The organism is Sphingopyxis soli, from assembly GCF_018682675.1.
Classification (GTDB): domain Bacteria; phylum Pseudomonadota; class Alphaproteobacteria; order Sphingomonadales; family Sphingomonadaceae; genus Sphingopyxis; species Sphingopyxis soli.
Genome location: NZ_JAFMTR010000045.1, coordinates 1 through 47,875 on the forward strand (window position 1 = coordinate 1; position 47,875 = coordinate 47,875).

Below are 47,875 nucleotides of genomic sequence, written 5' to 3' on the forward strand. Positions count from 1 at the left end.
GTCAGCGCTTCGCGCTGCCACCTCCCCATGGCTACGCCACAGGGAGGAATTCCGCGTCCGCAATCGGTGTCTGCGGCCATTCGCTATGTCCGTTCGTGTCGAGCGAAGTCGAGACACCCGGCAGCCTTGCGCCCAGCCCGAGGGGCATCTCGACTTCGCTCGATGCGAACGGGGCCGGTTGGGGCCGAAATCGGTCGGCTCCAGCCCACCCTCACCCCATTCCGTAAAACCGCGCCAGCCGGTCGAGCGCCAGCCCCAGTACCAGCTTCCCCGAACGCGCCGGCCAGCCCAGCGCCTTCTCCGCCCCTCCGATCCCCTCTCCCGCACACACCACGCGCCAGCAGATATCGGCAAGGCCAGGCCCGACATGGTCGATTGCCGCATGAAAGCGCCGGTGCGCGTCGATCCGTGCGAGCGACGCATCCGACGCCCGCGCTCCGCCCCGCCCCTTTGCCGGCGGCGCGGCGTCCCACCGCATCGTAACCCGCGCCGCCAGCCCCGCGCGCTCATAGTCGGCGCGCAACCGCTCGCCCGCGTGCAATTGCCCCTGCGTCAGCATCCCGCGCGACGCCAGCCAGGCGATCGGACTCTCCGCCACATTGACCGTGACATGCCGCATCGCCTGCGGCCCCGCCTTGTCCGGATCGATCCGGTCGTCGGGATGGATGCGCGTTTCGAGGCGGCGTGTAGTCATGCGATTCTCCTGTCTTGCACGACCGGCTTGACATTGGATTATTTTGTAGGAAAGAAGAAACCGATTTGGTTATTCGAGGATGAGCAATGATCAACAGCATCCGCGCCGTACGCCGCGCCAAAGGTCTGACGCTCGAGGAGGTCGGCCAGCGCTGCGACCCGCCGACGACCGCGCAGACGATCGGCCGCCTCGAAACCGGCACGCGAACACTGTCATTGGGTTGGATGAACCGCATCGCCAAGGCGCTGGGGGTCGAAGCCGCCGAGCTCGTCCAATTGCCGCAGGATACGCAGCTCACCATTACCGCGCACCTCGGCGCCGACGGCGCGCAGGCGCCGACGCGGGTCGAACAGGCGCTCACCGCGCGCCCGGGCGAGGACATGGTCGCCGTGCGCGTGACCTCGTCGATCGGCGATTATCGCGCGGGCGACGAAATCTGGTGCCGCCGGACCGAGAGCGACTGGACGCGCGCGCTCAACCGCGACATCCTCGTCCCACGGCCCGCCGGACGCTTCTTCTTCGCGCGCCTGCTCAATGTCGACGGCGAAAAACTCCACCTGCTTCCGCTTGGCACCGGTCAGCGCCAGCAGGTTGTCAGCAACCCGCCCTGGGCGGCGGTCGCGGTTCGGCTGATCCGGACCCTCTAACCCCGCGTTCGCCCTGAGCTTGTCGAAGGGCCGTCCTTTTTATCTAACTCGCCAGGGAACAACGGTGCTTCGACAAGCTCAGCACAAACGGAGGGGGTGTTGCGGATGACGTCCCCCCTCCGCGTCCTCTCGATCGCTACCCTCTTCCCCGATGCTGCACGGCCGAATTTCGGTCTGTTCGTCGAAAAGAGCCTTCGCGCGCTCGCGGCGCAGCCCCACATCGCGTTGACCGTGGTCGCGCCGGTCGGTCTGCCGCCGTTCCCGCTCTCGCTCCACGAGCGCTACCGCGCGCTGCGGAGCCTGCCCCGCACAGAGCAGTGGAACGGCCTCACCGTCCACCGCCCGCGCTTCACGTTGATTCCGCGCTACGGCGCGCGTTTCAACGCCGCGAAGGTCGCGCGCGCAGTGCTATCGGCGGCTCGGGGACAGCCCTTCGACGTCATCGACGCGCAGTTCTTCTATCCCGACGGCCCGGCGGCCATGCGCGTCGCCACAGCGCTGCGCCTTCCCTTTTCCGTAAAGGCGCGCGGCGCGGACATCAGCCATTTCGGCCATGATCCAGCGACCAGCGAACAGGTCATTGCGGCTGGGAGGAGCGCCGCCGGCCTGCTCGCCGTCTCCGAAGCGATGCGCCGCGACATGGCCGCGATCGGCATCGACGCGGCCAAGATCGCCGTCCACTACACGGGCATCGACAGCGCGCGCTTCCACCCCGGCGACCGCGCCGCCGCGCGCACGGCGCTTGGCATGGGCGACGCACCGGCCATTGCGACCGTCGGCGCGCTCATTCCGCGCAAGGGGCAGGCGCTCGTCATCGAGGCGCTGCCGTCGCTGCCCGGCGTCCACTATTGGCTGGCGGGCGCGGGGGACGAGGAAGCCCGCTACCGCACACTCGCGCAGCGATTGGGCGTCGCCGACCGCGTCCATCTGATGGGCCCGGTTGCCAACGCCGACCTGCCGATGCTCTATCGCGCCGCCGATATCGTCGTCATGCCATCGGCGAGCGAAGGACTCGCCAACGCGTGGGTCGAGGCGCTCGCCTGCGGCACCCCGATCGTCATCAGCAACGCCGGGGGCGCCGGCGAACTCGTCACATCGACGGTTGCGGGGCGCGTCGTCGACCGCACGCCGGAAGCGATTGCGGGGGCCGTCGGAACGATCCTCGCAGCCCCGCCGTCATCGATGGAGGTCGCCGCCACCCTTGCCGGCCGCTTCGACTGGGACCGCAACGGCCGCGAGCTGGCGGAGCATCTCCGCCGCTGCGCCGGCCGTTAGCAATCACACCACCGCGCCGTCGTCGTCCTTGCGCGCCACGCGTTCGGCGCCCTCGTTCACCGCGCTCGTGCGCGGCACGAAGCTGTCGGGACCGACCTTCAGCCACACCAGGATCGGCGCCGACATATAGACCGACGAATAGGTGCCGATGAAAATGCCGAGCAGCATCGCCGCGGTGAAGCCGAAGATCACGTCCGGACCAACCCACAACAACACCGCGAGCGCGATCAGCATCGTGAAGCTGGTCATGACCGTGCGCGCCAGTGTTTCGTTGATGCTGAGGTCAAGGAGCGGGATGATCTCCATCTTGCGATATTTCTTCAGATTCTCGCGAATACGGTCGAACACGACGATCGTATCGTTGAGCGAGTAGCCGATGATCGTCAGCAAGGCCGCGACGATGTTGAGGTCGAACTGCAACTGAGTCAGCGCGAAGAAACCGAAGGTCAGCGCAATATCGTGGAACAGCGCGAACAGCGCGCCGATACCGAACTGCCATTCGAACCGGATCCAGATGTAGATCGAGATCGCGATCATCGCGAGGCCGAGGCTGAGCAGGCCCGTGCGCAGCAACTCGCCCGACACCTTGCCCGACACCGTCTCGACCGATCCGGTCTTGGCGGTCGGGAAAGCCTTCTGGATGCCCGCGACAAGCTGCTTGCCTGCGGCGTCGGCCGCGCCCTTGCCGCCGTCGGGCAGCGCGGTGCGGATCGACACCGCCTTATCGGACCCGAACTGCTGGATCGTCGCCTCGCCAAGGCCGATCGCATCGACCTTTTCGCGTATCTCGTCGATCGGCGGCATCGCCTGCGCGAATTCGACGCGCACCGACTGGCCGCCGACGAAGTCGACACCGAAGTTCAGCCCGCGCACCGCGACGAGCGCGATCGACGCCACGATCATCAGGAAGCTGATCGCCATGGCGACATTTCGCCACTTCAGAAAATGGATGTTCGTATCGTCGGGGACGAGTTTCAGGAGACGCATGACCGGTCCCTCCTCAAATATTCAGCGACGCCGGACGCGTCTTGTGCAGCCAGCCCGCCGCGAACATCCGGGTGACGGTGACGGCGGTGAAGACGCTGGTGATGATGCCGATGGTCAGCACGACCGCAAAACCCTTGATCGGACCCGTGCCGAACCAGAACATCAGCGCCGCCGCGATGACGTTGGTGATATTGGCGTCGAAGATCGCGCGGCTCGCTTCCGAATAGCCGAGCTCGACCGCTTGGAAGACGCGCCGCCCGCGATGCAATTCCTCGCGGATTCGCTCGTTGATCAGCACGTTCGCGTCGACCGCGGCGCCGATCGTCAGCACGAAGCCCGCGATCCCCGGCAGGGTCAGCGTCGCGTTGAACGCCGCCATGATCGCGATGATCAGGAAGATGTTGAACATCAGCGCGACGTTGGCATAGATGCCGAAGCGGCCGTACACGACGATCATGAAGACGAGCACAGCGACCGTCGCGATGATCCCCGCAAGGGCGCCCTTGCGGATCGAATCGGCGCCGAGCTCGGGCGTAACCGTCCGCTCCTCGACCACCGTCATCTTCACCGGCAGCGCGCCAGAGCGCAGCGAGATAGCGAGATTGTTCGCGCTCGCCACGCTGAAGCTGCCCGAGATCTGCGCGCTCCCGCCGAGGATCGGTTCGTTGATCGACGGGGCCGACAGCACGCGGCCGTCGAGCACCATCGCGAAGCGCTTGCCGACATTCTGCGCGGTGACCTTGGCAAAGGTCGCCGAACCGCCCGAATCGAAACGGATGTTGACGACGGGCTGACCCGACTGCTGGTCATAGCCCTGCTTGGCGTCGAGCAGCTGTTCGCCGCTGATCATCACCTGGCGGCGCAGCACTTCATAGGGCGCACCGCCCGCGTTCGCACCCTCGGCATAGGGAACGATCTCGCTGCCGACCGGAACGCGACCGGCCGCGACCTCGGCCGGGTCGGCGTTGGCGTCGACCATGCGGAATTCGAGGCGCGCGGTCTTGCCGATCAGGTCTTTCAGCTGCTGCGGATCCTGCAGGCCCGGCACCTGCACGACGATGCGGTCGTCGCCCTGCCGGATGATCGTCGGCTCGCGCGTGCCCAGCGCGTTGACGCGCTTGTCGATAATCTCGCGCGCCGTATCCATCGCATTCTTGATCGCCTGCGTCTGGCCGGCGGCCGTCGGGGTCATGACGATCCGCGTCGTGTCGACGACGTCGATCCGCCAGTCGCGCTGCCCTGTCGCGATGCCGGCGCCGCCGGTCTCGTTGAACAGCCGGTCGCGCGCCGCGTCGAGCTGTCGCTGTTCGCGGACGAGGAAGCTGATCTTGCCGCCCGCGGTCGACAGTTCGCCGATCCCGATATCGTCGTCGGGCCCGCGCTCGCCGCGCATCGCGGTGCGCACGGTCTTTTCCATGTTTGCGAGCTGCGTCTTCTGCAGGTCGGCGACGTCGGCCTCGAGCAGCAAGTGGCTGCCGCCGGCAAGGTCGAGGCCCAGATTGACCTTGATCTGCGCGATGCCTGGCAGGCTCTCGAACGTCTTGGACGGCAGGAATGTGGGGATCGAAAAGAGGATACCGAGCAGCAGGATGATGCTGATGCCGATGGTTTTCCAGCGCGGGAAATCGAGCATAGGGGGAATTCCGATTGGTCTGGGCGGCGCCAAGGGGGCGCCGCCGGAACGTCAGTCGTTCGCGGGCTTGCCGCCCGGCGCCAGCACGTCGGACAGGGTCGACTTCACGACCTTGATCTTCACGCCTTGCGCGATCTCGACATCGGCGAATTCATCATCGACGCGCGTCACCTTGCCGACGATCCCGCCGCCGGTCACCACCTGGTCGCGCGGCTTCACCGCCGCGATCTTGTTGCGGTGCTCCTTCATCCGCACCTGCTGCGGGCGAATGAGGAAGAACCAGAAAACGACGAAGATCAGCAGATAGGGCACCAGCATGATGAAACCGGCGGCCCCGCCCCCGAATCCGGCCGCCTGGGTCAGAAGCAGGTTTGTCGACATGAATGAAAGACTCTCTCGTTGCAGCGACGGCCTTTCAAGGGATGAAAGACCATGCAAAATATGGCGCGGCGCCTATCACGCAGGGGCGCAGGGCGCAAGCAAGTCGCTGCATCCCTCCCCCGCGGCACGCGAAGCCGAAATGGGGTGCGCGGACCCAAGGTCAAGGGCGCACACATCGATCGCCCGCCACCGCCTGCCCCGGTCGGCCGACTTTGCTCAGGAGAGCCTTGCATCGTCTGCCAACCCGCGCTAGGGGCCACGCCTGCCCAATCGGGCCGGTCGGGACGTAGCGCAGCCTGGTAGCGCATCACACTGGGGGTGTGGGGGTCGGAGGTTCGAATCCTCTCGTCCCGACCAAAAATACCAATCATTTGCAATGGGTGAAGTAAGCGTCGCTGCATCTAGCAGCGCCACCCATTGGCGTCATCTAGCCTATATCTGGCAGCGCCGCCTGTTGTCAGGTGAATGAGCAATTATAATAGCTGCCCCACAGGTGAAGACAGCTGACGAGATCACCTTCAAATAGCTTCGTTACGCGGTCAGGGGCGACAAACTTGCCAGTCCTTGGATCAAAACCATCGGCAAGCATTACGTCTCCGGTTGGGTCGTAAATTATGCCAGACCAGTTATCGAGGAAACCTTCCGGGTTAAACGCCACTCGGATTGGAGGCCCCAGATCGACGGAATACTTAATCCCGCCGTCATCCTTAAACCAAGCCGGTTCAGGGTCAGCTTTGACTCTGGCGATGATCGCTTCGTAGCGGCTGTGGTTCACCATCAGCCTCGACATAGTGCCGGTGTAGTTGCCAAATCTTAGCAGAGGCCACGCTGCGCTGACCGTCACGACAAGAAGTAACGGGGCAATGGAATAAGTTAGAAATCGGTCGCGACTGCCGCTGACCCTTTTGCCATGCTGATAACTACGCACAAACCATATGATAGAGCCAACCAGCAGACCCAAAGTTGCGGCTGGAATGACCAGAATGGAGAGGAAAAAGCCGAAGCCTGCTGACCAGGCTCCTACAAAGCCGACAAGAAACGGAACGATGGCGATGAGTCCAAAAAACCGCGCGACTCGTTTGAGATATTCTTTCATCTGGCTATTCAACACGAGTTACGGCGGCTGCAAAGCTCTTCATCACAGCACCCCACGCCCGAAGGCGCAGGGTGCTGGCAGCGTCAGGCAGAAGAAGAACCTAGCCCCACTTCTGCGGTCGTTGGATTATCGAGGGACGCACCGCTATGCCTTGACGCAGCGTCAAAATGGAACCGCCGCGCTAACTGAACCTTTCTTCGTCTACCGTGCATCCTCCCGCCGCTGGCTGGTGACGCTAGTCGGGCTCGCGTTTCTCGTTCAGGCGATCCGGATCGCGGTCGCCTGAGGGCGGCATCTCCCCGGGACGCCGCCCTCGGCTCCGGTCAGTTCGCGTCCTGCGCCGGCGCGTCGTCCTGCGCGGCTTCGGGCGGCGGCGCCGAGGCACGCGCGCCGCGCATCGCCTCGATCTCGCTCTTGTCGACGAAGCCGTCGCCATTGGCGTCGAGATGCTTGAAGAAAATGTCGATCTTTTCGGGCGCCGCGAGCGAGGGATCGCCCTGCTTTTCCGCCCGCATCTGCGCCATCTTGGTGATCTCGGCCTTGTCGAGCTTGCCGTCGCCATTGGCGTCGATCATTGCGAAAATACGCCCGCCGTCGTGCGGCGGCTGGGCATAGGCCGCGGGAGCGATAAGCGCCAGCGGCGCGGCAATCAGAATCCGTTTCTTCACAAATCGTCCTTTATCGATGGGCGGCGCAGCCGCCAGATACCCTGAACAGGTGCACCCCGGACGCTCCATGACGGGGCGATTGTCGCAAAACTATGCCGGATGCGGCGGCGCGTTCTCCGCGCCCGCCCGACCACCCGGCATCAGGGGCGCAACACGACCTTCCCCACCGCCTCGCGTTTCTCGAGCATCGCAAAAGCCTCCCGCCAGTCGGTCAGGTCGAGCACGGCGTGGACATGCGGCCGGATCCTGCCCGCGGTCGCCAGCGCATCGATCGCCGCGACATTTTCCGCGCCGCGCTCGGGAAAGCGTCGCCCATATTCGCCCGCGCGCACCCCGACGACCGAGAATCCCTTGATCAGCGGCATGTTCACCGACACCTCGGGAATCCGCCCCGAAGCAAAGCCGATCACGAGCAGCCGCCCGCCGAAGGCGATGCAGCGCGTCGATTCGTCGAACACGTCGCCGCCGACAGGGTCAAAGATCACATCGGCGCCCTTGCCGCCGGTCAGCGCTTTCACCTCGTCGCGAAAGCCCGGCTCCGCCGCGATCACCGCATCGGGCGCATAGAGCCGGGTGATCGCCTCGCGCTTCACTGCGCTGCTCGCCGCCGCGATCACGCGCGCGCCCAGCGCCTTGGCCAGATCGACCGTCGCGAGCCCGACGCCGCCCGCGGCGCCATGCACCAGCACCCATTCGCCGGGTTCGATCCGCGCGCAGCGGACCAGCGCGACATAGGCGGTGAGATAGGCGACCGGATAGGCCGCCGCCGCCTCCCAGCTCATCGCCTCGGGCTTTGACCGGAGCGCCCCGGCAGGAACAACGGTATATTCGGCCATCGCACCGAACCGGTTGCCGCCGACCACCGCGTCGCCGACTCTCCAATCGGTGACGCCCGCGCCGACCGCATCGACTTCGCCCGAAAATTCCAGACCCGACACGAAGGGCAGATCGGGCTTCAGTTGATAACCGCCGCGCGTCATCAGCAGGTCGGGGAAATTCACCGCCGCGGCCCGCACGCGAACGCGCACCTCGCCCGCCCCCGGCCCCGGCACCGGAAGGTCGACCAGCCCCGCACCGGCATGGTCGGGCAGCAATTCACGCACCTGCAAAGCCCGCATCGAGAAAGGCCTTTCCTACAATGTACCCATATGGTTCGTTTACGGCACCCGGTAAACCGAAAGGAACGAATCATGCCACGACCCGATCCATCGACCTGCGACGCCGACGCGTTGATCGACGCCGTCATCGACCGCGAAGGTCGATATGTAAACCACCCTGCCGACCGCGGCGGCCCGACCTGTTGGGGAATCACCGAAGCTGTCGCGCGGTCGCAGGGCTATGACGGCTCCATGCGCGACCTGCCACGCGCAGAGGCTGCGATCATCTATCGCCGCCTTTATTGGCTGCGCCCCGGCTTCGACAAGGTGGCGCTGCGCGCGCCCCGCATCGCCGCCGAGCTCTTCGACACCGGCGTCAACATGGGCACCGGCACCGCCGTCGGTTTCCTGCAACGCGCGCTGAATGCGCTCAATCGCGCCGCGCGCGACTATCCCGATATAGCGGTCGATCGCGACATCGGACCGCGCACGCTGTCGGCGCTCGACGGCTTCCTGAAGGCGCGCGGCAAGGGCGGCGAGACCGTCCTGCTGCGTGCGATGGAGGCGCTGCAGGGCGAACGCTACATCGCGCTCGCCGAACGCCGTCCCAGCCAGGAGGCGTTTCTCTACGGCTGGCTCGCGAACCGCATCGCGGGCGGCTGATGCCCCATCGCGCGTCATTGGGCTGAACTTTACTGAACTTTGAAACCTTGAGGAGCATTGCCATGAGCATCATCGAAGGCCTGATCGGCCCGATCGCCAAGCTGATCGACAAGATCATCCCCGACCCCGAGGCGCGCGACCGCGCCAAGCTCGAGCTCTTGAAGCTTGAGGGGAGTCAGGAGATGGAGGCGATCCGCACCCGCATGACCGCAATCGTCGCCGAAGCGAACAGCGCCGACCCCTGGACCAGCCGCGCCCGGCCGAGCTTCCTCTATGTCATGTATGCGCTCTTGCTATGGGCGATCCCGATGGGCCTCATCGCCGCCGCGCGCCCCGACATGGCCAAAGGCATCGCCGAGGGCATGAACGCCTATCTCGCCGGCATCCCCGAACCGCTCTACGCGCTCTTTGGCACCGGCTATCTCGGCTACACGGCGGCGCGCGCATGGGGGAAAGCTAAGGGGGTGGAGAGCTGAGGCCGACACTCCCTACCCTTTAGGGGAGGGCAGCGAGACTTGGGAACTTGTTCCCTAGTCGCAGCGGGTGGGGGACCTCGGCGTTGCGCAATCTCGGCAGGCCCCACCCCAACCCCTCCCCTGAAGGGGAGGGGCTTTCACCCCTCCACCACCGCCGCCAGTTTCGCCAGCGAGCTATTGAGCCCCGCCACATGATCCTTGGCCGAAATCCCCGGCGGCACGTGATGCGCGTCGATCGTCACCAGCGTGCCGCCGCCTTTGCGCGACAGATACCAGTGCATCGCCATCGTCCCTGAAAAACGCGGATCGTCGGATTCGAACGCGACCTCCCAGACGATCAGCCGCCCGTCGTCGAGGACCGGAATGTGGACCTCGACGATGTCGGCATCGTCATCGCTCTTGGTCTCGATGTCGGGATCGTCAAAGGTCAGCCGCAGCCGGAAGCCGCCGCCTTCGCTAAGGTCGCAACGATCGAATTCACCCGCCGCCCCCTCGGGCGGCAACCAGCGTGCGAGCTTGTCGGCGCTGGTGAAGGCGGCGAACACATCGACCAGCGGCGCCGCGATCAGCCGTTCGGCATGATCGGTGCGCCGCGTCTTCTTGGTGGGTCTCAAGCGAGCGCGGCTTTCACGGCCGCGACGGCATCGTTCGCCGCGCCGCCGTTCGGACCGCCGCCCTGCGCCATGTCGGGACGGCCGCCGCCGCCCTGCCCGCCGAGCGCCGCGACCGCGGCCTTGACCAGATCGACCGCGCTATGGCTGCCCGTCTTGTCGTCGGTGACCCCGACCGCGACCGAAGCGCGTCCGTCATTGACCGCGACCAGCATCGCGACGCCGCTGCCGACCTGTTTCTTCAGGCCATCGACCGTGCCGCGCAGCTCCTTGGGGTCGAGCCCGTCGACGACCTGCGCGAGGAACGCCACATCGCCGACCTGCTCGACCGCCGGGCCCGTCGCCGCGCCGCTGCCACCACCCATCGCCAGCGCCTTCTTCGCGTCGGCCAGCTCGCGCTCGGCCTTCTTGAGCTGCTCGGCGAGCGCCGCGACGCGCGCCGGAACCTCGTCGGGCGAGGTCTTGAGCGCCGCCGCCGCCGCCTTCAACGCCTCGTCGCGGCCATTGAGCCATGCGCGCGCCGCCTCGCCGGTCAGCGCCTCGATGCGCCGCACGCCCGAGGAGACCGCGCTTTCGCTGACGATCTTGAACAGCGCGATATCGCCGAGCGCGCGGACATGCGTGCCGCCGCACAGTTCGACCGAATAGCTGTGGTCGTCGGCACGGCCCATCGACAGCACGCGCACCTCGTCGCCGTATTTCTCGCCGAACAGCGCCATTGCGCCCGCCGCGATCGCGTCCTCGGGGGTCATCAACCGCGTCGTCACCGCGTCGTTACCGCGGATCTGCGCGTTCACATCGGCCTCGATCTCAGCAATCTCCTCGGCGGACAGCGCCTTGGGATGCGAGAAGTCGAAGCGGAAGCGATCCTCGGCGACCAGGCTGCCCTTCTGCGTCACATGGTCGCCCAGCCGGTTGCGGAGCGCGGCGTGCAGCAGGTGCGTCGCGCTGTGGTTGGCGCGGATGCGATCGCGCCGCGCGGCGTCGACGGTGAGCTGGACCGTATCGCCGACCTTCAACGTTCCCGCCTCCAGCCTGGCCTGATGCGTGTGCAGGCGGCCGAGCGGCTTGCCGGTGTCGCTGACGGTCGCTTTGACGCCTTCCAGCGTCGCGATCGTCCCGGCGTCACCCATCTGGCCGCCGCTCTCGCCATAGAAGGGGGTCTGGTTGGTCAGCACGACGACCTCGTCGCCCGCCTTCGCCTCGCCGACCGGCTTGCCGTCCTTCACCAGCCCGATCACGGTCGCCTCGCCCGCGGTCGAGGTATAGCCGGTGAACTCGGTGCTGCCGTTGGCTTCGGCGAGGTCGAACCAGATTTCGTCCGACGCCTTGTCGCCGCTGCCCTTCCACGCCGCGCGCGCCGCCGCCTTCTGCTGCGCCATCGCCGCGTCGAAACCCGCGCGGTCGACGTTGATGTCGCGCGTGCGCAGGGCATCTTCGGTCAGGTCGTAAGGGAAGCCATAGGTGTCATAGAGCTTGAACGCGACCTCGCCGGGCAGCGTATCACCCTTGCCCATGCCGACGGTCGCTTCGTCGAGCAGCTTCAACCCCTTGTCGAGCGTCTGACGGAAATTGACCTCCTCGCGCTCCAGCGTCTCGGCGATCAGCGGCTGCGCGCGGATCAACTCGGGATAGGCGGCGCCCATCTCTGCGGTCAGCGACGGCAGCAGCCGGTGCATCAACGGATCCTTCGCACCCAGCAGATGCGCGTGGCGCATCGCGCGCCGCATGATCCGGCGCAGCACATAACCGCGGCCCTCGTTCGACGGCAGCACGCCGTCGGCGACGAGGAAGCTCGATGCGCGGAGGTGGTCGGCGATTACGCGATGGCTCGCTTGGCTTCCGCCTTCGGCCGGTACGCCGGTCAGGTCGACAGACGCCGCGATCAGCGCCTTGAACGTATCGGTATCGTAATTGTCGTGAACGCCCTGCAGCACCGCCGCGATGCGTTCGAGCCCCATGCCGGTGTCGATGCTCGGTCGCGGCAGGTCGACGCGTTCGCCGCCGGGCAACTGTTCATATTGCATGAACACCAGGTTCCAGATCTCGACGAAGCGGTCGCCGTCCTCCTCCGGCGATCCCGGCGGGCCGCCCCAGATATGGTCGCCATGGTCATAGAAGATTTCGCTGCACGGACCGCACGGCCCGGTGTCGCCCATCGACCAGAAATTGTCGCTGGTCGGGATGCGGATGATGCGATCCTCGGGCAGACCCGCGATCTTGCGCCACAGGTCATAGGTCTCGTCATCGGTGTGATAGACGGTCGCGGTCAGCTTTTCCGGCGGCAGGCCCCAGGTCTTGGTGATCAGGGTCCATGCGTGGTCGATCGCCTGTTCCTTGAAATAGTCGCCGAAAGAGAAATTCCCCAGCATTTCAAAGAAGGTGTGATGCCGCGCCGTATAGCCGACATTGTCGAGGTCGTTGTGCTTGCCGCCCGCGCGCACGCACTTCTGCGACGAGGTCGCGGTGCTGTACGGACGCTTCTCCAGCCCGGTAAAGACATTCTTGAACGGCACCATGCCCGCATTGACGAACATCAGCGTCGGGTCGTTGTACGGCACCAGCGGCGCCGACGGCTCGATATGGTGGCCCGCCTCCCCGAAATAGTCGAGGAAAGAGCGGCGAATGTCGTTGGTCGAGGTCATGCGCGCGATCTAGTGCGACACGCCGCGTTTCTCAAGCATTACGAACGAGAAGGTAGCGCGCCGTCAGCGCGCGCACAGCCCGTCGAGTTCGTCGTCGGTCAAACCCCGCTGCTCGACCAGCGCGGTCGGAATGAACTGCACGTCATATTGCGAGATGCGATATTCATTCTCGCGCACCCGCTGCACCATGATCCCGCCGCATGTTCCCTCGATCCCCGGATGATCGTCGATCACCGAAAAGAAGGCATAGGCGCCCGGATAGGCGGCCCCCGCCGGATTGTTGCTCCACGTCACGAACTTCGGCGTGAGCGTCCCTGCGCTGCCCGTGCGCCCCTGCGTCGCGCCCTTGACCAGCCCGTCCCAGTCGGCCTTGCTGATCTCGATGATCGGATCCATCATCGCCATGCCAGCAGCATCGCCGCGGTTCAGCCGATCGAGAAAGCGCGTCACGAAGACCGTCACACTCGCGGTCTCCGCCGCGCTTGCGGTCCAATCGGCGGGCACCGGCTTGTACGGATCGGTCGCCGGATCGAAGCAGAAGAAATTCTGGCGCAGATTCTCGATCAGCATCACGTTGCGCGCCGTGTCGATGCGGCTGTCGAAATAATGACGGCCAAAGCGGGTTCCGAGCTTGCCGCAGCGACGCACCGCCTCTGCCTGCACCCGTTCCATGACCTTGCCGAAGGCCGCCGATTCAAAGCTGTCGACTGTTGCCGTATAGCCGCGGCCGGGCACCGCATCGATCCGGATTCCCGGCTCGGTAACCGCCAGCATCAATGCCATCGCCAGAAAACTCATGCCGCCCACCCCCTGTTGGCGCCGCGCTCCACGGCGGGGATCATATGGGATCGGGCGGCAAGGCTCGACAAGTCTAATTTCTTCGGGTTGTCTGACCCCCTCAAAAGGAGGTGGCGATGCCCTTGCCGAGATAGCAGGGCAGTTGCTGCAACACGTCGGCCTTCGGCACGCCATCCTCCACCAACTGGGGCGGGACTTCGGACGTGTCGATCCGCACCACGGTGAAGCCGTCGCCCGGTTTCGCGCGGTGAACGACAACATAGCCGCAGTCCATCGTCCCGTCCGCCCGGTCGCCGCGAAAATCGAAAGCGGCATACAGCCCCGGGGGCTGCCCGGCAGGGTCGGGATACCAGCTCAACCGCAGGACGCGGATCCGGCCATCGGCCCATATCGCGGCGCGCTTGCGCAGGTTCATTTCCCATTCGAGCCGCGGGTTCGCCGCCTGGAAGGACAGGCGCAGCATCGCATAGGCCGCAGCATAGTCGCGCCGCGCCAGCGCCAACACATATTCGGCGAAACGATCGGCCGCTCCCTTCTCATCCGCCGCCGTCGGCGTGAAAGTCACACCCTCGGGCACGACCACGTCGCGCTCGACCTCGGGCGCAACCGGCGGCGGCGCGCCGAAAGCCGCCGGGATACCGGAAAGGAGGAAAGCCGACATCAACCACAGCCGACCGCCGGGCCGGCGATCAATAGCCATAATAGGCGCCGCCCTTCTCCCGCGCGCGGCGCCACGCCGGCCGATCGTGGCATGCATTCACGAAATTGGCGAGTTTCGGAAAGCGCTGCGCCAGTCCCTGCATGATCGCGATCTCGGCCGGAAAGCTCAGCATGATGTCCGCGGCGGTCAGATTGTCGCCGACGAAATGCCCGTCTTCGCTGACGGCGTTTTCCATATAGGCAAAATGCGAATCGAGTTGCTGCGTGATCCGCGCCTCGAGCGGCGCGGCCGCTTCGCCGAGACGCGCCGTATAAATGCGCAGCAGGATCGGAGTCATCGCCGAGCCTTCGGCAAAATGCATCCATTGCAGGTGGCGGACATGATCGTCGGTGCCCCGCGGCGGCACCAGTTTCTCACCGCCGTGATAGTCGCAGATATATTCGGCGATCGCCGCCGACTCGATGATGATGCGCCCGGCATCCTCAAGCACCGGCGACTTGCCGAGCGGGTGGACCGCGAGGAGTTCGGGAGGCGCCAGATTCGTGACCGGGTCGCGATCGTAGAATTTGATGTCATAGGGCGCGCCAATCTCTTCGAGCAGCCAGAGGATGCGCTGCGAGCGGCTGTTGTTGAGATGGTGGACGATCAGGCTCATCGCTCTCTCCTTCGGGGGTCAGGACGGATAGGGTCCGTTACGGTCGATCAGCGCCGCGAGTTCGCGCACGAGCTTGGCGCCGAGGATCGCCGTGACGCCGCCAACGTCCCGGCCGGGATGATGCTCGACGATGTCGGCGCCAACGATCGGCGCGGTTTGCTTGTGGAGGACCGCCAGCACCTCGCGGACGGTCAGTCCACCCGGCTCGGGATGCGCGACGCCGGGCGCTTCGGCGGGATCGATGCCGTCGAGGTCGATCGAGATGTAGAGCGGCCCCTTGAGCACAGGCACCGCGCCCGGTGTGAATCCGGCCATCGGGACGATCTCGACCCCGAAGCGCTCGGCCTGCTCGCGGCAATGTCCGTTCAGCGTCCGGATGCCGACCTGCACCAGCCGACTGGCATGGCCAGCCTCGCAAATGCGCGCGAAGGGCGAAGCGTGGCTGCGCGGATTGCCGCCGAAATCGTCGTAGAGATCGGGATGCGCGTCGAAGTGAAGGATGTTGAGCGGACCGAAACAGGTTGCCGCCGCCTCGACGAGCGGAACGGTCACCGCATGATCGCCGCCGAGCGCCAGCGGCACCTCACCATCTTCCTGCAGCATGGTGACGTGGCGCCGGATCGCCGCATCGTCGCGCGCCGTATCTTCGCTGAGCGGCAGGTCGCCGTCGTCGGCAAAGGCGATATCGACGCCGATCTCGGGCCCAAGCTCGCTCGCCAGATTGCCGCGATCGCTGCGCAAGGCGGCGCGGATCGCCGCCGGCCCCGCCGCCGCGCCGCGCTCGAAGCTGCTGTTGACGTCGGTGGGCAGGCCGAAAAGACGGATCGCGGGCATGGGCTGCTTGTAGCCGCTGGCGAAGGTCGCGCAAGGCGCTGCCGGTCGAGAATTGGCGCAAGGAAATCGCCATTCCCGATCGCCGGCGAGCGATCAACGGCGGGCGGGCCGACCTGCAGGAGAGGGGCTGCGCAGGTGCATTGCAGTCGCAAGGAGACCGCGGGGCCCGCCGCCGTCGGCCGGCCGGTTTCTCGGGAGATCGGGAAAACCGGCCGGATGGCGTCATTGTCAGTAGCGGCGATCAAAGATCGCCATCGTCGCCTTCATCGTCCGGACCGGCCATCATCTCTTCGGCCACCGCATCGGTACGGCTACGGATCGCGCTTTCGAGGCGCTGCATCAGTTCGGGATTTTCGGTCAGGAAATTCTTCGCATTCTCGCGGCCCTGCCCGATGCGGATCGAGTCATAGCTGAACCAGGCGCCCGACTTTTCGACGAGCCCGGCCTTGACGCCGAGGTCGAGGATCTCGCCGATCTTCGAAATCCCCTGCCCGTACATGATGTCGAATTCGACCTGCTTGAACGGCGGCGCGACCTTGTTCTTCACGACCTTCACCTTGGTGGTGTTGCCGACGATCTCGTCCCTATCCTTGATCTGGCCGGTGCGGCGGATGTCGAGACGGACCGATGCATAGAATTTGAGCGCGTTGCCGCCGGTCGTGGTTTCGGGATTGCCGTACATCACACCGATCTTCATGCGCAGCTGGTTGATGAAGATCACCATGCAGCGCGAACGGCTGATCGAGCCGGTGAGCTTGCGCAGCGACTGCGACATCAGACGCGCCTGAAGCCCGACGTGGCTGTCGCCCATCTCGCCCTCGATCTCGGCCCGCGGAACGAGCGCGGCGACCGAGTCGACGACGAGCACGTCGATCGCGTTCGAGCGGACGAGCGTGTCGACGATTTCGAGCGCCTGCTCGCCCGTGTCGGGCTGCGACACGATCAGTTCGTCGATGTCGACGCCCAGCTTCCGCGCATAGACAGGGTCGAGCGCGTGTTCGGCGTCGACGAAGGCAGCGGTGCCGCCCATCTTCTGCGCCTCGGCGATGCAGTGCAGCGCCAGCGTGGTCTTGCCCGAGCTTTCGGGGCCGTAGATTTCGATGACGCGTCCGCGCGGCAAGCCGCCGACGCCGAGCGCGATGTCAAGGCCGAGCGAGCCGGTCGAGATCGCCTCCACCTGCATCGCTTCCTTCGAGCCCAGCTTCATCACCGAGCCCTTGCCGAACGCGCGATCGATTTGCGCGAGCGCGGCGTCGAGCGCCTTCTGCCTGTCCGTTCCGTTCACTGATTTCCCCGATTCGACGAGTGACAATTGTCCGGCCATGACCGTCCCTTTCCAGCTCTAGAGCGACGGTAGAAGCATCGCAATGGCAGACTATGTGCCATATTTGTTCTCGTGGAACAAGTGGGGAACAAAGAAAAATCGAACGATCGGTAATACTCAGTTTCCGGCCGAAAATTCGTCCAGCACCGCTTCGATATCGCTGATCCGGAACGGCTTGGCGACCAGCCGCCGGTGCGCATGTTCCGCCGGAATGATGTCGCCGCCGCCCGAGGTGAAGGCGAACGGAATCCCCCGCGCGGCCAGTGCATCGGCGATCGGCCAGCCCTTTTCGTCGCCAAGGTTGATGTCGACGAGCGCACCGTCGATCGATCCGGCGCCGATGATCGCCAGCGCCTCGTCATTCGTCGTCGCCTGCGCGGGTTCGGGCAGTCCGAGCGCGTCGAACATGTCGACGAGCATCATGCCGATCAGCACATCGTCCTCGACGAGCAGAATGCGATTCGCGTCAGCCATTGGACGCCCGATGCGCCGCATTGTCGAGCGCCGCCGACACCGCCTCGGCAAGCTGCGCGACCGAGAAGGGCTTGGGCAGGAAGGCGACATCGTCGATGTTGATCGACTGGCGAAGCTGTTCCTCGGCATAGCCCGACATGAACAAGACGGGCAGCGCGGGCCGCTTCTTGCGCATCTCGCGGACCATCGCGGGACCGTCCATGGTCGGCATCACGACGTCGCTGACGACAAGATCGACCTTTTCCATCCCGGCGAACCGTTCCAAGCCCTCTTCTCCCTGCGATGCGGTGACGACCGTATAACCCGCACGGGCCAGTGCTCGTTCCGCGACCGCGCGCACCATATCCTCATCCTCGACCAGCAGGATGGTTCCGGTGCCCCACTGGCTCTTCTTCGGCTTCGACACCGGCGTCGGCGTCGCCGGAGCGCCGTGCTCGGCGCGGTGGACGGGAAGGTAGATGGTGAAGCTGGTTTCGCCGGGCTTGCTGTCGGCAAAGATGAAGCCAGCCGACTGCTTGATGATGCCATAGACGGTCGACAGCCCGAGCCCGGTGCCCTTGCCGACGTCCTTCGTCGTGAAAAAGGGCTCGAAGATCTTCGGCAGCACGTCGGCGGGGATGCCGGTGCCGGTGTCGCTGACCTTCAGCGCGCTATAATCGGCGGGCGGCATGAACTCGCTGCCCATCTGGCGCACGTCGGCCGCCGATACCGGATAGGTCTCGATCGTCAGCGTGCCGCCGCCGGGCATCGCGTCGCGCGCATTGACCGCGAGGTTGATGATCACCTGTTCGAGCTGGCCCGGATCGGCGCGCACCGGGCCGAGCCCGCGGCCATGGTGGACCGACAGCTGGACGGTATCGCCGATCAGCCGCTTCAGAAGGTGCGACACCTCCGAAATGACGTCGGGCAGTTGCAGGATCTGCGGCCGCAACGTCTGCTGCCGCGAGAAAGCGAGCAATTGCCGCGTCAGGCTGGCGGCACGGTTCGCGTTGCTGCGGATCTGCTGGATGTCGTCATAGTCGCTGTCGCCGGGCGTGTGGCGCATCAGCATCAGGTCGCAGCTTCCGAGCACCGCAGTCAGAATATTGTTGAAGTCGTGCGCGACGCCGCCCGCAAGCTGGCCGACCGCCTGCATCTTCGAGGCCTGCGCGACCTGCCGCTTGAGCCGCGATTCCTCGCTCGAATCCTTGAGGCTGAGCAGCACCGCCGCCTCGCCGAGCCCGCGCACGCCGACGACGCGCATCGACACCGGATCGTCACCCTGCCCGACCAGCCGGATCGACAAATCGCCGCCGACCTGTTGCCCGCTGCTGTGGCGCCGGATCATGTCGGCGAGCGGCCCCTTGTCCTCGCCGACGACAAGGTCGCCCGGATAGCGCGGCATTCGGCCTTCGCCGACATTGCCGGCGCGTTTGAACGCGCGGTTCATGTAGAGAAACCGGCCGTCGCGATCGACCAGCGCGAGCCCGAAAGGCAGCAGCGAAAGCAAGGTTTCGACATAGGCCTGCGCAGTGCCGCGATCCGCCGGCCCGATCTCTTCGTCGAGCATCGCCAGCAGCACCGGGCCATGCGCGTCGGCGGGGGCGAGCGGGATCTGGATCATCCGCACCGGCGTCGCGCGGTCGCCCTCGCGCGCGAAATAGAGCGAACCCGCTTCGTCGAGCCGCAGCATCGCCGACACGTCGCGCCCGACATAATGCGCCTGATCGGCCTCATCGAGCGCACGGAGCAGAAAGGCGCGGTTCGCCGAGCGGAGCCGCCCCTCGGCGCTGACGAGCGCCGCCATGACGCCCGCCTGCGCGAGCGTCAGCCCCGCCGGCCCGTCGAGATGGCGGACGATCTCGGTCGCAAGATCGATCCGCTCGTTTGCCGAAAAGCGCCAGACAAGATAATCCTCGGCCTGCCCGGTACGGAAAATATGCGCGCGAAGCTGCAACGGCCCGACGGCGATATCGTCGGCGACGCCCTCGCCGTCGCGCCATGCGGTGCGGCCGGCGTTCTTCAATGCCTCGGCGCCGCGCGCATCGACCGGCAGACCCGGCGGGGTGACGAACCCGCCGAACCATGTCGCGAACAGATCGTTGGCGCATACCAGCCGCCCGCCGCGGTCGGTCACCGCCACCGCGACATCGTCGTGGTTCACTGCGACGCGCAGCATCGTCCAGTCGGGCAGCGCGGCTTCACCTGCGGCTGCGGCGGGGAACAGACGGCGGGCCAGCAACGCGCCGCCCGCCGCGATCGCCAGCCCGGCCAGAAAGCCCGCCGCCAGTACGACGTTTCCGGTCGCCCAGAACAGCAGGCCGACCGACAGGAGCGCAAGACCGCCGAGCACGGCCAGATCGACGCGCGACAGATTGAACCGCGCGCCGAGCGGTCCCGCGGGGCCCGCCCCCCTGCTGAAATCGGTCTCAGCGGAGGGCAGGCTTTGCGCGGTCAAATGACACTCTTTCTATTGGCGCATCACCAGATGCGGACACGATCCTTGGGCGCCAGATAGAGCTTCTGGCCTTCCTTTACGCTATAGGCCTTATACCACGGGTCAAGGTTGCGCGAGACCCAAGTCCGCTGGATCGAGGGCGAATGCGGATCGGTCGTGATGCGCTGCGCCAGATTCTGCTCGCGATAGTTGCGCCGCCACACCTGCGCCCAGCCGAGGAAGAAGCGCTGGTCGCCGGTCAGCCCGTCGATCACCGGCGCCGGCTTGCCGCCGAGCGACTTTTTGTAGGCGTCATAGGCGATGGTCAGGCCGGCGAGGTCGCCGATATTCTCGCCGAGCGTGAAGGTGCCGTCGAGATGTTCGCCGGGCAGCACCTCATAGGCGTCATATTGCGCGACGAGCGCCTTTCCGGCGGCCTCGAACGCCTTGACGTCCTCGGGCGTCCACCAGTCGGCGAGCTTGCCGGTCTCGTCGTATTTCGCACCCTGGTCGTCGAAATGGTGGCTGATTTCGTGCCCGATGACCGCACCGATACCGCCATAGTTGATCGCGGCGTCGGCCTTCGGATCGAAGAAGGGCGGCTGCAGGATCGCGGCAGGGAAGACGATCTCGTTCATCCCGAAATTGGCGTAGGCGTTGACCTCCATCGGGGTCATCCCCCACTCCCAGCGGCGGATCGGACCGCCGAGCCGGCCGATATTGTCGTCGTGCGCGAACTGGTTGGCGCGCAGCGCGTTGCCGAACAGGTCGTCGCCCCGGATCTCGAGCTTGCTGTAATCCTTCCAACGGTCGGGGTAGCCGATCTTGGTCGTGAAATTGGCGAGCTTCTTTTTCGCGCGCACCTTGGTGGCGGGCTGCATCCAGGTCAGGTTGCCGATGCGCGTGTCGAGCGCGGCGAGGACGTTCTTGACCAGCACGTTCATCGCCGCCTTGGTTTCGGGCGGGAAATATTTCGCGACATAATCCTGCCCGACGGCTTCACCCAGATTGTTGGTGGTGAAGTCGACGGCGCGCTTCCAGCGTTCCTGCATCTGCGGGGTGCCCGAGAGCGCGGTGCCATAGAAGGAGAAGGCTTCCTTCGCGACCGCGTCGGGCAGCACGCCCGAGAAGCTGTCGAGGCTGCGGACGGTCAGGATGTCGCGGATCAAACCGATCGGCGCGTCGGCGATCAGCTTCGCCTCGCCGGTAAAGGCGCTCGGCTGCGACACGAGGAGCGAGTCCTCCTTGACGCCGATGCCGCGGATGAAGGTCGTCCAGTCGAAGCCCGGCGCGGTCCTGGCCAGTTCGTCGATGGTCATCTTGTTATAGACCTTGGTCGCGTCGCTGCTGTCGTTCTTGTCCCAGTGGACCGTCGCGATCTGCTTTTCGAAATCATAGATCGCCTTGGCGCGCGTGCCGGCGTCCGCCTCGCCCGCCAGCGTCAGGACGTTTTCGAGATGCTTGAGATATGCGGCCTGCAGCTTGGTGTTGCGCTCGCTGTCCTTCAGATAGAAATCGCGGTCGGGCATACCGATGCCGCCCTGCCCGATCGTGTAGATATAGACGTCGGGATTCTTGTCGTCCTGCCCGACATAACCGCCGAAGAAGTGCGCCACGCCATTGCGGTCGGCCTCGGCGAGCAGAGCCGCAAGGCCTGCCTTGTCAACGCTGCGGATCTTCGCCAGCCAGGGCTGGATCGGCGCGAGGCCCTTCGCCTCGACCGCCGCCGAATCGAGGTACGATGCATAGGCGCGCCCGATCATGCTGTTCGGGTCGGCCTTCGCCGCCTCGAGGATTTCCTGCGTGCGCTTCTGCGACAGGTCGGCCAGCGCGGTAAACATGCCATAGTTCGACTTGTCGGCCGGAATCGGCGTGTTCTTCGCCCAGGTGCCGTTGGCATAGGCATAGAAATCGTCGCCCGGCTGGACGGTCTTGTCCATGCCGGTGAGGTCGAAGCCGAAGTCGCCGATTTGCGGCTTGGCCGACGCGGACGTCGCCGGTGCGGCCTTATCCTTGGCAAGCGCGGGCACAGCGCCCAGCAGCATGGCGCCCAGCGCCGCGGTCGCCATCAGGCGCGAAGAAATGTTCGGACGGTTCATGATGTTCCCCAGATGAACAAATGGATAGCGCGCCCGCGGTTCCCTCCGCCAGCGCGATCTTGCGATGGAACAGCTATAGGCCCGCTCCGGCGGGGTTCAACCGGCGACGGTGTCGCTCGTCGACGCCTCAAGTCGTTTGTCGCGCGCCCGGCGAATTTTGCGCCGCCAGCGCAGGCGTATCCAGGCATCCCAACCGATCGACGCCAGAACATAGCCGACAACAGCCGAAACCACCGAAATGACGAACAGGCCGGCGACTCCGCCCAGCAGCGCGGGTCCGGCATTCGCGGTGAACCAGTGCCACCATTCGACCAGCGACGCCCCTTCGTCGTACAGGACATAGAGGTCGGCGACATTGGTTCGCAGCCCGAACAGCACATTGCCCAGCCACACCGAAGCGGCAAGGATGAGCGGGGTGGTCAGCGGGTTGGACAGAAAGGTCATCGCCGCGCCGATCGGGATATTGGCACGGAACGGCAAGGCGAGCAGCGCCACGCCCGCAATCTGGACGCCGGGGATCAGGAAGAAGATACCGACGAACAGCCCCAGCGCGGTGCCGCGCCGCACCGACGTGCGGGTGAACCGCCACAAATGGCTGTGCGCGACGCGGTGCGCGAACGGCTTCACGAACCGGCTTTCCAGCAGATCCTCGCGGGTCGGCGAGTTGCGGCGGATCCAGTTCATGACCGCCGCCTTGTCGCGAGGCTCGCCGCCGCTCATCCGCGGTCCTTCAGCAGGCGCTGCTTGTCGCGCTTCCAGTCGCGTTCCTTGATCGACTCGCGCTTGTCGTGCGCCTTCTTGCCCTTGGCGAGCGCGAGTTCGACCTTCGCGCGGCCGCGGCTGTTGAAATAGACCGACAGCGGGACGATCGTCATCCCCTGCCGCATCACCCCGGCGTGCAGCTTGTTGATCTCGCGCCCGTTCAGCAGCAATTTGCGCGGGCGCCGCGGTTCGTGATTGAAGCGGTTGCCGTGGCTGAATTCGGGGATGTTGGCGTTGATCAGCCACACTTCGCCGCCAGTCACCTCGGCATAGCTTTCGGCGATCGTGCCCTCACCGAAGCGCAGCGACTTCACCTCGGTGCCCTGCAGCGCGATCCCCGCCTCGAACACCTGCTCCACGGCATAGTCGAAGCGCGCGCGCCGGTTCTCGGCGACGACCTTTTTCTTGTCGAATTCGGCGGCGGACTGCGGACGGGCCATCGAACGAACCTAGAGGACTCCAGCCGCGACCAGTGCGGCATCGACGGCCGCGCGCGATGCTTCGGACGCCGGAATGATAGGTAAGCGCACTTCGGGCGAAAACCAGTCGTGAATCCGCGACAGCGCATATTTTGCCGGCGCGGGCGAGGAGTCGGAAAACATTGCCTTGTGCAGGCCGAACAGGCGGTCGTGGAGCGCCAGCGCTCCCACCCAGTCGCCTGCGGCGCACGCGGCGGCAAAATCGGCGCAAAGGCGCGGCGCGACATTGGCGGTGACCGAGATGCAGCCGGCGCCGCCGAGCACGGCGTGCGGGAGCCACAGATCGTCGTTGCCGCTGAGCTGGCAGAAGTCCGCGCCGGCCCCCGCGCGATGCTCGGTGACACGCGCCAGATCGCCGCTCGCATCCTTGATCGCCACGACTGTGGGAATTTCGGCCAGCTTGCACATCGTGTCGGCGCTGATGTCGGCGACGGTGCGGCCGGGGACGTTATAGACGACGATCGGCAGGTCGCACGCATCGGCGAGCGCCCGGTAATGCGCGATCATCCCGTCCTGCGACGGCTTGTTGTAATAGGGCGCGACGACCAGCGCCGCCGCGGCGCCGGCTTGCCGGGCATAGCGCATGTGGCGAATTGCCGTCGCGGTGTCGTTCGACCCGCATCCGGCGATCACGGGGACGCGGCCCGCCGCCGCCTCGAGGCAGGCGTCGATCACCTGATAATGTTCTTCAAAGCCGAGCGTCGGGCTTTCGCCCGTCGTGCCGCACGGGACGAGCGCGCTGGTTCCTTCGTCGATCTGCCATTCGACCAGCCGCTTGAACGCCGGCGCATCGAACGCACCGTCGCGAAATGGCGTCACCAAGGCGGGAATCGACCCCGAAAACATGCTCCGCTCCTTTACAAAGACTCCATGCGACCGATAGAATTGGCCGGGGCGCCGCTATTGGACGTCTATTCAGCGCCCCGCAAGGAGTTTGGCACTAAAATGCCCCGCATGATTTCGCTGCCCCGTATTTCCCGCCTGGCGCTCGCGCTGGCCTTGATCGTCCCGGCCACGGCGCATGCAAGCGAACTCACCCCCGAACAGATGGCATGGTATCGTGCCCAGATGGGCCTGGCGGCGCAGTCGGCCACACCGCCCTCGACCAATTCGGTCGGCGACGCGGTGCTCGAATGGCGGCGGCTGACCGCGAGCAACATCGCCTCCTTCGACCAGCTCTCGCGCTTCCTGATGGCCAACCGCGACTGGCCCGATGCCGAGAAACTGCGCGTGCGCGCCGAAAAGGCGATCGCGCTCGACAGCTATGATCCGCAGCGCACCCTCGCCTTCTTCCAGGCCTATCCGCCGCGCACGCCGAGCGGCGATCTCCGGCTCGCGCTCGCGCTCAACGCGACCGGCCGCCGCGACGAGGCCAACGTCGCCGCGCGTCGCGCGTGGACCGGCGGGATCATCGACGACATGGAGGTCAGCCGCGCGTTGGGCTTCTTCTCCGGCGCCTTCAGCCCGGCCGACCATGACGCGCGGATGGACCGGCTGCTGTGGACCGGCTCGACGATCGCGGCGGGTCGACAACTTTCCTATACCTCGCCCGAGAAGCGCGCGATCTTCGCCGCCCGGCTGGCGATGCGCAGCGGCGCGGTCGATGCGGCGCTCCAGTCGGCGGCGGTCGAGAGCGCCAATCCCGCGCTGCTCCGCACCGACGCGGGCTATATCACCGACAAGGCGACGTGGCTGCGCAAGGGCGGCCGCGTCGGCGAGGCGCGCGCGCTGCTCGCCGCGCCGCGCGCGCTCGCCAAGGCGCCGACCGATACCGAGGAATGGCTCGAAACATTGCTCACCAACGCGCGGGCAGCCGATGCCGCGGGCGACAAGCAGACCGCCTTCAATATCGCGAAGCAGATCGACGACAGCTTCGCTCCCGGCGTGGTGATCCGCGAGGCGCCGCTCAGCGTGCGCGACGATTATACGTCGCTTGCCTGGCTCGCGGGCCAGCTCGCCTTCAAGGATCTGCGCCGTCCGGCGGAGGCGGTGCGCCTGTACCGCGCCTATGGCGAGGCGGCGCGTTCGGCGCAGACGCGCACCAAGGGCTTCTACTGGGCCGGCCGCGCCGCGCTGGCCGCGGGCGACCGCGACACCGCGAACCGCTATTTCGCGGATGCTGCCGAGCATTATGACCAATTCTACGGCCAGCTCTCGCTCGAACGCCTCAACCGGCCACAGCCCAGGCCAAAGCCCGAACCGACGATCCAGGTCAGCAGCGACCAGAAGCGCGCGTTCGAGGACGACCGGCTGGTCCGCGCGGCGCGCGCCCTGGGCGAGATCGGCGCATGGCGCGAACAGTCGCAGTTCCTGCGCGCGCTCGCCCAGCGCGCGTCCTCGCCCGCCGACCATGTGCTCGCGGGCCAGCTCGCCTCGTCGATCGGGCGCCCCGACCTGGGGGTGATGATCGGCCGCAGTGCGCAGGCGAACAGCCTCGACGCGGTCGAGGTGTCGGGCTTCCCGACGGTGCGGGTGCCCTCCGGCCATGAGAGCAACTGGACCTTCATCCATGCGATCACCCGGCAGGAAAGCCAGTTCGACCGGCAGGCGATCAGTCACGCCGGAGCGCGCGGCATGATGCAGCTGATGCCGGGGACGGCGCGCGAGGTCGCGGGCAAGCTTGGCCTCGCTTATGATGCGGGGTCGCTGACCGCCGACACCAATTACAACATGACGCTCGGATCGACCTATTTCCAGCAGATGCTGAGCTATTTCGGCGGCAGCTATCCGCTCGCGGTCGCGGCGTACAATGCGGGGCCCGGCAATGTGAACAAATGGCTGCGCGCCAATGGCGATCCGCGCGGCGGCGCGATCGACATGGTCGACTGGATCGAGGCGATCCCGATCTTCGAGACGCGCAACTATGTCCAGCGCGTACTCGAGAACGCCGTCGTTTACGACACGCTCCGCGACGGGCGCAGCGTGCCCAGGGCGCCGCTGAGCTTCTACCTCGGCAAGCGCGATCCCGGCTGATCCCGATGGCGGGGGAGAAGACCAATATCATCAGCCCGGCGGGCTTCGCCGCGCTGCGCGCCGAATATGACGCGCTGTTTGCAGAGGAACGGCCGAAGCTGGTCGAGACGATCAGCTGGGCGGCGGGCAATGGCGACCGCAGCGAGAATGGCGACTATATCTATGGCCGCAAGCGGCTGCGCGAGATCGACCGGCGCCTGTCCTTTCTCGCGCGGCGGATGAAGGCGGCGCGCGTCGTCGATCCGGCGGCGCAGCCCGACAAGAGCCGCATCTGGTTCGGCGCGACGGTCGAGCTGGCCGACGACGATGACGCGCGGCGCATCGTCACGCTGGTTGGCGACGACGAGGCCGAGGCCGGCGACGGCCGGATCGGCTGGAACAGCCCGCTCGCCCGTGCGCTGCGCGGCGCGGCGGTCGGCGATCTTCGCACCGTACAGCTTCCCGCCGGGCCGAAGGAATGGGAGGTTATGGCGGTCACCTACCCCTGACCATCACTCGCCGATCCCGGCGATCAGGTCGCGCTGGTCCTTCCGGAGTTCGGGCAGGTCGCGCGCCAGCTTCGCCCAGAAGATCGCCTCCTTCGGATCGGCCGCGACGCCATCGCCCTTCGCATAGGCCCAGGCGAGGATCGCGCGCGATCCCGCGAAACCCGCGCGCGCGCCGACTCCGCAATCCTCGATCGCGTCTTTCAGCGTCTTGTCGGCGAAATGCGCCTCGCAAAGCCAGTGGCTGCCCTCGGGATTCCCTGCATCGGCGATCGCGCGCAGGCGCTTCAGGTTCGCGTCGCGCGTGGTTGCGAAATAGGTGAGCGCAAAGATCGCAGCGGGATGTCCCTTTTCGGCCGCCTCGGCATAGAGCGCCTGCGAGCGCACGAAATCGGGCGGGCCGAAGGTGCCCGAGGCCAGACGATAGGCGAGATGTGTCTTGGCTTTCGAAAAACCGGCGTTCGACGACGCGATATAAAGGTCGTAGGCGCGCTTGACGTCGGCGGGCGTCGGATCATTCTCGAGCAGCAGATAGGCAAGCTCCTGCTGCCCCGCGGGAAAACCCTGCGCCGCCGATTGTTCGAGGTAGGCGCGCGCCCGCGGCACGTCCTTCTTCACCCCGACGCCAAGCGAGAACATATAGCCTGCGAGATGCTGCGCGAGCGGATCGCCGCCATCGGCGAGGCCGATCAGTTCGGCGGCGGGATGGTGCAACAGCACATCGGCAACGATGATCGGCTCATCCTCGATCGCAAGCCGGTCGAGCGAAATATCGGCGAGCGCGCCCGGCTTCGCGGCACCGCGCGCGATCGGCGGCGGCCCCGGCGGCGCGGCGAAGGCCCCGAGCCTGGGACCCGACCTCGCGCTTGCGGGCACCTCCGGCGGCGCGACGAGATAATAATCGTCGAACCAGCTCCCATAGTGGAACGGCTGCTGCGGCCCCAGCTCCATGCCATAGGTGCGCTTGTAAACATCGCGCGACACGACCTTGAAATAATCGGAGATTTCGAGCCCCGGAATGCCGAGTTCCGCGACCACCGCCGCGGCGAACGGACTGACCGGCGAACCCACCGGCGCGAAGTCGAGCGCGGGGCGGCCCTTCGCGGTCGAATAGAAGACCGCGCCCTGCCCGATGTCGAGCAGGCCGAGCGGCGCCGATCCCGCCTCGCCCTTCGCCACGTCGGCATCCTCGATCCGCACCACCGGGTCGGGCGTGCGGCAGGCATCGACGAACAGCAGCGTGAAGGCGCCCGGCGGCACCACGCGTTTCACCAGCGCCTCGATCGACAGATAGCGTTTCTCGACATCGGCGCGGCGGGTCGCGGGCGGCGCCTCCACCGGCACCAGCCAGTTGCGGCCGCCATATTCGAAGCCGTGGCCGGCGTAATAGAGGATCACCGACTTCGCGCCCTTCGCTTCGTCGGCGAATTTCGCGAGCGCCGCGTCGAGCCCGGCCTTGTCGGCGTTGTTGACGACGCGCGGCGAAATGCCCGCTTTCGCCATCGCATCGCACACATAACCGATGTCGTTGACCGCATTCTTGAGCGACGGCCATTCCCAGTCGTTATAGGCGCTGTTGCCGATCAGCAGCGCGACGCGATCGCCCTTTAGCGGTGCGGCGCCGCAGGTTGCGGACGGCTGCGCCGACGCCGCGGGAACGAGCCCTCCTGCCAGAGCGAGCGCCGCCGCCAGTGCCGCCCGATATCGCCAACGCACCATGTCCGTTTTTCCCATCCCGGCAAATCGCGAAAGCGCAGAAAACCGCGAAACTTCACTCGCAATTCGCACCCCTTGCGCCCCGGCAGGGCTCCTGCCCGCACCCGTCGACGCGACCACGGAAGCAAGGGTAGGTCAGCCGAATAATGTAGGAAAGCCCAAATCATGTCGAACTGTGCGCCGCATCACCCCGCGTCGCTGGACGATCCGCTAGGCGATGCTAGTCTGATCACGAAGGAGACGGAGATGACGCCAAGCCTGGCCCTGATGACCGCGTTGCTGCTCGGCGGAACCGCGCACGCGACGCCGCCGCCCGAACCGAGACCGCCGGTTTCCGACGAGACATTGCGGGACGGGCTCGAAACCGGCGACGAAATCGAGGCGCGCGTCGATGGCGACCTCAACGGCGACGGCGACCCCGATACGGCGTTCGTGGTCGCAAGCCCCGATGCGCGGACACTCCATGTCCTCCTGAGCTATCGCACCGAGGTCGACTTCGGACATGATCCCGCGGGCATCGCCCGACTGGCGACCGACCCGCTCGGGCCCGCCGATCTGTCGATCGGCAAGGGCGTCCTCGTGGTGAAAGACCTGACCGGAGGCACGACGGCGCTGGCCTCGACCTATCGCTTCCGCGCCGACAAGGCGAAGGCTCCTCCCAGGATGCGGCTGATCGGGCTCGACGCCACGCTCTACAGCCGGACCTGGGCGCATGACGGCAGCGAGATGAGCTGGAACCTGCTGACCGGCGATGTCATCGCCACGAAAATGAAACTGGTCGGCAGCGGCGAAAGCGCCAGCTATGACAAATCGGCCTCCAGGCGGTTCAAGCGGCCGGTTACGGTTACCTACATGGAAGACACGCCGGACGCCGAAGAGGCGCTCGACCGGGCGATGCAGGGCAAATAGCGCGCGGCTATTTCAGCAGCGCCGGCACGATCCACACCGCGGACAGCACCATCACGGCAAGGAGCAGCGAAATCGCGAGGACGTAGCGCACGCCATGTTCCTTCACCCCGCCGCTCGCTTCGGTCTCGGTCACCTCGACATGGTCATCGACGACTTGCATGGTTCGTCTCCCTTCTGGTCCGCATCAAACGCGGCCCCTCTGCGCGCGGTTCCCGCGCATCGAACGGGGAGAGTGAGCCAGAGGGTCTGTAAGCCGGGTTCTGTCCACCCCTTTTGACGGGGGATGGGCGATCATTCCTCTAGGCGGCCGGTTGCCCGGACGCTCAAGCAGTCAACCCGGACGGCGGGGCCGGAACCAGCCCTGAGTTTCCTCTTGCCATCCCTATTCGACCTTGCTCCCGGTGGGGTTTGCCGTGCCGCGTCCGTTACCGTCCGCGCGGTGCGCTCTTACCGCACCCTTTCACCTTTCGCCGGGCCGAAGCCGTTGGCGGTCTGCTCTCTGTGGCACTTTCCCTTGCTCCGGTTGCCCGAAGCCGCCGGACGTTATCCGGCACCGTGGTTTCCGTGGAGCCCGGACTTTCCTCCCCCGCTTGCGCGGCGGCGATCGCCCGACCCTCTGGCTGAGGGCCAGTATAGCGCGAATTGAGGGGCATTGCGAGGGATTGTGCGGAAGGGCTGTTTTGGGGTGGCTTCCAGAAGGAACTATCCTCCCTGTCGCGAAGCGATGGGGAGGGGGACCGCCGCCATAGGCGGTGGTGGAGGGGCGGCAACGTCGCGCCATCGCCCCTCCGCCAGCGCTTCGCGCTGCCACCTCCCCATGGCTACGCCACAGGGAGGAATTCCGTGGCAGCATCCGGTCGCAACCCGCCGGTCAACCGCCCTCGGGCTGCGGCAGCAGCAGCGCGAGCAGGATCGCGCGGCATTCGCCGTCGATCGTCCCGTCGATCAGCTCGGGCCGGAAACGGCGCTGGAAGGCGACCGTCGCCGCGAAGCCGTCGGTCACGTCATAACCGAAGCGTTCGAGCGCGAGCAGGAAGCCCGCGTCGGTCCACAGCGGATCGGTGAGCTTCTTGGTCGGGCGCGGCAGCGCAAGACGGCGGCGCGCGAGTTCCTCCCACGGAAAAAGCTCACCGGGATCCTGCTTGCGCGTTGGCGCGATGTCCGAATGGCCGACTACATTGCCGCGGGTGATCGAATGGCGATCCTTGATCATATGCACGAGGCGAACGACCGAGGCGACCTGCGGATCGGGAAAGGGCACATAGCCGAATTCGTGCCCCGGATTGACGATCTCGATCCCGACGCTCGCCGAATTGATGTCGCTGACCCCGCGCCAGTGCGATTTTCCGGCGTGCCAGGCGCGCTTCTCCTCGGGCACCATGTGCGTGATCTGCCCGTCCTCGCTGACGACATAGTGCGCCGATACCTTGGCCTCGGGATCCGCAAGCCGATCAAGGGCTTCGGCGCCGGTCTTCATACCGGTATAGTGCAGGACGATCATCGATACGGGCAGCGAGCGCTCGTCGAAATTGGGAGACCAGCGTTCGATAAAATCGCTCATGCGTGTCGCGGTCCGTCCTAGCCCAGCCCTGCGCTTCGCTTGCGCCACCAAGGCGCAAAAAGCAAGGTCAGGCAGCGATCGAGGGCGCGATGCCGGGGCGGCGCACCTGCTGGTCGGCGGGCTCGTACAAGCCGCGAAGCCGGGGACTCGCGACGAACTGGTCGGTCTGGCCGAGCACCGTCTCGCCCGCACCGAGGACAAGGAAGCTTTGCGGCGCCGCCATCGCGCGCAGTTTTGCGAACGCCTTTTTCCGCATGTCGGCCGAAAAATAGAGCAGGAGATTGCGGCAGAAGATCAGGTCGGCGGTGCCCGCCAGCGGCGGACGGTCGGTAAGCATATTCTGCACCGAGAAATCGATCCGGCGACGCAGGTCGGCCTTGGCGAGCCACCCCGCCTCGGTCTGGTCGAACCAGCGCACCATGCGCTGGACCGGCAGCCCGCGCTGGATCTCGAACTGGCTATAGAGGCCGACGCGCGCGCGGCCGATCGCATGATAGCTGACGTCGGTACCGACGATATCGATCTGCCAGCCCGCCCATTTCCTGTCCTGCTCGGCAAGCAGCATCGCCATCGAATAGGCTTCCTGCCCCGTCGAGACGCCGCAATGCCAGATGGTGAGCCGCCGCTGGCGCGCGTTGATCTGCCGCAGATGTTCCAACGCATTGGAAGCTATATCGTCGAACACGCTATGTTCACGATAAAAATAGGTTTCGTTATTGAGCATCGCATCGACGGTATCGTCGAGCAGCTGGCGGCTGTTCGAGGTGACGAGCGCCGCGACGAGCGCGTCGAGGTCGGCGATCCCGTGACGCTGCATCACCGGCTTCAGCGACATTTCGATCCGCCAGATGCGGTTCGGCGACAGCGTCTGGCCGGTCCTCGATTCGAGCACGCCCATCAGCACGCGATAGGCGGACTCGCTCGCCGAGCCGCCCATCATGACGCGCGGCGTCCGGCGAGGAAGCTGCCGAGCATTAGCGCGATCGCGTCGGGGTTGAGCGTCGCGGTCGCAAGCCCCGCCTTGGCGACAGCGCCGGGCATCCCCCAGATCACGCAGCTTTCGGGCGCCTGCGCGAAGATCGTGCCACCCGCCGATTTCAGCCGCTCGGCGCCGTTCGCGCCGTCGCGGCCCATGCCGCTGAGCACCACCGCCACCCCGCCCTTGCCGTAAACCTCGGCGACCGACGCGAGCATAGGATCGGCCGAGGGGCAGCAGCCGTTTTCGACCGGCCGGCGATCGAGCGCGATTTCCCGGCGCGCGCCGTTCGCGACAACCATCAGATGGGCGTCGCCGGGCGCCAGATAGATGCGGTTCGCCTCGACCGCCATGCCCGCCGCGGCCACGCACACCTTGCGTCCGGTCATCGTCGCGATCTGCTTGGCGTAGAATTCCATGAAGGCGTCGGGCAGGTGCTGGGTCAGCAGGATCGGCGCGGTGACGCGCGGGTCGAGGTGGGTGATAAAATTGGCGAACGCCGGAATTCCGCCGGTCGACGCCGCGACCGCGATGCATTCGAGCGACTGGTCGGCATCGACCACGACCGGTGCGGGGGGCACGGGCGGGCGATAGGCGATACGCGTCGCGGCGGGAGCCTGAAGCTGGCCGAGCGAGAGGATGCGTTCGGTGAGCACCTCGGCGAAGCGCCCCGAAAAGCTGCCGCGTCCGGGCTTGGCAAGTGTGTCGCTGGCGCCGAGCGCGAGCGCCTCGATCGCGGCGGGGCCGCCTTCGACGCAGTTCGACGAAAGGATCAGCACGCGCGCATTGGCGGCGCGCTCCAATATGTGCGGCAACGCGTCGATGCCGTTCATCCCCGGCATTTCGATGTCGAGCACCACGACGTCGACCGGCTCCGACGCAAGGAACGCCAGCGCATCATGCGCCGAGGCGACCGAGGCGCAGACCTGAAGCCCCGGGGTGCCGTCGACGATGCGCTCGAGGATGGACCGGACGACAAGGCTGTCGTCGACCAGCATCACGCGGACACGGCGACCGACGACTGGGAGATTGTCTCCCGCCGGGTTTGACATCAGGGGGGCAGGCCGTCCCATCGCCGCCGACTCACGCCACGCCGACGAGCTGCAGCTTTCCTTCGAGCGTTTCGCGGTCGAACGGCTTCATCACATATTCGTCCGCCCCCGCCTCGATCGCGGCGCGGATATGGTCGATGCTGTTCTCGGTCGTGCAGAAGACGACGCGCGGCCGTTCGTCGAAGCCATAGTCGAGGTCGTTGAACGCGGTGAGGAATTCCATGCCGCTCATCACCGGCATGTTCCAGTCGAGCAGAATCACGTCGGGACGGTTCGCGCGGCAAAAGGTCAGCGCCTCCTGCCCGTCGGCGGCCTCGTCGACAGAAAATTCCATCGATTCAAGAATATGCCGGGCGACCTTACGGATGACTTTGCTGTCATCGACGACCAGACAAGACTTCGACATTAGGACCTCCGCACCCCGGTTTCGCGCCATGCTAACCTGAAGGAGTATTCAGCTAGTTAACTTATGCCGCGCGCTGGGCGGGCAAGGTTATGAAATGCGACGGATCGACGACGAGGAGCGAATGCCCCTCATGCTCGATCATCGCATCGGCGACGCGGGCCCAGCCGGGCATCAGCTTCCCGGCGATCCGCGTTTCGGGCGCGTCGATGAAGCAGACATCCTCGATCTCGTCGGCGAGCAGCGCATAGCCATGTTCGGCGACATCGACGACGACGACGCGCTGACCGGGCGCCACCGGCACCGACGGCAGGCCGACGACGACATGCGGGTCGATCAGCGTGAAGACGCGGCTGCGCAGCGCGAACAGCCCCGCGACATGCGGCGGCGCGGCGGGCACCTCGACCGGCGTGCCGACGGTGACGACCGAATTGATCGCCCGGCTGCGCAGCGCGACGCGCGTGTCGGCGATCCGCGCGACAAGGTAGAGCTTGTCCATCATGCGCCCGCTCCCCCGATCCGGCGACGCAGCGCATCGAGCAGCGCGCCACGGTCATAGCGATAGACGGTCTCGTCATCGGGTCCGGCCGCCGCCGCCGAGGCGCGGAGCCGGATCACCGGCACGTCGCCGTCACCGGCCCGCGCCGCGCCCTCGTCGGTCAGGCACAGCATGACGTCGGCGGTTTCGCCGGAGGTTTCGGCAACGACGCGATACCCCGCGCTCTGCAGGATCGGGGCCAGGAAATTGTCGCCCCAGCCGTCGTGATCGTCGGCAATGCGGCAAATGGGTTGGCGCACGGCGGGCGCGACCGCGCCGCGCGCATATTGCTCCATCAGCCAGAAGGGATCGACCAGCTCGACCGGATCGCCCGCGACGAGCGCGATGCCCGCGATCAGCCCCGGCGCCGTGGCGGGCTGGACCATCTCGGGCAGGCGGACGATGTCGACCACCTCCTCGATCGGATAGCAAAGCACCATCTGCCCGTCGTTGAGGCGCAGCAGCTTGAGCGTGCCATGACCCTCGGGAAGTTTCGCCGCGTGAACGGGAAAGATGTCGTCGCCGATCTGCGCCTGGATCCGCCCCGCGCTCTCGAACAGCGCGAGCGCCGGCACTTCCTCGACGCGCTCGATCACCGACAGGCGGATGCCGCGTGTGCGGCCTCCGATATCGCGGAACAACAAGAGCTGCTCGGCGTTGCGCGCGGCGGCCGCGGCGGCCTCGGCCTCGACCGCGTGATCGAGGCTGCGGCCCGCCTCGGACGCATCGATCGCGGCGGCGGCCAGAATGCCCTGCACGTCGAGCAGCAGCACCGGGCGCCCGTTGTCGGGCAATGTGGTGCCGGCATAGAGGCCGGTCGCCATGATCATCGGCGCGGCGGGCTTGATCACCAGTTCCTCATGATCGTGGATCGCCGCGACGCTGAGGGCATAGCTCTGCCCCTGTCCCGGCCGGACGAGCACGAGCGCGCGATCCTCGACATCGTCGCGGTGATCGCGCGTGCGGCCGAGAATGGTCTCGAGGCGGAGCAACGGGAATTGCTCGCCGCGCACGGTCACGATTTCGCCGCCGCCAAGGCGTTCGATGCGGACGGTATCGCTCGTTTCGAGCAGGATTTCGCGCACCGCGCCGCGCGGGATGGCGAAATATTGCCCCGCCGCGCGGACCATCAGGCCCGAGATGATCGTCAGCGTCATCGGCACGCGCAGCACGACGGCAAGCCCCCTGCCCTCGTCGTTGCGCAGCTCGACGAGGCCGCCGATCTTCTCGACATTCGCCTTGACGATATCCATGCCGACGCCGCGCCCCGAGATCGCGGTGATCTTGGCGGCGGTCGAAAAGCCGGGGCGAAAGATGAGCTCGAGCTTTTCGCGGGGCGTCAGCGCGCGCGCGTCGGCCGCCGACAGGATGCGCGCCGAGATCGCATTTTGCACCAGCGCGTCGGGCGACAGGCCGCGGCCGTCGTCGCGCACCTCGATCTCGATCTGGTTGCCCGACTGCCGCGCCGAGACCGCGATGGTCGCGGTTACGTCCTTGCCCGCCGCGACGCGCCCGTCGAGCGCCTCGACCCCGTGGTCGATCGCGTTGCGCACGATGTGGATCAGCGGGTCGCGGATATTCTCCATCATCTCGCGGTCGAGCTCGACCTCGCCGCCGCTGGTCGCAAAGCGGATCTTCTTGCCGAGATCGTGCGCGAGGTCGCGAACGATGCGTGGCAGCGGCGCGAACAATTTGTCGATGCGCTGCATCCGCATCTGGCTGACCGACTGGCGCATTCCCGCGATCGAGTCGGACAGGCGGTCGAACGCCCCGATCAGCGCCGGATCGGCACCCGATTCGCGGAGCATTCGCGCGAATTCGTTGCGCGCGAGGACGATGTCGGTGACCCCGGTCATCACGCTGTCGAGCAGCGGCAGCGGAACACGGATCGAGCGCCAGCCCTGCAAGTCGGTGACGATGTCGTCGTCACGGCGAAGCTGGATTTCGGCGGGTTCCGCCGGGGCTTCGGGCGCGTCCTCCGTCACGGCGAGCGCACCGATCACGTCGCCGTCGTCGCCCGCCGGTTCGGCGCCCCTGCTGCCGAGCGTAGCGCAGAGCTGCGACAGCCGGTCGACGATGCCGAGCACGCCGGTGACGAGCGCGGCGTTGGCCGGGCGGTTGCCGCGGCGGACCTGATCGAGCGCATCCTCGGCGGCGTGCGCCAGCGCGGTGACGCGCGGCAAGGCAAGGAATCCCGAGCTGCCCTTGATCGTGTGGACGAGACGGAAAATCGCGTCGAGCTGCGCCCGGTCGGCGGGGTCCGCCTCCCACGCGACCAGCGCCCCGCCGGCTTCGGCAAGGATTTCAGCCGTTTCGGCCAGAAAATCGTTCAGCAGGTCGTCCATTGCGGTGTCGGTGCGCCCCAAAATCCCGGGCTCACCATTGCCGGACAATGGTTAATGGAGGGTTTGTTTATGGGAGAATGTGCAAGGAAATTGCACCGCTCCGCGAGCGCGATCAGCGGCCCTTGAGCACCGCGCCGACCAGCAGCGAGGTCGGCGTCTCGCGCGCCAGCATCACCGTGCCGCCATTCTGCTTCGCCACCGCCTGCACGAGCACCGCGGGCGCGGTGCGCGAGGTCATCGCGCTGGCGTCCTCGCCTTCGGCGAGGATGCGTTCGACATCGGTGTCGAGGAAGATGCGCTCGGCCTCGACGTGCAGCGCAATCTCGATCCCATCTCCCTGATTTTCGCAGCCGATATCGAGCCGGCCGCCGCGCACCAGCGCATCGACGAGGAGGAGCGACAGGTTGAGGATGATCTTCACCGCCGGCTTGGGCAGCGGATCGGTCCCGATCATCCAGTTGAGGTCGATCGCGCGGTCGCCGATGATGCCCTGGATCGCCGACTTCGCCTCGTCGGCGGGAACCAGCTCGCCGAAGCCGCCCGCCGACCCGAACGCAAGGCGAAAGAATTTGAGCTTGTTCGCCGAAGTCCGGGCGCTCTGTTCGAGCAGTTCGATGCAACGCGCGCGCATCTCCGGGTCTTTTTCGTCGGCCAGCAGTTCGAGCCCGTTGGCGAAGGCGCCGACCGGGCTCAAGAGATCGTGGCACAGCCGCGAGGCCAGCATGGACGCGAAATCGACGCGGTCGTCGGACATGGATCACTCCCCGCAGACCGGACCTTTCCGGCTCGCGCCTGCTCCCTAAGGCAGGGACATGGTTAAGGGCAAGGGGCATCCCCTTCACCTTGAAATTCGGCGCCCCGCTCCCATATCGCGAGCAATGTTGGGGGACGACGAAATACTGACCGTGACGCTGGCAGACAGCGCCGCCGGGCTACGGCTCGACCGGGCGCTGGCGGAGGCGCTCCCCGATTTTTCGCGCGAGCGATTGAAGACGCTGATCAAGGGCGGCCGGGTTTCGGACGCATCGGGCGCGGTGCTGTGGGATCCGTCAGCGAAGGCCGCGCCTGCGACGCTCGCGGTCCGTCTGCCCGCCCCCGCCCCGGCGCATAACATCGCGCAGGACATGGGGCTCGTCATCGCCTTTGAGGACGAGCATCTGATCGTCGTCGACAAGCCCGCGGGGATGGTCGTTCATCCCGCCGCGGGCAATCTCGACGGGACGATGGTCAACGCGCTGCTCCACCATTGCGCGGGACAATTGTCGGGGGTCGGCGGCGTCGCGCGTCCCGGCATCGTCCACCGCATCGACAAGGATACCAGCGGGCTGATCGTCGCCGCGAAGCACGACAAAGCGCACGAAGGCCTCGCGAAGCAGTTCGCGGCGCACAGCATCGACCGCCGCTACCTGGCCCTCGCGACCGGCCGCCCGATCCCGCCGCACGGCACCGTCAACGCGGCGCTCGGGCGGTCGGGCACCAACCGCAAGAAGATGGCGGTGGTGGCCGAAGGGCGCGGCAAGCGTGCGATCACCCACTACCGGACGATCGAGCCGCTGCGGAATGCGACATTGGTCGAATGCCGGCTGGAAACCGGCCGCACGCATCAGGTGCGCGTCCATATGGCGCATATCGGCCATCCGCTGGTCGGCGACCCGGTCTATGGCCGCGCCAAAAAGCCGCTGTCGGACACATTAAAAGCCCGTAATTTTACCCGTCAGGCGTTGCACGCGGCGCATTTGGGCTTTATTCATCCGGTGACCGGTAACAGCATCGCGCTCGACAGCGAACTCCCAGCGGACATGCGGGAACTGATCGATGAACTGCGCGTTTAAGTTTCGAATGAAAATCTATTTTGACCGCCGGACCCAACCGGGGCAGAATGATTTCAGGTTTTAGGGAAGACACTCTCCATGGCTAACAAAAGCAATGTTCCGGCAGTGGTGCCCGCGCTCGGCGGTGAGGCGAGCCTGAACCGCTATCTGGCCGAAATCCGCAAATTTCCGCTGCTGACGCCCGAGCAGGAATATATGCTCGCGAAACGCTTTCAGGAGCATGGCGACAATGAAGCGGCGGCGCAGCTCGTCACCAGCCACCTCCGCCTCGTCGCGAAGATCGCGATGGGCTATCGCGGCTATGGCCTGCCGGTCAGCGAGCTGATCAGCGAGGGCAACATCGGCCTGATGCAGGGGGTGAAGAAATTCGACCCCGAACGCGGCTTCCGCCTTGCCACTTATGCGATGTGGTGGATCCGCGCCTCGATCCAGGAATTCATCCTGCGGTCGTGGAGCCTCGTGAAGATGGGCACCACCGCGGCGCAGAAAAAGCTGTTCTTCAATCTGCGCCGGATGAAAAACAGCCTCGACGCGTTCGAGGACGGCGACCTCAGCCCCGAGCATGTGGCGAAGATCGCCAAGGATCTGGGCGTCACCGAGGACGAGGTCGTCAGCATGAACCGCCGCATGGCGATGGGCGGCGACACCTCGCTCAATGTCCCGATGGGCGAGGACGGCGACAGCCAGTGGCAGGACCTGCTCGGCGACGAGGGGCCGCTGCAGGACGAGCGCGTGGCCGAGGCCGAGGAACGCGACGTGCGGCACGAGCTGCTGACCGAAGCGCTGGCGACGCTCAACGAGCGCGAACGCCATATCCTGACCGAACGCCGCCTGACCGACGATCCGAAGACGCTCGAGGATCTGAGCCAGGTCTATGACGTCAGCCGCGAACGTGTGCGCCAGATCGAAGTGCGCGCCTTCGAGAAGCTGCAGAAGGCGATGCTCAAGCTGGCGGGCGACCGTCGGCTGGTCAGCGCCTAAGACCGCGAAGCTCGGGTGCCGTAACGCCGGGCCCGTCCCGGCCGAGGAGTCACGTCATGCGTATCCTTCCCCTTGTCCTGTCAGCGCTCGCGCTTTCGGTTCCCGTCACCGCCGCCGAAGCCCCGGCGAGGGTGACGGTGACGTTGGCGAATTTCAGCTTCACCCCTGACGACCTGCACCTTCATGCTGGCGAGGCGGTGACGATCCATTTCGTCAACGAAGGTTCGGGCGGGCACGATTTCACGGCGGAGGAATTTTTCGCCGCGGCGACGATGGATGCCGCCAACCGCGCGCGCGTCGGCGGCACCAAGGGCCGCGTGTCGCTCGGCAAGGGCGAGAGCAGCGACGTGACGCTGGTCCCGAAGGCTGGCACTTACAAGGTGCATTGCTCGCACTTCGGGCATACGGCGCTCGGCATGACGGGCAAGATCACCGTCGACTGACGACCGTACTCCTTGTCACGGGCGGCAAATCGGGCGACGATCATTTTCTGCATCCTGCCGCTTGCCTGACCGACGCGAGCGATTAGTTTGCGCGCCATGCCAACAAAGTCCCGCGCGAAGGCGCGCAAGCTCCCCTGGTATCTGCGGCCGCTCAAATGGCTGCTCTGGTTCATCGCGATCTCGGTCGTCTGGGTGCTGATCTATGCCGTCGTGCCGCCGCCGGTGACGATCACGATGCTGACCGACGGCAACGGCATCACCAAGGACTGGACCAGCCTTTCCCATATCGACCGCAACATGGTGCGCGCCGCGATCGCCGCGGAGGACGGCAAATTCTGCAGCCACGACGGCTTCGACCGCGAGGCGATCGAACAGGCGATCGAGCGCAACGCCAAGGGCAAGCGGATGCGCGGCGGGTCGACGATCAGCCAGCAGACCGCGAAGAATGTCTTCCTGTGGCAGGGCAGCGGCTGGACGCGCTATATCCGCAAGGTGCCCGAGGTGTGGTTCACCTTCCTGATCGAGACGATCTGGGGCAAGCGGCGGATCATGGAGGTGTATCTCAACGTCGCCGAGACGGGGCTTGGCACCTATGGCGTCGAGGCGGGGGCGCAGCGCTATTTCAAGCATGGCGCCGGCAAGCTGACCCCGCAGGAGGCGGCGCGCATCGCCGCGATCCTGCCGCTGCCCAAGAAGCGCGAGGCGGTGAGCCCGTCGGGCTTCACGCGACGCTATGGCAATTCGATCCGCGCGCGGATCGGCATCGTACGGCGCGATGGGCTGGACGCGTGTGTTTATAAGTAGGGGCAAATCAAACATGGCCATCAAATGCTAGACCGCTTGTCCCTGATCGCCCTGGCGCTGGCCTCGGCCGCCGACGCGGCTCAGGCTCAGGCACCGCTGGCACCCTCGTCATCGTGGAACGTCGATTATGCGGAATCCGAATGTCGGCTTTCGCGGACGTTCGGCCCCGCCGACGACACCACCACGCTGCGGATTATCCGCGGTGCCAGTTTGAAGGCCGTGGAATATACGCTCGCCGGCAAGTCGCTCAAAATCAGAGACTGGAATTATAACGTGCTGTTACGGCTTGGCCCCGACGGCACGTCGCATAAGTTGCCGGTCCTCTGGTATCGCCTTCCTACAGGCGAAGGCGCGCTTCAGATCATCGGCGAGAATGAACTAAGACCTGCGGAAATCGCATCGACACGTACGCTGTCGGTCGAACTCGACGGCGCCGAGCCGCTCCAACTGGCGGTCGGCAGTCTCGACAAGCCGTTCGCCGCGCTCAATGCCTGTTACGATGACCTTTTGACCAGTTGGGGCATCGATCCGACGAAGGTCCGCGATCTCAAAACCGCTGCGCGGCCCCTTAATATGCAGTCCTGGAGCATTTTCGAGAACATCTGGGCGAGCGATGCGGCCAAGGGCAGCAAGTGGATGACGATACGGCTCGACGTAAACGAGATTGGCAAGGCCCAGACCTGCAAGACGCTGGCTTCGAGCGGATCGGCAGAGCTGGACGCAAAGATCTGTGCGGCCGCCATCAAGAAAGCGCGCTTCGTTCCGGCAGCTTCCGCATCGGGAGAGAAGGTCGGCGCACCCTTTGTACTGCGAATCCAGATGCGCGAATAAGGGGCCGGGTTACGCCGGCTTCCAGCTCTTCCGCTCTTCGGCCTGTTTGAGCACCTCGAACGCCGCCTGACCTGCCGCGAAGCGCTTCGCGGCTTCGGCATCGCCCGGGTTCACGTCAGGATGGCATTCCTTCGCATAGGCGCGCCACGCCTTTTTCGTCGCGTCGAAATCGGCGTCGGGGTCGAGGCCGAGGAGTTCGAGCGCGCGCATCTCGTCGGCGCTGCGGCTGCCGTCGCCCGATCCGCCCCACGCATAATGCTGGGCGCGGGCATAGCTGCGCGCGCCGGCCGCCTCTTCGGCGGCGCGCGCCGCGGCGTCTTCGGCCGACAGGCCGGCGAAATAGTCCCAGCCGCGGTTATATTCGGCCGCATGCGTTTCGCAGAAATACCAGCGTTCGGGGCTGTTGGGCGATTTGGGCGCGGGACAGTTGCCGGGGTTGGTGCAGCCATGACGGTCGCAAAGGCGCACCTTCTGCGTCTCGCGCGACGAGCCATAGGGGCGCCAGCGGGGAAAACCCCAGTCGTCGGATCTCTTGGCGCGGCTCATTCCACCCCATGTAGCAACGGGGGCGCCGATTGGCTAGGCGGGGCGGCCCGAAAAGCTAGTCTTTGGGCGAATAACCGAACGCCTTGTGCGCGAGCTTGACCACCGCGGGGTCGAGATCGGGCGGGGTCATCGGCACCGCCGCCTCCAGCGTCTCGACGACGTGCGTCATCGCGGCGATGCGCGCCGCCTTCTTGTTGTTGCCGTCGATGACCGTCCACGGCGCCCAGCGCGTGTCGGTCTGCTGGAACATATCCTCCATCGCCGCCAGATATTGCTTGCGCTTCGAACGGTTGCGATAGTCGTCGACGCCGGTCTTCCACCGCTTCCACGGATCGTTCAGCCGGTCGGCGAAGCGTTTGTCCTGTTCCTCTTGCGTGACGTGGACGAACAGCTTGACCAGATTGGTGCGGCTGCCGGTCAACTGCGCCTCGAACTCGTTGATCTCGTCATAGCCCTTGCGCCACTCGGCCTCGGTCGCATAGCCCTCGACGCGCTCGACGAGGACGCGGCCGTACCAGCTGCGGTCGAAGATCGATATTTCGCGGTTTCCCGGCAGCCGCTTCCAGAAACGCCACAGAAAATGCCGCGCCTTTTCCTCTTCGTTCGGCGCCGCGATCGGCCACACCTCGAAATAGCGCGGGTCGAGCGACGCGGTCAGCCGCTGGATGATGCCGCCCTTCCCCGCCGCGTCCCAGCCCTCGAACATGATGACGCTGCGCTGGCCGTGGGTGATATGCGCCGCCTGCAACCGTTCGAGCCGCGCCTCGAGCAGCGCGACGTCCCTGGCGTAATCGCCCGCATATTTAGCGCCGGTTTCATAGTCGGAGAGCTGGATGGTCATCGCGCTATCCTAGCTGGCACCCCTCGCCCGACCAAGCGCGCGTTTTGTCCGGTTCCGGCACAGAAGCGCTATCTGACGCCCATCAGCCGCTTGCGCGCGTCCCAGTCGGCGAGCGCGCGGCGGTTCCGGTCGATCCGCGCGATTCCTTCGCCGATATCGCGGTTCTTCGATCCCAGCCGTTGCGCCTGGTCGTACCAGTCGACCGCGGCGGCGAAATCGCCGCGCATCTCGGCGCAGAGGCCGAGATTGAAGGCGAGCGCGGCGGTCGGCTCGGCGTCGCGCGTCAGGCCCGCCCATGTTTCGCAGGCCGCGGCGGGATCGCTCTTGGTCAGGCGGATCGCCTCCTTGAAGGCCTCGGCCGCGGGCTTGCCCAGCCCCTTGCGATTCTCGTCGACGCGGACGGCGACAGCATAGGCGGCGGGAGCGAGATCGCGGCGGATCGCCTGCACCTGATCCTCCTGCGCCCATTCGATATAGTCGTCGGCGGTGCGCGACGCGGCGCGGTCGGGGCACCAGGTCTGCTGGTCGCGGGCGCTCAGCGGGCGCGTATAGCGGATCGAGCCGTCCTTGATCGCGACCAGCCGCGCGGTGGTCGCGACGGTGATCGTACGGCGGCGGCACCGGATGTCGACCTCGACCTCCTTCACGCACTTCTTCGTGTCGGCCGGATCATATTCGGTGCATTTCTTGCGCTTCTCGATGACCGGCACCTCGTCGACGCTGGCGCGCGTCGTGCCCGTGAGCAGGCCGTCGACCGGCGCGCCCGATTCCGGGGCGACGATGCGGAAATAGCTATGCCCGTCGAACCGGGCTTCCCCCAGCGCGGCTTCCAGATGCTGCGCGACCGCTGCGCCGTCCGCGCCCTCGAAGCGTTCGACGGCGATGCGCAGCAGGTCGTTGACATTTGCCGACGCCGGGTCGCTGCCGGCGATGGGCAACGTCTCGGCCACCGCCGGAATCGCAAGAGACAGGGCTGTCGCAGCCAACAACGCACGCAGCATGAATCACCCCCCGATGGTCGCCCCCGGCGTGGGCTATCGCAGCCCCGTGGGACTGTCAAAGCGCGGTTGCGATCAGGTCCGCGATCCGCCGCGGCGCTTCCATGGGGATGAAATGGCTGAGCTCGGCCCATTGCTCGTCGCGCACCGAACCCAGCTGCGCGCCAAGCCCCGGCCACGACGGGCTCACCGAGAAATCGAGATTGTTCGCGCGCTCGCCGCTTTTCGCCCGGATGACGGTCGACGGCGCGGCGATGCGGCCGAGCCAAGCATAGGGATCGGTGCGCGCGGCGCCGAGGTAAACCGATGCTTCGAGCCGCGGCGGGCAGGCGAGCTCCCATCCCTCTCCGTCGGCGGCGGGGAGCAGGCCGTATCGGCAGTAGTCGGCAAGGACTTCAGGCTGCCAATGAGCATAGGGCGGTCGCTCTGCAAAGCTTGCCAGCATCGCCTCCCAACCGACCCAGCGGTTGCGGCGACGCGCGACAGGATGTTCGGACGGATCGGGGACCGGCTCGCCCGCGGCGTGCGCGTAGAAGACCGGATCCATGATCACCGGGTCGATCAGGAAGATGTGCCGGAACGCGTCGGGGCGCTCTGCCGCGAGGCGGCTCAGCACATAGCTGCCCATGCTGTGCCCGCAGCCGACGAGCGGGGTACCGGCGAAGCGATCGACCAGCGGCAGCAGCGCATCGGAGGTCGCCGCCCAGTCGGACAGCGAGGCGGGCTTGAAGCTGCGCCCATGGCCGCGGTGATCGGGCGCGATAACATGGGTGCCAGCGGGAAGCGCGGCGACCACCTGATCCCATAGCCGCGCGTGAAAGCCTGTCGCGTGGAGCAGGAGGAGCGAAGGCCCCTCGCCGCGCCGACCCCATTCGAACCAGCAGATTTCGCCTTCCGGCGTCGCCTGCCGGTGCTCGCGGGGCTGTTCCATTCAGATCGTCATCCCGGCGCGACCCGGAATCTCGCCATCTCGTTCCGCCGCAGCGGCGAGATCCCGGCCTGCGCCGGGATGATGAGAAAAGCGAGACCGGCCGTTATCCAAGAATCAGTTCTTCGGACCATCCACAAGGCGGATATGCAGCTCCTTGAGCTGCTTTTCGCTGACCGGCGCGGGGGCGCCCATCATCAGATCCTCGGCCTTCTGCGTCATCGGGAAGACAATCACTTCGCGGATGTTCGGCTCGTCGGCGAGCAGCATCACGATGCGGTCGACGCCGGGCGCCGAACCGCCGTGCGGCGGGGCGCCGAATTTGAAAGCGTTGATCATGCCCGCAAAGTTCGTGTCGACGTCCTGCTGGCTGTAACCGGCGATCTCGAACGCCTTGTACATGATGTCGGGGCGATGGTTCCGGATCGCGCCCGACGACAGTTCGACGCCGTTGCAGACGATGTCATACTGATAGGCGAGGATATCGAGCGGATCCTTGGTCGTCAGCGCCTCCATCTCGCCCTGCGGCATCGAGAAGGGGTTGTGGCTGAAATCGATCTTGCCGGTCTCTTCGTCGGCCTCGAACATCGGGAAATCGACGATCCAGCAGAATTCGAAGCGGCTCTTGTCGATGAGGCCCAGCTGTTCGGCGACGCGCGTGCGGGCAAGACCGGCGAGCTTCGCGGCCTTCGCCTCGACGCCCGCGGCGAAGAAGATGCCGTCGTTCGGGCCGAGGCCCATCGCGTCGGCGATCGCCTTCATGCCCTCCTGGCCGTGGTTGTTGGCGATCGGGCCGCCGAACACGCCGTCCTTCTGCGTCGCATAGCCGAGGCCGGGGAAACCTTCCGACTGCGCCCAGCTGTTCATCTCGTCGAAGAATTTGCGGCTCTTCTCGTGCGTTTCGGGGGCGGCGACGGCGCGGACGACCTGCCCTTCCTCGACCATCGACGCGAAGCGGCCGAAGCCCGAGCCCTTGAAGAAATCGCCCACGTCATGGACGAGCAGCGGGTTGCGCAGATCGGGCTTGTCGCTGCCGTACTTCAGCATCGACTCGCGGTACGGGATGCGCTTGAACGGCAGCGGCGACACGGTGCGCCCCTTGCCGTCGAAGTCGGCGAATTCCTCGAACACACCGTGCAGGACGGGCTCGATCGCGGCGAAGACGTCGTCCTGCGTGACGAAGCTCATCTCGAAATCGAGCTGGTAGAATTCGCCGGGCGAGCGGTCGGCGCGCGCGTCCTCGTCGCGGAAGCAGGGCGCGATCTGGAAATAGCGGTCGAAGCCCGCGACCATCAGCAGCTGCTTGAACATCTGCGGCGCCTGCGGCAGCGCATAGAATTTGCCGGGATGGACGCGGCTGGGGACCAGATAGTCGCGCGCGCCCTCGGGGCTGCTCGCGGTCAGGATCGGCGTCTGGAACTCGGTGAAGCCCTGGTCGATCATCCGGCGGCGCAGCGACGAAATCACGTTCGAGCGCAGCACGATATTCTTGTGCAGCCGTTCGCGGCGCAGGTCGAGGAAGCGGTTGGTGAGGCGGATTTCCTCGGGATAGTCGGCCTCGCCGAACACCGGCAGCGGCAGGCGCTCGGCAGCCGACTGGACCGTCACCGCGGTCGGATAGATCTCGATCTCGCCGGTCGCCAGCTTCGGGTTGAGCGTCTCGGGCGAGCGCGCCGCGACCTTGCCGGTAAAGGTCAGGACGGACTCGGGGCCGACGCCATTGACCGTGGGATAAAGGTCCGAGCCGGTCTCCACCACGATCTGGGTAATGCCATAATGGTCGCGAAGGTCGACGAAGAGCACGTTCGCATGCTCGCGCGTCCGGTGCACCCAGCCCGAAAGGCGGACGTCCTCGCCAACGTTGGCGGCGCGAAGATCGGCGCAAGTGTGGGTACGATAGGCGTGCATTGTGATCGTCTTTCAAATGTCAGGAGAGGCGCGCCGGAAAACGCCCCGATATGGCCGCGCCTAAGGCAATGCGGCGCACGATTTGTCAAGGGTCGAGGGCGGATTCGCCCTCTTCGTGTCTCCGGTTCATCCGCAGTAAATTTTCCTGCCCGCTTCGTCAAAGTCGCGGTATAGGCCGGACATGCAAATCCATCCGCTTATCGAAACCAGTGCCGCACTCGCCGAATTTGTCGACCTCATCAAGGGCAGCGATTTCATCGCCGTCGACACCGAATTCATGCGCGAAAACACCTTCTGGCCCGAACTGTGCCTGATCCAGGTCGCGGACAGCGACCATGCCGCCGCGATCGATCCGATGGCGCCGGGAATGGACCTGCAGCCCCTGCTCGACCTGATGGTCGACAATGAGGACATATTGAAGGTCTTCCACGCGGGCGGGCAGGATGTCGAAATCATCTTCAACCTGACCGGGAAGACCCCGCACCCGATCTTCGATACGCAGATCGGCCAGATGGCGCTGGGGCAGGCCGAACAGGTCGGTTATTCGAACCTGGTCGAGGCGTGGATCGGCCTGCAACTCGACAAGGGCGCGCGCTTCACCGACTGGAGCCGCCGCCCGCTCGACAAGCGCCAGATCGACTATGCGATCGGCGATGTGACGCATCTCGCGAAAATCTTTCCGATGATGCTCAAGAAGCTGGTCAAGACGGGCCGCGGCCACTGGCTCGACGAGGAGATGGAAAAGCTCGCCGACCCCGCCAACTACACCCTCGATCCCGAAAAGGCATGGCAGCGGATCAAGGTGCCGACGCGCAAGCCCGAGGTGCTGGGGCGACTGAAATCGCTCGCGGCGTGGCGCGAGCGCGAGGCGCGCAACAAGAACCTGCCACGCGGCCGCATCGTCAAGGACGAGACGCTCGCCGACCTTGCCGCGCATCCGCCCAAGGCGCAGGAAGGCCTTGGCAGTGTGCGCGGGCTGTCGGCGACGTGGAAGTCGAACGATATCGGCGGCCGGCTGATGGATGCGATCGCCGCTGCGAAACCCCTGGCGAAAGAGGACATGCCCGACCGCGCCGCGCGCGGACCGGGGCTTGGCAAGGAGGGCGCTCTCGTCGCCGACCTGCTGAAGCTCCTCCTCAAGATTCGCGCGCGCGAACTCAACGTCGCCGCCCGGCTGATCGCGCGCAGCGACGATCTGGAAGCGCTCGCCGCGAACGGACGCAGCGAGGACATCCCGATGATGCAGGGCTGGCGCTACGACGTGTTCGGTCATGCCGCGCTCGACCTCGTCGAGGGGCGGATGGGGTTCGCCGTCAAGAACGGCAAGCTGGTGATGAGCGAAATCGACACTGCGACCGCGAGCGAGGTCTAGGTCACCGACTCATTATGCCGCAACCAAATCCTGATTGATGCGAGCTGGATGGAAGCGA

Annotated in this window: 47 protein-coding genes, 1 tRNA gene and 1 other RNA gene; 14 read left to right on the forward strand and 35 right to left on the reverse strand. The window is 66.0% G+C overall.

Features of this window, described 5'->3' with window-relative positions; translation table 11 throughout:
- Positions 1–211: 211 nt before the first annotated feature.
- Complete coding sequence (locus tag J1N50_RS06705) at positions 212–694, reverse strand: DUF6456 domain-containing protein (protein WP_215351509.1); 483 nt, start codon at positions 692–694, stop codon at positions 212–214.
- Positions 695–780: 86 nt separating this feature from the next.
- Between J1N50_RS06705 and J1N50_RS06710 the strand changes: the two genes are divergently transcribed.
- On the forward strand, positions 781–1,341 hold the full coding sequence (locus J1N50_RS06710) for a helix-turn-helix domain-containing protein (RefSeq protein ID WP_215351512.1): 561 nt from the start codon (positions 781–783) through the stop codon (positions 1,339–1,341).
- Between the two features lie 105 nt (positions 1,342–1,446).
- Positions 1,447–2,616, forward strand: a complete 1,170-nt coding sequence (locus J1N50_RS06715) for a glycosyltransferase (RefSeq protein WP_215351515.1) — start codon at positions 1,447–1,449, stop codon at positions 2,614–2,616.
- A gap of 3 nt (positions 2,617–2,619) precedes the next feature.
- Here the strand turns inward: J1N50_RS06715 and secF are convergent, their stop codons facing one another.
- Genes secF through yajC form a run of 3 tightly spaced genes read right to left on the reverse strand, consistent with a single transcriptional unit; the run spans position 2,620 to position 5,617 of the window.
- Positions 2,620–3,603: a protein translocase subunit SecF gene (secF, locus tag J1N50_RS06720; protein WP_215351518.1), complete on the reverse strand. Its 984-nt coding sequence runs from the start codon at positions 3,601–3,603 to the stop codon at positions 2,620–2,622.
- Positions 3,604–3,616: 13 nt separating this feature from the next.
- On the reverse strand, positions 3,617–5,236 hold the full coding sequence (secD, locus tag J1N50_RS06725) for a protein translocase subunit SecD (protein WP_215351521.1): 1,620 nt from the start codon (positions 5,234–5,236) through the stop codon (positions 3,617–3,619).
- A gap of 51 nt (positions 5,237–5,287) precedes the next feature.
- A complete protein-coding gene (gene yajC / locus J1N50_RS06730) occupies positions 5,288–5,617 on the reverse strand; it encodes a preprotein translocase subunit YajC (RefSeq protein WP_215351524.1) in 330 nt (109 codons plus the stop codon).
- A gap of 280 nt (positions 5,618–5,897) precedes the next feature.
- On the opposite strand from yajC, the gene J1N50_RS06735 reads away from it, so the two are divergent.
- A tRNA-Pro gene (locus J1N50_RS06735) sits at positions 5,898–5,974 on the forward strand.
- Between the two features lie 100 nt (positions 5,975–6,074).
- On the opposite strand, the gene J1N50_RS06740 is transcribed toward J1N50_RS06735, so the two are convergent.
- From J1N50_RS06740 to J1N50_RS06750, 3 genes are all read right to left on the reverse strand, one after another.
- Positions 6,075–6,713 carry a hypothetical protein gene (locus J1N50_RS06740; protein WP_215351527.1) on the reverse strand — a complete coding sequence of 213 codons (639 nt, stop codon included), beginning with the start codon at positions 6,711–6,713 and terminating at the stop codon, positions 6,075–6,077.
- A gap of 323 nt (positions 6,714–7,036) precedes the next feature.
- Positions 7,037–7,381, reverse strand: a complete 345-nt coding sequence (locus J1N50_RS17745; protein ID WP_215351531.1) for an EF-hand domain-containing protein — start codon at positions 7,379–7,381, stop codon at positions 7,037–7,039.
- A 140-nt stretch (positions 7,382–7,521) separates the two neighbouring features.
- Entirely contained in the window at positions 7,522–8,499 is a 978-nt protein-coding gene (locus J1N50_RS06750) for an NADPH:quinone oxidoreductase family protein (protein WP_215351534.1), read from the reverse strand.
- A gap of 72 nt (positions 8,500–8,571) precedes the next feature.
- On the opposite strand from J1N50_RS06750, the gene J1N50_RS06755 reads away from it, so the two are divergent.
- A complete protein-coding gene (locus J1N50_RS06755) occupies positions 8,572–9,141 on the forward strand; it encodes a glycoside hydrolase family 108 protein (RefSeq protein WP_215351537.1) in 570 nt (189 codons plus the stop codon).
- A 62-nt stretch (positions 9,142–9,203) separates the two neighbouring features.
- On the forward strand, positions 9,204–9,617 hold the full coding sequence (locus tag J1N50_RS06760) for a holin family protein (RefSeq protein WP_215351542.1): 414 nt from the start codon (positions 9,204–9,206) through the stop codon (positions 9,615–9,617).
- A gap of 137 nt (positions 9,618–9,754) precedes the next feature.
- Here J1N50_RS06760 and J1N50_RS06765 read toward each other — a convergent pair whose 3' ends face one another.
- The 13 genes from J1N50_RS06765 to dapA all read right to left on the reverse strand — a co-directional run bounded on the left by J1N50_RS06765 (position 9,755) and on the right by dapA (position 24,221).
- Positions 9,755–10,231, reverse strand: a complete 477-nt coding sequence (locus J1N50_RS06765) for an SRPBCC family protein (RefSeq protein ID WP_215351545.1) — start codon at positions 10,229–10,231, stop codon at positions 9,755–9,757.
- The gene (alaS, locus tag J1N50_RS06770; protein WP_215351548.1) at positions 10,228–12,873 is read right to left on the reverse strand and encodes an alanine--tRNA ligase; all 2,646 of its coding nucleotides are present in this window, start codon (positions 12,871–12,873) and stop codon (positions 10,228–10,230) included. Before alaS ends, J1N50_RS06765 begins: the two co-directional genes overlap by 4 nt.
- A 63-nt stretch (positions 12,874–12,936) precedes the next feature.
- Positions 12,937–13,671 carry a hypothetical protein gene (locus J1N50_RS06775; protein ID WP_215351551.1) on the reverse strand — a complete coding sequence of 245 codons (735 nt, stop codon included), beginning with the start codon at positions 13,669–13,671 and terminating at the stop codon, positions 12,937–12,939.
- A 100-nt stretch (positions 13,672–13,771) separates the two neighbouring features.
- Complete coding sequence (locus J1N50_RS06780) at positions 13,772–14,371, reverse strand: hypothetical protein (RefSeq protein ID WP_215351554.1); 600 nt, start codon at positions 14,369–14,371, stop codon at positions 13,772–13,774.
- Complete coding sequence (locus J1N50_RS06785) at positions 14,361–14,987, reverse strand: glutathione S-transferase family protein (RefSeq protein ID WP_215351557.1); 627 nt, start codon at positions 14,985–14,987, stop codon at positions 14,361–14,363. Before J1N50_RS06785 ends, J1N50_RS06780 begins: the two co-directional genes overlap by 11 nt.
- Positions 14,988–15,005: 18 nt before the next feature.
- Positions 15,006–15,821, reverse strand: coding sequence for an arginase family protein (locus J1N50_RS06790; protein ID WP_215351560.1), 816 nt, complete (start codon positions 15,819–15,821; stop codon positions 15,006–15,008).
- A gap of 241 nt (positions 15,822–16,062) precedes the next feature.
- Positions 16,063–17,145, reverse strand: a complete 1,083-nt coding sequence (gene recA / locus J1N50_RS06795) for a recombinase RecA (protein ID WP_058457444.1) — start codon at positions 17,143–17,145, stop codon at positions 16,063–16,065.
- Between the two features lie 117 nt (positions 17,146–17,262).
- On the reverse strand, positions 17,263–17,619 hold the full coding sequence (locus tag J1N50_RS06800; RefSeq protein ID WP_215351563.1) for a response regulator: 357 nt from the start codon (positions 17,617–17,619) through the stop codon (positions 17,263–17,265).
- Complete coding sequence (locus tag J1N50_RS06805) at positions 17,612–19,972, reverse strand: hybrid sensor histidine kinase/response regulator (protein WP_215351635.1); 2,361 nt, start codon at positions 19,970–19,972, stop codon at positions 17,612–17,614. The genes J1N50_RS06800 and J1N50_RS06805 overlap by 8 nt, the downstream gene beginning before the upstream one ends.
- A 107-nt stretch (positions 19,973–20,079) precedes the next feature.
- Positions 20,080–22,134 carry a M13 family metallopeptidase gene (locus tag J1N50_RS06810; RefSeq protein ID WP_425516932.1) on the reverse strand — a complete coding sequence of 685 codons (2,055 nt, stop codon included), beginning with the start codon at positions 22,132–22,134 and terminating at the stop codon, positions 20,080–20,082.
- A 96-nt stretch (positions 22,135–22,230) separates the two neighbouring features.
- Positions 22,231–22,818, reverse strand: coding sequence for a DUF2062 domain-containing protein (locus tag J1N50_RS06815; protein WP_343227849.1), 588 nt, complete (start codon positions 22,816–22,818; stop codon positions 22,231–22,233).
- Between the two features lie 32 nt (positions 22,819–22,850).
- The gene (gene smpB / locus J1N50_RS06820) at positions 22,851–23,336 is read right to left on the reverse strand and encodes an SsrA-binding protein SmpB (protein WP_058457447.1); all 486 of its coding nucleotides are present in this window, start codon (positions 23,334–23,336) and stop codon (positions 22,851–22,853) included.
- Between the two features lie 9 nt (positions 23,337–23,345).
- Entirely contained in the window at positions 23,346–24,221 is an 876-nt protein-coding gene (gene dapA, locus J1N50_RS06825) for a 4-hydroxy-tetrahydrodipicolinate synthase (RefSeq protein ID WP_215351568.1), read from the reverse strand.
- Positions 24,222–24,320: 99 nt separating this feature from the next.
- On the opposite strand from dapA, the gene J1N50_RS06830 reads away from it, so the two are divergent.
- Together J1N50_RS06830 and greB are read left to right on the forward strand one after the other, a co-directional pair.
- Positions 24,321–26,348 carry a lytic transglycosylase domain-containing protein gene (locus tag J1N50_RS06830; protein ID WP_215351571.1) on the forward strand — a complete coding sequence of 676 codons (2,028 nt, stop codon included), beginning with the start codon at positions 24,321–24,323 and terminating at the stop codon, positions 26,346–26,348.
- Between the two features lie 5 nt (positions 26,349–26,353).
- Complete coding sequence (gene greB, locus J1N50_RS06835; RefSeq protein ID WP_215351575.1) at positions 26,354–26,836, forward strand: transcription elongation factor GreB; 483 nt, start codon at positions 26,354–26,356, stop codon at positions 26,834–26,836.
- 3 nt (positions 26,837–26,839) lie between these two features.
- Here the strand turns inward: greB and J1N50_RS06840 are convergent, their stop codons facing one another.
- Complete coding sequence (locus J1N50_RS06840) at positions 26,840–28,552, reverse strand: caspase family protein (RefSeq protein WP_215351578.1); 1,713 nt, start codon at positions 28,550–28,552, stop codon at positions 26,840–26,842.
- 243 nt (positions 28,553–28,795) lie between these two features.
- On the opposite strand from J1N50_RS06840, the gene J1N50_RS06845 reads away from it, so the two are divergent.
- Positions 28,796–29,458 carry a hypothetical protein gene (locus J1N50_RS06845; RefSeq protein WP_215351580.1) on the forward strand — a complete coding sequence of 221 codons (663 nt, stop codon included), beginning with the start codon at positions 28,796–28,798 and terminating at the stop codon, positions 29,456–29,458.
- Positions 29,459–29,465: 7 nt separating this feature from the next.
- On the opposite strand, the gene J1N50_RS06850 is transcribed toward J1N50_RS06845, so the two are convergent.
- From J1N50_RS06850 to J1N50_RS06890, 9 genes are all read right to left on the reverse strand, one after another.
- Positions 29,466–29,618: a hypothetical protein gene (locus J1N50_RS06850; RefSeq protein WP_215351583.1), complete on the reverse strand. Its 153-nt coding sequence runs from the start codon at positions 29,616–29,618 to the stop codon at positions 29,466–29,468.
- A gap of 73 nt (positions 29,619–29,691) precedes the next feature.
- Positions 29,692–30,078, reverse strand: an RNA gene (rnpB, locus tag J1N50_RS06855) — RNase P RNA component class A.
- A gap of 251 nt (positions 30,079–30,329) precedes the next feature.
- On the reverse strand, positions 30,330–31,019 hold the full coding sequence (locus J1N50_RS06860; RefSeq protein WP_215351587.1) for an N-acetylmuramoyl-L-alanine amidase: 690 nt from the start codon (positions 31,017–31,019) through the stop codon (positions 30,330–30,332).
- Between the two features lie 67 nt (positions 31,020–31,086).
- Complete coding sequence (locus J1N50_RS06865) at positions 31,087–31,959, reverse strand: CheR family methyltransferase (RefSeq protein WP_215351590.1); 873 nt, start codon at positions 31,957–31,959, stop codon at positions 31,087–31,089.
- Positions 31,956–33,068: a chemotaxis-specific protein-glutamate methyltransferase CheB gene (cheB, locus tag J1N50_RS06870; protein WP_246553190.1), complete on the reverse strand. Its 1,113-nt coding sequence runs from the start codon at positions 33,066–33,068 to the stop codon at positions 31,956–31,958. Before cheB ends, J1N50_RS06865 begins: the two co-directional genes overlap by 4 nt.
- A 10-nt stretch (positions 33,069–33,078) precedes the next feature.
- Positions 33,079–33,453, reverse strand: a complete 375-nt coding sequence (locus tag J1N50_RS06875; RefSeq protein WP_058454428.1) for a response regulator — start codon at positions 33,451–33,453, stop codon at positions 33,079–33,081.
- Between the two features lie 61 nt (positions 33,454–33,514).
- The gene (locus J1N50_RS06880; RefSeq protein ID WP_215351594.1) at positions 33,515–33,952 is read right to left on the reverse strand and encodes a chemotaxis protein CheW; all 438 of its coding nucleotides are present in this window, start codon (positions 33,950–33,952) and stop codon (positions 33,515–33,517) included.
- Positions 33,949–36,354: a chemotaxis protein CheA gene (locus J1N50_RS06885; protein WP_246553191.1), complete on the reverse strand. Its 2,406-nt coding sequence runs from the start codon at positions 36,352–36,354 to the stop codon at positions 33,949–33,951. The genes J1N50_RS06880 and J1N50_RS06885 overlap by 4 nt, the downstream gene beginning before the upstream one ends.
- 91 nt (positions 36,355–36,445) lie before the next feature.
- Positions 36,446–37,087: a histidine phosphotransferase family protein gene (locus tag J1N50_RS06890; RefSeq protein ID WP_215351598.1), complete on the reverse strand. Its 642-nt coding sequence runs from the start codon at positions 37,085–37,087 to the stop codon at positions 36,446–36,448.
- A 124-nt stretch (positions 37,088–37,211) separates the two neighbouring features.
- On the opposite strand from J1N50_RS06890, the gene J1N50_RS06895 reads away from it, so the two are divergent.
- From J1N50_RS06895 to J1N50_RS06915, 5 genes are all read left to right on the forward strand, one after another.
- Positions 37,212–38,165 (forward strand): RluA family pseudouridine synthase, encoded by a 954-nt coding sequence (locus J1N50_RS06895; RefSeq protein ID WP_215351601.1) that lies wholly within the window; start codon positions 37,212–37,214, stop codon positions 38,163–38,165.
- A 78-nt stretch (positions 38,166–38,243) separates the two neighbouring features.
- The gene (gene rpoH, locus J1N50_RS06900; RefSeq protein WP_215351604.1) at positions 38,244–39,146 is read left to right on the forward strand and encodes an RNA polymerase sigma factor RpoH; all 903 of its coding nucleotides are present in this window, start codon (positions 38,244–38,246) and stop codon (positions 39,144–39,146) included.
- Positions 39,147–39,202: 56 nt separating this feature from the next.
- Positions 39,203–39,589: a cupredoxin domain-containing protein gene (locus J1N50_RS06905; protein WP_215351607.1), complete on the forward strand. Its 387-nt coding sequence runs from the start codon at positions 39,203–39,205 to the stop codon at positions 39,587–39,589.
- 96 nt (positions 39,590–39,685) lie between these two features.
- Positions 39,686–40,393 (forward strand): monofunctional biosynthetic peptidoglycan transglycosylase, encoded by a 708-nt coding sequence (gene mtgA, locus J1N50_RS06910; RefSeq protein ID WP_215351610.1) that lies wholly within the window; start codon positions 39,686–39,688, stop codon positions 40,391–40,393.
- A 36-nt stretch (positions 40,394–40,429) separates the two neighbouring features.
- Entirely contained in the window at positions 40,430–41,224 is a 795-nt protein-coding gene (locus J1N50_RS06915; protein WP_215351612.1) for an energy transducer TonB family protein, read from the forward strand.
- A 9-nt stretch (positions 41,225–41,233) separates the two neighbouring features.
- On the opposite strand, the gene J1N50_RS06920 is transcribed toward J1N50_RS06915, so the two are convergent.
- The 5 genes from J1N50_RS06920 to aspS form a co-directional block, all read right to left on the reverse strand.
- Positions 41,234–41,770: a J domain-containing protein gene (locus J1N50_RS06920; protein ID WP_215351617.1), complete on the reverse strand. Its 537-nt coding sequence runs from the start codon at positions 41,768–41,770 to the stop codon at positions 41,234–41,236.
- A 55-nt stretch (positions 41,771–41,825) separates the two neighbouring features.
- Complete coding sequence (locus tag J1N50_RS06925) at positions 41,826–42,611, reverse strand: polyphosphate kinase 2 family protein (protein ID WP_215351620.1); 786 nt, start codon at positions 42,609–42,611, stop codon at positions 41,826–41,828.
- 68 nt (positions 42,612–42,679) lie between these two features.
- Entirely contained in the window at positions 42,680–43,612 is a 933-nt protein-coding gene (locus J1N50_RS06930; RefSeq protein WP_215351623.1) for a hypothetical protein, read from the reverse strand.
- Between the two features lie 55 nt (positions 43,613–43,667).
- Positions 43,668–44,540, reverse strand: coding sequence for an alpha/beta fold hydrolase (locus J1N50_RS06935; RefSeq protein WP_215351626.1), 873 nt, complete (start codon positions 44,538–44,540; stop codon positions 43,668–43,670).
- 114 nt (positions 44,541–44,654) lie between these two features.
- On the reverse strand, positions 44,655–46,445 hold the full coding sequence (gene aspS, locus J1N50_RS06940) for an aspartate--tRNA ligase (protein ID WP_215351629.1): 1,791 nt from the start codon (positions 46,443–46,445) through the stop codon (positions 44,655–44,657).
- Between the two features lie 181 nt (positions 46,446–46,626).
- Between aspS and rnd the strand changes: the two genes are divergently transcribed.
- Positions 46,627–47,817 (forward strand): ribonuclease D, encoded by a 1,191-nt coding sequence (gene rnd / locus J1N50_RS06945; RefSeq protein WP_215351632.1) that lies wholly within the window; start codon positions 46,627–46,629, stop codon positions 47,815–47,817.
- The last annotated feature ends 58 nt before the right edge of the window (positions 47,818–47,875 follow it).

What these genes read in the sequence shown, in the direction of transcription:
- J1N50_RS06705 (WP_215351509.1), bottom strand. Translation starts at nt 694, where the DNA reads ATGACTACACGCCGCCTCGAAACGCGCATCCATCCCGACGACCGGATC.
- J1N50_RS06710 (WP_215351512.1), top strand. Translation starts at nt 781, where the DNA reads ATGATCAACAGCATCCGCGCCGTACGCCGCGCCAAAGGTCTGACGCTC.
- J1N50_RS06715 (WP_215351515.1), top strand. Translation starts at nt 1,447, where the DNA reads ATGACGTCCCCCCTCCGCGTCCTCTCGATCGCTACCCTCTTCCCCGAT.
- secF (WP_215351518.1), bottom strand. Translation starts at nt 3,603, where the DNA reads ATGCGTCTCCTGAAACTCGTCCCCGACGATACGAACATCCATTTTCTG.
- secD (WP_215351521.1), bottom strand. Translation starts at nt 5,236, where the DNA reads ATGCTCGATTTCCCGCGCTGGAAAACCATCGGCATCAGCATCATCCTG.
- yajC (WP_215351524.1), bottom strand. Translation starts at nt 5,617, where the DNA reads ATGTCGACAAACCTGCTTCTGACCCAGGCGGCCGGATTCGGGGGCGGG.
- J1N50_RS06740 (WP_215351527.1), bottom strand. Translation starts at nt 6,713, where the DNA reads ATGAAAGAATATCTCAAACGAGTCGCGCGGTTTTTTGGACTCATCGCC.
- J1N50_RS06750 (WP_215351534.1), bottom strand. Translation starts at nt 8,499, where the DNA reads ATGCGGGCTTTGCAGGTGCGTGAATTGCTGCCCGACCATGCCGGTGCG.
- J1N50_RS06755 (WP_215351537.1), top strand. Translation starts at nt 8,572, where the DNA reads ATGCCACGACCCGATCCATCGACCTGCGACGCCGACGCGTTGATCGAC.
- J1N50_RS06760 (WP_215351542.1), top strand. Translation starts at nt 9,204, where the DNA reads ATGAGCATCATCGAAGGCCTGATCGGCCCGATCGCCAAGCTGATCGAC.
- alaS (WP_215351548.1), bottom strand. Translation starts at nt 12,873, where the DNA reads ATGACCTCGACCAACGACATTCGCCGCTCTTTCCTCGACTATTTCGGG.
- J1N50_RS06775 (WP_215351551.1), bottom strand. Translation starts at nt 13,671, where the DNA reads ATGAGTTTTCTGGCGATGGCATTGATGCTGGCGGTTACCGAGCCGGGA.
- J1N50_RS06780 (WP_215351554.1), bottom strand. Translation starts at nt 14,371, where the DNA reads ATGGCTATTGATCGCCGGCCCGGCGGTCGGCTGTGGTTGATGTCGGCT.
- J1N50_RS06785 (WP_215351557.1), bottom strand. Translation starts at nt 14,987, where the DNA reads ATGAGCCTGATCGTCCACCATCTCAACAACAGCCGCTCGCAGCGCATC.
- J1N50_RS06790 (WP_215351560.1), bottom strand. Translation starts at nt 15,821, where the DNA reads ATGCCCGCGATCCGTCTTTTCGGCCTGCCCACCGACGTCAACAGCAGC.
- recA (WP_058457444.1), bottom strand. Translation starts at nt 17,145, where the DNA reads ATGGCCGGACAATTGTCACTCGTCGAATCGGGGAAATCAGTGAACGGA.
- J1N50_RS06800 (WP_215351563.1), bottom strand. Translation starts at nt 17,619, where the DNA reads ATGGCTGACGCGAATCGCATTCTGCTCGTCGAGGACGATGTGCTGATC.
- J1N50_RS06810 (WP_425516932.1), bottom strand. Translation starts at nt 22,134, where the DNA reads ATGAACCGTCCGAACATTTCTTCGCGCCTGATGGCGACCGCGGCGCTG.
- J1N50_RS06815 (WP_343227849.1), bottom strand. Translation starts at nt 22,818, where the DNA reads ATGAACTGGATCCGCCGCAACTCGCCGACCCGCGAGGATCTGCTGGAA.
- smpB (WP_058457447.1), bottom strand. Translation starts at nt 23,336, where the DNA reads ATGGCCCGTCCGCAGTCCGCCGCCGAATTCGACAAGAAAAAGGTCGTC.
- dapA (WP_215351568.1), bottom strand. Translation starts at nt 24,221, where the DNA reads ATGTTTTCGGGGTCGATTCCCGCCTTGGTGACGCCATTTCGCGACGGT.
- J1N50_RS06830 (WP_215351571.1), top strand. Translation starts at nt 24,321, where the DNA reads ATGCCCCGCATGATTTCGCTGCCCCGTATTTCCCGCCTGGCGCTCGCG.
- greB (WP_215351575.1), top strand. Translation starts at nt 26,354, where the DNA reads ATGGCGGGGGAGAAGACCAATATCATCAGCCCGGCGGGCTTCGCCGCG.
- J1N50_RS06840 (WP_215351578.1), bottom strand. Translation starts at nt 28,552, where the DNA reads ATGGTGCGTTGGCGATATCGGGCGGCACTGGCGGCGGCGCTCGCTCTG.
- J1N50_RS06845 (WP_215351580.1), top strand. Translation starts at nt 28,796, where the DNA reads ATGACGCCAAGCCTGGCCCTGATGACCGCGTTGCTGCTCGGCGGAACC.
- J1N50_RS06850 (WP_215351583.1), bottom strand. Translation starts at nt 29,618, where the DNA reads ATGCAAGTCGTCGATGACCATGTCGAGGTGACCGAGACCGAAGCGAGC.
- J1N50_RS06860 (WP_215351587.1), bottom strand. Translation starts at nt 31,019, where the DNA reads ATGAGCGATTTTATCGAACGCTGGTCTCCCAATTTCGACGAGCGCTCG.
- J1N50_RS06865 (WP_215351590.1), bottom strand. Translation starts at nt 31,959, where the DNA reads ATGATGGGCGGCTCGGCGAGCGAGTCCGCCTATCGCGTGCTGATGGGC.
- cheB (WP_246553190.1), bottom strand. Translation starts at nt 33,068, where the DNA reads ATGGGACGGCCTGCCCCCCTGATGTCAAACCCGGCGGGAGACAATCTC.
- J1N50_RS06875 (WP_058454428.1), bottom strand. Translation starts at nt 33,453, where the DNA reads ATGTCGAAGTCTTGTCTGGTCGTCGATGACAGCAAAGTCATCCGTAAG.
- J1N50_RS06880 (WP_215351594.1), bottom strand. Translation starts at nt 33,952, where the DNA reads ATGATGGACAAGCTCTACCTTGTCGCGCGGATCGCCGACACGCGCGTC.
- J1N50_RS06890 (WP_215351598.1), bottom strand. Translation starts at nt 37,087, where the DNA reads ATGTCCGACGACCGCGTCGATTTCGCGTCCATGCTGGCCTCGCGGCTG.
- J1N50_RS06895 (WP_215351601.1), top strand. Translation starts at nt 37,212, where the DNA reads ATGTTGGGGGACGACGAAATACTGACCGTGACGCTGGCAGACAGCGCC.
- rpoH (WP_215351604.1), top strand. Translation starts at nt 38,244, where the DNA reads ATGGCTAACAAAAGCAATGTTCCGGCAGTGGTGCCCGCGCTCGGCGGT.
- J1N50_RS06905 (WP_215351607.1), top strand. Translation starts at nt 39,203, where the DNA reads ATGCGTATCCTTCCCCTTGTCCTGTCAGCGCTCGCGCTTTCGGTTCCC.
- mtgA (WP_215351610.1), top strand. Translation starts at nt 39,686, where the DNA reads ATGCCAACAAAGTCCCGCGCGAAGGCGCGCAAGCTCCCCTGGTATCTG.
- J1N50_RS06920 (WP_215351617.1), bottom strand. Translation starts at nt 41,770, where the DNA reads ATGAGCCGCGCCAAGAGATCCGACGACTGGGGTTTTCCCCGCTGGCGC.
- J1N50_RS06925 (WP_215351620.1), bottom strand. Translation starts at nt 42,611, where the DNA reads ATGACCATCCAGCTCTCCGACTATGAAACCGGCGCTAAATATGCGGGC.
- J1N50_RS06930 (WP_215351623.1), bottom strand. Translation starts at nt 43,612, where the DNA reads ATGCTGCGTGCGTTGTTGGCTGCGACAGCCCTGTCTCTTGCGATTCCG.
- J1N50_RS06935 (WP_215351626.1), bottom strand. Translation starts at nt 44,540, where the DNA reads ATGGAACAGCCCCGCGAGCACCGGCAGGCGACGCCGGAAGGCGAAATC.
- aspS (WP_215351629.1), bottom strand. Translation starts at nt 46,445, where the DNA reads ATGCACGCCTATCGTACCCACACTTGCGCCGATCTTCGCGCCGCCAAC.
- rnd (WP_215351632.1), top strand. Translation starts at nt 46,627, where the DNA reads ATGCAAATCCATCCGCTTATCGAAACCAGTGCCGCACTCGCCGAATTT.